Below are 57,671 nucleotides of genomic sequence, written 5' to 3'. Positions count from 1 at the left end.
CTTTTAAAAGTGATAATGTTATAAATTTTCGTTAATTATAGCACAGAGGAAATATTGATTCAATGATTAATTGATTCAATATTTCCTTTTTATTGGTTGGTAAGCCGTTTCTAATGAGCAAGTAGTGGTTGATTTGCGCTCCAGGTGCTCGCTTTCCGCGGGGCTGGCGGTGAGCCTTCTCGGGCTATTGTAGTGGGAGTTCTATACTTGTCCAGCCCCGCTTTTCGGGATTTCCCGCAGGAGTCGAGCACCTTCCGCTCCAATCAACTCTGCTTGTTCACTAGTGTCTGCTGAAGAAATAAATAAACCGAACAATCTTTCTGTTTGAAGTAAAAGAATATGACTTTCAAGCAACACTTACTTCAACTTCTCCACCAATACCTTCGCGACGGCTTCGGGTATTCCAATTTCCATGAATTCTTCCGCTGTCGCATCCTTCATCTTTTTCATTGAACCGAAGTGCTTGAGAAGTTGTTTTTTCCTTTTCGGTCCGATGCCGTCGATTTCATCAAGGGTGGATTGGAAGGCGCTTTTTCCTCTCAGCTGGCGGTGGAAGGTGATGGCAAAGCGGTGGACTTCGTCCTGGATCCGTTGAAGAAGGTAAAATTCCTGGCTTCGTTTCTCCAGAGGAACGATTTGTAACGGGTTCCCGTAAAGCAATTCCGACGTCTGATGCTTATCATCTTTCGCAAGTCCCCCGATTGGGATATCGAGGCCCAGTTCATTCTCGATGACATCCCTCGCAGCTTCGATCTGCCCTTTCCCACCATCGATGATAATGAGGTCCGGTAAAGGAAGTGCGTCTTTCAACACCCTTGTATACCTTCTGCGCACAACTTCCCTCATAGAATCATAATCATCGGGGCCTTTTACCGTTTTAATCTTATACTTGCGATATTCTTTCTTCGCAGGTTTGCCGTCCACGAATACGATCATGGCCGATACAGGATCTGATCCTTGAATATTGGAGTTGTCAAACGCTTCGATCCGGAATGGGGTATAAATGCCCATGTGTTCCCCGAGACGTTCGATCGCTTTGATCGTCCTTTCTTCATCTCTTTCAATAAGGGCGAACTTTTCCCCGAGCGCCTGCTTGGCATTTTTCTCGGCAAGCTTTACGAGCTCTTTCTTCTTCCCGCGTTTCGGCTGGGTCATCTTCACCTCAAGAAGCTTTTCAGCGAGATCGATATCGATTTCCTCAGGCAGGAAGATTTCCTTCGGCTTAAAATGATTGGACTTTGAGTAGAACTGACCCAGGAACGTCAGGAACTCGTCCTCTGGTTCATTATATAGGGGGAATAGGGAAACATCCCTCTCTATAAGCTTTCCTTGACGCACAAAGAATACCTGTACACACATCCAGCCTTTATCGACGGAATATCCGAACACATCACGATCTGTGAAATCCGTCATCGTCATTTTTTGCTTTTCCATCGTTGCTTCAATGTGCAGGATCTGATCCCGGAACTCCTTCGCCCTTTCGAATTCCAAGTTCTCTGCCGCTTCGTTCATTTTCACCGTTAGCTGATTCTTGATATCTTTATAGCCGCCATTCAAGAAACGGGTTATTTCATCCGTCATGTCACGGTAAGTGTCTTTGCTCACTTCTTTAATGCAGGGAGCGAGACATTGCCCCATATGATAGTAAAGACAGGCACGGTCAGGAAGGGTCGTACACTTTCGTAACGGATACAGGCGATCGAGTAGCTTTTTCGTTTCATTTGCGGCTCCCACGTTCGGGTATGGTCCGAAGTATTTCCCCTTACCCCTTTGGACTTTACGGGTGGTGATGAGCCTTGGGTGTCGTTCATTCGTTAATTTTATGAACGGATAGCTTTTGTCATCCTTTAACATGACATTATACTTAGGGTCATATTTTTTGATCAGATTCATTTCGAGCACGAGGGCTTCCAGATCAGATGACGTCATGATGTATTCGAAGTCTTCGATTTCCCCTACAAGGCGCTGGGTCTTTGCATCATGGGAACCTGTGAAATAAGAACGAACACGGTTCTTCAACACTTTCGCTTTTCCCACATAGATAATCGTCCCTTGCCTGTCCTTCATTAAATAACATCCAGGCTGGTCAGGAAGCAGCGCTAATTTATTTGTGATATTCTGATTCATCATTCTTCCTCCTTCCTAGGTTTCTCCCACTTGTATAGTGTAAGGTCATGATAGATCGGGTCGGTGAGCTCACTTGAATGGAAATGCTTTTCTACTTTAATGAATTCGTCCACCGAGATTCCCTGATCCTTAAAGCCTTCCACCACTTTATCCGTCAGATAAATATCGCGGTCAGGGTAATATCCTGCGTCAGTGGCAAACACTTCATAAGTTTGTACTTTCTTATGAGTAAATGGAACGGCAAGATATTCGAGCACCCTTGACTCTTCCCACGTATAAACGACAAGTGGCCGACCTTCTCCTTCTAAATAATCGGCCATCTGATAGACTGCCGGAGTTTCTGATGTATGAGTATATAATAGCTTACTTGTATGGAAAACCTGAAGCAGAAGGAACAAGATTAGAAAAAGCGATACCCCTTTGGATCGTCTTCTTGAAAAAAGCGCTCCCGCAATCAGAAACAAACTCATCCCGATCAAAGGCAGGGCATGACGGGGCTTCATCACATTCTGGGCGAATATTGCCCAAAGAAAATAACTGCCAAGAAGAATCAGCATCAGTCTTGTCAGATAATACTTCCCTATCGAAGAATTCCTGAACACGCTGAGACCCACAACCAAACAGAGGAGGAGGAGAAGCGATTCACCCGCACTTCCAACCCAAATCGTGTTCACAAAGAGCAATTTAAAAAACCTCTCCGACATGCTGAGATCCGACGCTCCGATCGCACCACCCCATTCCTGGAAATGTCCATTCGTGAAAGAAAGCGCCAAGCGAAGAAAGCTCCCGTATCCGCCTTCAGATATACTAATCCCTGAAACCCATAGAAGCTGGAAGAGAATCGCAATCAGAATGTAGACGAGCATGTCCAAGACCTTCAGCATCCCGGATTTCCATTTGCTATAAATGACCATCAGGATGCCGATCCCAAGGACCAGGTAGGATAACCTGATTCCAAGAAGGAGACTGAATAGAAACAGAGGGAGAATGAGGTAGGCGTTATGGGATTTCTCTTTCGCAAACACCAAACTCCATATATACCACCACATCATCCCGAGGGCAGCTCCCTCGGACATGGGCTGATTCACCATCAGGATCGTAAAGCTGCTTGTATAGATAAACGCCGTCGCCATCATTGCATAAGACGGCACGGTCATTCTTTTTACTAATAGAAAAAGCGGAATGATCGCACTTCCGTAAAGGAAGATATTAAAGAGGGTCAATGCTTGAGCCGGGTCATCCACAAACAGATGAAGGGCTTTCCCCCCCAGGATGAAATAAGGGTACCCGGGAAAATGGGGCTGCATCTGGTACATATCAAAATGCAGGACACCTAGTGCGAAATCCACCATGTCCCACGTAGCCGCGAAGGACGGAACCCATATGAGCTGCAGAACAAAAACTGCTATCACAGCAAACGCCCCGACACCATTCGCCAGGCTAACATACTTCCCCATCTTCTCTCTCACCAACTTCACCCTCACACATTATATATATTCATTCTTCATTCAAACAAGTAAGACTGTTTACGTAAACATTGTTACTTTTAAGGAGCGAGTAGTGGTTGATTTCCGCTCCAGGTGCTCGCTTTCCGCGGGGCTGGCGGTGAGCCTCCTCGGGCTAAAGCCCTGCGGGGTCTCACCTGTCCAGCGTTTCCCGCAGGAGTCGAGCACCTTCCGCTCCAATCAACTTTCCAAGCGTAAGTTTGTTACTATAACTAAAAAATGTCAGAATCGCTAGAAACCAAATCATTTTTAAAGACTGAAGTAATCAAATGTAGTTATTTGTGAAATCCTCTCTCTCCTTGTTTTTTAATCATTTAGCTCTGTCAGCCAAAACTTCTATAAAGGGAGAGGGGAACTGCGTAGACTCCTACGGAAAACGGGCGTGCCGAGACCCCGGAAGCGAAATTTGCTGAGGAGGCTCGGCCGAACGTCCGTGGAAAGCGGAGCAGTTTCACTCTCCCTCAACTACTAACTTATTGACAGAGTAGCTGTAAATCAAGTCTGAATCAATATCAAAATACACTTTGCAAAAGAGGATAAAAAAAAGGACCAAACATACATTCCTCTATAGAGTGTACACCTTTCGAAAAGGGTGTTCAATCTTTAAGGTAATGATGTTTGGCACGAAACATACATTATTTAGCTTGCGGACTCAAATCCTTGACACCCGCTTTGACCTCTTCCTTAGCTTTCACCGTCTTCGGCTTTGAGGACGTAAGGAAGTAAATGGCTACGAAATACCCGATGTACGCCATCACCTCTTCGATGGATGGCATAGAAGAATATCCGAACAACGCTTTAAGGAAGATGCCGACATCACCTGACATCAACGGGGCAGTCCCCGTATCACGCAGGAAGTGGGCATAATCGATCGGATGCTCTGGGAGTATCCATGTCAGATCGTAAAGATGCGGAATCACACTGCCGATCAATCCTATATCCTGCATCATGGAAATCGCCTGTACAAGAAGCCCTGCAGAGATCAGGATAATGAATGCACCTGTCACTTTAAAGAAGCTCTTCAATGAAATTCTCATTGTGCCTTTAAAGAAGAAGTATGCCACTACACTCCCGATGACGACACCAGTGATCGCTCCCCAGCCCTGCATGGCGGCTCCAATATCTCCACCTGTGATGGCGGCGAAGAAGAATACAGTCTCTACACCTTCACGCAGAACAACGAGGAACGAATGAATGACCATACCGACAATGTTCCCTGTCGAGATGAAGTGATTCATCTTTCCTTCCATATTCCCCTTCAGGTCGCGACTGTGCTTTGCCATCCAAAAGACCATTTGGGTAAGCAGGACGGATGAGATCAGCATAATCCCGATTTTCAAATACATCTCACTTCCCATGGCGGCAAATCCGGTAAAGACGACCTGAAAGAGCATCGCGACACCGACACTGGCCAAAATCGCTAATCCGGCCCCAAGCCAGACAAATTTAGTATATCGACCATGATCCGTTTTCTTCAGATAGGTGGTAATGATCCCGACGATCAATAAAGCCTCGAGGACTTCACGAAAGGTGATCAGCAAAGCTTGTAATTCCACGGTTGTTCCCCCTTACTAGCTGTGACGCATTATTTATCTCTTCCTCTTATTTACGTTTTCTGACGGCATAAATGATCGCTGCTGCAAGTATCCCTGCAATGATGATAATGGGAAGCCAATTCTTTAGGTTGGAAATATCCGTCCATTCCTGTTTCTGGCTTGCATCCTCTGTCGCACTTTCAGCGAAATGCCCAACTTCCAGACTCTTAATGTCAAATTCCTTTTGAAGGGAATCCTTTATGAACGTTTTACTTTGTTTAAACGCATCCTGATCAGCTTTCTTCGTACCAACTCCGAACAATCCGGGATTCCCTAAAGATTCCAACGCTTGATCAAATTCAGTCCTGATCTTTTGATCTAATTCAGGATTCTTCCCTTCTACCTTGGGAGATAACGTTTTATATGTAGCAAACCCTTTTGCGAGTAATCGCTTACTAGTATCATATTCCGAAAAGTTTTTATCAATGCTCTCAAGTCTTCTGGCAATATTCAGGACAAGGAGTTCATCTAAGTTTTCAATAGCTTGTTCTTTTTCTTTGTCATCCAGATTCTGCAGAATGACCTTGGAAGGTTCCTCTCCCATATGCTGGTCCACTTCTTCTTGAACCGTTTCATAAATCTTTTTCGATTCTGAAAAGTTTGGAGGGTTTTCATCAAGCTTGATCATCATTTCTTTATATGCTTCTGCTATTTTTTCTTCACTTGGATCACCGTATGAATAAGCGGCAGCCTGTGAAGTCAGCATGATATTGATTAATAAAAACACGAGTACACTCGTTATGAACGTTTTTTTCATGTATGGTTCCCTCCTGTTTTCAATGATAATGATTATCATTCGTATTGTCAATAAAAAATAAGCACTCTTCCGTTGGAGGAAAGTGCTTATTTTTCACGATTTGGACAATAATATACGATTCGAAACGCTATTTTGCAAAATGATTCGTTCCTTCAACTGAAGGGATGAAATGCGCCTGCTCTTCTACATAAACTTTTTTCACCGGCTTGTTCATCTCTTTCAAAATGGCCGGAAGAACAGAAGACATATAGGATTGGAACTTGATGAAGGAGCGGCCCGTCGTCCGTACATGATACAGAATCGGGATCTCCATCACCCTGAATCCTTTGCGGACAAGATTCAAGGTCAGTACTTGAGCATAATTGTAATCGTGTATGATTTCAGCATGTTCCATCGCCTGTTTTGAGAACGCCCGCATCCCGGACTGTCCATCATATATCCACTTTCGAAGCAATAAAGATTGAAGAACCGTGAAGCAGTAATTTCCTAAACGCCGGTGAAGTTTCATCCCATTGATGGTGCCCAGGAATCTCGACCCCATCGTGTAATCCGCCTCTCCTTGGAAGATCGGCAGTAATAGATCCGGGATCTGTTCAGGAGGATACTCTCCGTCTGCATCAATCATGACTCCGATATGGGCACCCAATTCAACGGATGCTTTCAAACCTTCTCTCACAGCAGCGCCGAGACCCCGGTTATGGTCAAAGGTGATGATGTGATCAGCGCCTGCCCGTTTCGACACCTCAACCGTCCTATCGTTTGAGCCGTCATTGATGACCAATACCTCCACCTCAACGGAAGGGTGGAAGGAACGGGGCACCCGTCTGATGACGTCCCCGATCGACTCTTCTTCATTATGGGCAGGCATGAAAACGATGACTTTCTGTTTATTCATGTTGCATCCAACTCTCCTTTAATGCTTCGTTTAACACAGGTCCCCTGCTGTTCCCCGGAAATGGTGCCCCCAATAAATGAGCGATGGTCGGAGCCATGGATACCAGGCTATGTTTCTCCTGGATCTTCTCACCCTGCTTCACTCCAGGACCAACCATAAAGAAAGGAACGAATCTTTCACCTTCATCGAGATGACCGTGTCCGCCGATTCCATCGGCCTGTCCGTGATCGGCACAGATCATAAGGGTCGTGTTTTCCATCTTCCCTTCCGCTTCCAGCCACTCGACGTATTCTTGTACTAAACGATCTGCTTCTTCAATTTTCTCAATATATTCATCGTATAAGACCCCTCTACTATGCCCAATTTGATCGGTACCGATTAATTGAACGATAAAAAGATCCGGGTCTTGTTCTTCCATGATCTTTTTCGCTTTATTAATAATATTTCGATCCGCTTTGTCTTTATGCATCACGGCCGTGACGGTTTCAACGTCTTGACCGAATGAATCGACCAGGTGGGCGATCCCTAACATCTTCCCTTTTTTCCCTACCTTTCGTAGTGAATCAAAGATACTCTCCACTTTGATCCCTAACTTCCAGACCATATTGGATTTCATACCATGTTCTTTAGGGTACGTACCTGTGAACATGGAAGAGAAGCACACAACGGTTCTCGCAGGATACACGGTTTCCATATTTAAATACTCCGTTCCCTTTTCCATCAATCCATCCAGATACGGCGTATTCGCTTCATAAAAACGTTCTTTCCTCATCCCGTCGATCACAATGACCACCACTTTATCATTAAGGGCTTCAGCGGAAGGTACACCGGAAGTAAAGGAGTCATACTGCTTCGGCTTCCAGTCGAATAGGAAATGATGCAAAATGAAAGCTAAAGCGAATACCGCACCACAAAAAATGAAATAGTGAGTCGTAGGCAGTAATTCACCCGTAGACAGATTCGTCATCATCCCGTCCCAAACCGCTAACAAGAGAAGGAATTTCGGAAGTTGTTCCTGTGCGTTTCCGCTCGTTGAGTCACTATTCTTCAATACCAGTTTCCAGAACCGGGTGAAATTCAGCCAGTCCGTTCCGATCCGCAGGTGATAATAGAATGTTCCCCAGAAAAAGACGGTAAAGAAGAAATAAAGACCGATCCCAAATCCCCATAGAGCTAAATTAGGTGATTCGAAGAGTAGGAGATACCCTATCACCGGAATCCATAAATAGTTCCGCAAGAACAATGGAAAGTCATAATAAAAATATAAAATAAACAGCGGCAGGGTAAATAACAAGCTTATAAGGAATGGGAACCATTCTCCATGAAGCAATTCCTGAAAATGAAAGATCATCATGGTCCCAATGACAAAAATAGGGGTGAATGGTTTTCCTTCATTCAGGAGATTCCAGCATCTGGCCGCCGTTTTTTCGAATTTTGATGCGCTCTTCAATTTCATTCATCCTTTCATCCCGCTCCACCGTTTCACGTTTTTGAGTGAAACCGGGGATACGGCGATTACGATTCCTCCAACTACAAAAGAGAAAACAAACTTTAACCCATGACTCAAAATAGCCATGGAAAGCCCTTTTCCAAGGGGAATACCCGCCGAGAGCAGAGTATAACTCATAACAGATTCATAGGTACCCAGTCCTCCAGGGGCAAATTGAAACAACTGACCGATGATCGTCACACTATTGACCCAAATCGCTGCTCCCATGGATAACGGCTCTAAACTGATGACGGCAACTCCAAAGAGAATCGCTCCCTCCAATACCCAGCTAAGAAAGATTAGACTGATGACCACGAGTCCCCTGCCACCAGAAAGGGCATTTTTCAGCATACTTACCTGTCGGGAGAGGAATACGGAAGGAACATACCTAAGGATAAATCCTCCTGCCAATAGGAAACAGATAAACAATCCGATGGAGAACAGAGCGGGCATCTCTAGTGAAAGTGGAAAAAATGGCAGTCCGATCCCTACAAGGATCATGAGCAATAATGTGTCCATCACTCTCAAAACAAACACTGAATGAAACGATTGTTCAACACTTACCTGCTTTTCACGCTGGTTCATCACCATGACCCGAAGTCCGTCCCCCACTTTTAAAGGAAACAAATGATTAAACAGTAAACTATAAAACAATCCGATCAAACAGCTTGATAATCTCACATTCGCATTCAGGTATAGTTTCCATGCGATTCCTTTCAGGAAAAAGGACAAAAAATACATTCCCAGTACCGTTAAAATGATAATAGGATGCACAACCATCTGTTGTATGGCTTTCATCATAAACTCTTTATCAAAATAGAAATAGAGCAAAATAAAAAACAGACCCAATAATAAGATTCTTACAGCATTCTTTGCGAATTTATAGGACGTTTTGTTCATGTTCTTTCATCCATTGAACGGTTCTTTTGATTCCTTCTTCAAAGGAGACAGCTGGTGAATAGCCTAAAACGTCTTTCGCTTTCGTAATATCCGCACATGTCGATGTCACATCCCCAACCCTTCTGTCGGTAACGTGTAACTCCAACGATGGAAAATGAGTCCTTAGTTCACTGATCAGCCTGTCCATGGAAATCGGCCTGCCATTTCCAAGATTAAACGTTCCAGACTGATCACTCATGATGGCCTTATACGTACCATCCACAATATCATCAATATACGTATAATCTCTACTATTCTCCAATCCGTAAATAGGAATATTCCCACCGTTCATAAGCTTCAGGATAAATGAATAGATAGCCATATCAGGTCTTCCCCACGGTCCATATACGGTGAAAAAGCGGAGGATCGTCAAGTCCAGACCGTAAATGGACGCGTATGCTTTACAAAACGATTCGGCACTATACTTTGCCGCAGCATACGGCGATATCACCGCACCCGTTGAATCATCTTCTTTGGAAGGCTTGTCACTCTGATTTCCATAAACAGAGGAAGAAGAAGCAAAGATAAATTTCCGGACACCGCTCTCCCCCGCCAGTCGAAGGGTATTGATCGTCGCTTTGATATCATAATCGACGTATTCATTTGGAACCTGTAAAGAGTGGGATACCCCTGGGATCGCTGCCAAATGAACGACACAGTCGCCTTTAAAATCGCGAAACACCTCTTGTAACTCTTCTTCATCCACTAACAAATCTTTTTTAGAGAAGCTGAAAGAACCCACTTCCCTTACAAACGATAGTTGTCGTTTTTTTCTTTCAGGTGAATAATAGGGGTGAAAACTGTCTATGATCAATAGCTCATGATCTTCTTCAATAAGCTTTCTCGACAGATGGGATCCGATGAACCCGGCACCGCCTGTAACAATTATCTTCAATTCCTCACACCTCGAACCATTACGATTTAATCATCTCTATATTGTACCTTACCTTGAAGTGAAAGTGAAAAAGGGTTGACCCCCATGTGTTCAAAAAGCACCACCCCTCAATGTACTTGAAGGAGGACTTAACACTTTACAGGGTCAACCCAAATGACTATTTATTCGCTTTCGCAATCACATCATTCAACATTTTTTCAATGTTAGATCTTAGCGTTTCTGCTTTTTCTTTATCCTGTGACTTAACAGCTTCTAAGTAGCTTTGAGCATCTGTTGATAGTGATTCATATGATGCATCATCCATCAGATTCTTAATATCGGAAGAGATCAGATCAATAAACAGCGCACCTTCCAATGCAGTGATAGCTGACTTATCTTCTCCCCAGTACTCTTCACTCTCTTCATATTCGTGTAACGCAATTTTAGAGAATCCACGAACAAATGCATGGTTCACTGCTTCAGGATCGATGGATGTCACTTCCGTTTGCAGGTCAAATTGTTTGTTGATCTTGTCCGCTTCTTCAGGAGCGTTTCCTGATAGATAGCTTTCAAGAGATTGATAGAAAGCCCATCCTTCTGCTTGTTCAGCTTTTGCTGCTTCAGCATTTTCCTTTGCTTCTTCAGATGCTTTCATCGCATATCCGTTCGGAAGAGCACCTGCAGCAAGGTAAAACGTCTTCATAAGCGTTTTATCCACAACCTGTTTCCCCAGTTGGAAGCCGAGTTCATCATCCTCTTCGACCGCCTTCTCCATTTCGGCAAATCCACCATTTATGGCATCCATCATCTTAGTCCCGTATGCCTGATCCCTCTTCTCGACAGTCGGCTCAAGGATTTCATAGAATTCTTTCGCTTCTTCTATTTCTTCATTCACTTCTTCCGTGTTGCCCCAGTTTTCGGCAACTTCCGTGAATTCATGTTTCATTGTTGTATAGAATACTTTTTGCATTAATTTATCGAATAATTGTGCCACAACCACTTGATCAAGGGAACCATCCTTACCTGCTTCTAGAGCGGTAGAAATATGCTCATCAACCGTATCTTCAAATTCCTGATCACGTTTTTGCACAAGCTCTTGCAGATCATCTTTATAGATGGAAGTCACTTTATCAAAATCAACATCTTTGTCTTCCTTCGCTTTTGAAAGCTCAGCCTTGGCTTCTTCAAATGACGCAGAAAAATCCATTTCTTCGCTTTCATCTTCTTTTTCTACTTGTTTAGATTCATCCGATGCAGCTGTATCACTGCTTTTCTCATCGGTTCCACATCCTGCCAGGACAGAACCCGTTAATAAAAATGCAGCAAAGATCTTCGTTAAATCTCTCTTTCTCATATGTATAAACCCCCGACTGTTTAAATGATAATGATTTTCAATTCCATTTAAATTATAGCGAGAATGATTCTCATAGTCAACGGTTTCTTACGAAAAATATGACTTCTAAATGGTTAGAGCACTTGAAGAGGTCCGATTAGTATAAATTAACATGTGTTTTGGGGTAGTATTAGATGATTTAAAGGAATGACGTCAATAATGTAAGTTGAATGGGAGAGAATCGAGGAATTCATGGGTATTTTCAGTTAGATTCTAAGATTATTTCCTTTTATTGAGCCACTTCCAAGGTTTATTGGGCCACTTTCAGCAGTTATTGAGCCACTCCAACAGTTTATTGGGCCACTTCCACAATTTATTGTGCCAAATTGTGAACAACACTACCACAGCCCCACCATAACCATTTCCTCATTCTAATCGAAACAAAAAAAACACCGGAGCTGACTAACCAGCCCGGTGTTTTTGTGTATCTTCTTATACGTGTTTGTTTAATAATTCAGCAAGTGCTTCCTTAGGTTGGAAACCGATTACTTTGTCTACAACTTCGCCGTCTTTAAGGACAACCAAAGTTGGGATACTCATAACCCCGTATTTCCCTGCTGTTTCCTGGTTTTCATCAACGTCAACTTTAACGATTTTCACTTTGTCGCCCATTTCACTATCAAGCTCTTCTAGTACTGGAGCGATCATTTTACAAGGTCCACACCAAGGTGCCCAGAAATCTGCAAGTACCAGTCCAGAGTTTGTATCAGTTGTGAATGATTGATCAGTAGCATGTGTAATAGCCATATATATGCGCCTCCTAAAATCTTTGAATGTAACGTAAGTATATCACCGTTTTTTTATGGATGCTATATTTCTGCTCGTAGGTAATATTCCCGTTTGAAAACGGAATATACTCGGGAAGAAAAAATAAGGCGCAGCCCGTGATTCAGCTACGTCCCTATTTATAATCCATATTATTCTTTTACCCGATAATCGTTCCTATAAACATAGGAACAGATTAAGAAGAGGATACTTTTAGTTTCTTGAACTCTTCCGTTAACATCGGTACCACTTCGAACAGGTCCCCGACGATGCCGTAATCAGCAACGTTAAAGATATTGGCTTCAGGATCCTTATTGATGGCCACGATGACCTTAGAGTTTGACATACCGGCTAAATGCTGGATAGCACCAGAGATACCACATGCAATATACAGGTCAGGCGTTACGACTTTCCCGGTTTGACCGATCTGTAATGAATAATCACAGTAGTCTGCGTCACACGCTCCACGCGATGCCCCGACAGCTCCTCCAAGAACATCTGCAAGTTCCTTAAGAGGATTGAATCCGTCTTCGCTCTTCACTCCGCGTCCGCCGGCGATGATGACTTTCGCTTCTGAAAGGTCCACCCCTTCACTTGCTTTGCGTACGACTTCTTTAATGATAGTGCGTAAATCCTTGATATCCACTGAAAGGGACGTAACCTCACCCGAGCGAGACTCATCTTTCGCCAGAGGCTCGATGTTATTCGGACGGACCGTCGCGAAAATCACTCCGTCAGTGACGATTTTCTTTTCAAACGCTTTTCCTGAATAAATAGGTCTTGTGAAAACAAGGTTACCGCCTGCTTCCTCAAGGTCCGTTGCATCGGAAATCAATCCTGTGCTAAGTTTACTTGCTACTTTAGGAGACAGGTCTTTTCCTAGTGCTGTATGACCGAAAATGATTCCTTCTGGCTTCTCTTCATTAATGACAGAAAGGATCGCTTGTGAATAACCGTCAGATGTATATTGTTCCAGCTTATCATCTTCCACGACTACTACTTTGTCCGCACCATATTGAATCATCTCTTCACCTAAAGCGCTTACACTTTTGCCAATAAGAACGCCAACGACTTCTCCGCCTTCAGATACTGTTTTACCTGCCGCAATCGCTTCAAAGGAAACATTACGTAATGATCCGTCTCGAACTTCTCCAAGTACTAATACTTTTCTCGCCATGTTAAATTACCCCCTGAATGTTAGTTATTACTGTGATTCCGCCTTATATGACTTTCGCTTCGTTGCGAAGAAGTGAAACAAGCTCTGATACTTGAGCATCCAATTCGCCTTCTAATACTTTACCGGCTTCCTTCTTCGGTGGAAGATAAATTTCAATTGTTTTGGTCTTCGCTTCTACATCATCTTCGTCTAAATCGATATCATCCAATTCCAATTCATCCAAAGGCTTTTTCTTTGCCTTCATGATTCCTGGAAGGGATGGATAGCGAGGTTCGTTCAATCCTTGTTGAGCCGTCACCAATAGTGGAAGAGAAGTTTCAATGACTTCTGAATCCCCTTCTACGTCACGCGTAACCGTTACTGTTTCACCGTCGATTTCCAGTTTTGTGATCGTTGTCACATAAGGAATATCAAGTTGCTCTGCAACACGTGGTCCGACTTGTCCAGATCCACCGTCGATGGCAACATTACCTGCAAGGATCAAGTCTACTTCCTGCTCTTTTAAATAGTGAGAAAGAATTTTCGCTGTCGTGAACTGATCTCCATGATCAAGGTCATCTTCTGTATTGATCAGAACTGCTTTATCAGCACCCATGGCTAAAGCCGTTCTCAATTGCTTTTCGCTTTCTTCTCCACCGACCGTCACGACAGTTACTTCCCCGCCGTGTGCATCGCGGACTTGAATGGCTTCTTCGACTGCATATTCATCGTAAGGATTTATGATAAATTCAGCTCCGTCTTCGGCAATTTGACCGTTTTGGATCGAAATTTTCTCCTCAGTATCAAACGTTCTTTTCAAAAGTACATAGATGTTCATTCGTAAGTCCCTCCTAATAATGTAAACATTCTTTCCCTTAAAAAGATTTCGACAATTTAACCCCTTTGAATGGGCAGCATTGTTATTCAATACTGCCCCTCAATAAGAGTTTACTATATTACTAGAATGTATTCTAGCCTTTAAAGTGTGGTTCTCTCTTTTCAATGAACGCTGAAATACCCTCTTTGGCATCAGCGGATACGAATACTTCACCGAATAGATCCGATTCTTTCTTTACGCCTTCATAGAAACGGTCATCTTTCGTATAGCTTAACAGATCAATAGCAGCCTTCATGGCAGCCGGGCTCTTCTTCGCAATCTTATCAGCCATATCCTTTGCTTTATCAAAAAGCTGATCTTCAGGGTAAGCTTTATTGGCGAGTCCCCATTGTACAGCTTCTGTCCCACTGATTGGTTCACTCGTCAGCAGCATTTCTGCCGCCTTCGCTCGTCCAACCAGTTTCGGAAGGCGCTGTGAACCTGCAAATCCTGGAACCAGTCCTAATTGCAGTTCAGGTAATCCAAGCTTGGCATTTTCACTGACCAATCGGATGTGAGCGCCCATGGCAAGTTCCAATCCACCGCCTAAAGCGGCTCCATGAATCGCTGCAATGATCGGTTTCGGGAAATTCTCCATCCGCTCGAACACGTCCTGGCCCTTTTTGGCAAGCTTAGAGAATTCTTCTCCACTTTCAATCGTTGTGAATTCTTTGATGTCTGCGCCTGCTGAGAAGAAGCGTCCCTCACCTTTCAGTAAGATCACCCGTACATCAGAATTCGTCTCGAGTTCATCAAGAACGGCATCGATTTCCTTGATGAGTCCACTGGCTAATGCATTAGCAGGAGGTCTTTGAATAAGAATTGTTGCAACCTTTCCTTCTAATGACCATGATAAACTTTCCATTTCATATCCTCCTAAACTAATTTAGTTCGCGCCTCCACAGCCATGAAGCAATAGCTTGTGAATAGCAGGGACTTGATCGACTAAATCATATTTCTGATCGTTCATCACCCAAGTTGTCGCCATTTCATCCAGAGTGCCAAAGATCATTTGGCGGGCCAGACGAACATTGAGATCACTTGAAAACTCACCTGATTCAATTCCGCTGATCAGGATTTTATCGACTAATTCAAGATAGCCTTTTAGTACATCATTGATTTTCATACGGATATCCTTATTCGATTGCCTGAGCTCCAGTTGAGTGACAATAGCGAGATGATGATCATCCGACAGAATCCTACAGTGATTTTCAATCATCACTAATAATTTCTCTGAAACTGTCTGTTTTCCTGCAATAACTTCCTCGATTTTTTCGACAAAGAGAACCATTTTTTCCTTGAATAATGATATCAGGATATCTTCTTTGTTTTTAAAATAAAGGTAAATAGTCCCATCTGCGACACCCGCCTGTTTAGCAATCTTTGAGACCTGTGCCTGATGGTAGCCATTTTCTGCTATAACAATAACAGCTGCATCGATAATTTGCATGTATTTAGGTTTATTTCGTTTCATAAGTTTTGACCTGCCTTAACAAAATATGAATGACCATTCATTCATATTTCAATAATAAAAGGTTTCGCACCGAATGTCAAGAATCGATCCTTGTCCCATTCAGAGTCAAAAGGATAAAGCTCAATGAAATTCAGGTTAACTTGTTTTTTGTTCGTTTTCAACCTTTTGCCGCTCTTCTTCTACCAGGGTTCTTCGCAGAATCTTCCCGACAGCTGTTTTAGGCAGTTCTTTCCGGAATTCGTATATTCTCGGTACCTTATACGCGGCCAAGTATTTACGAGAGTATTCGTTGAGTTCTTCCTCTGTGAGGGATTCTCCTTCTTTCAACACAACATATGCCTTGACGGTTTCACCTCTATAGGCATCAGGAACCCCTGCTGCGACAACCTCTTGAATGGCAGGATGTTCATATAGCACTTCTTCGATCTCACGTGGATAAATATTAAAGCCACCAGCAATGATCATATCTTTCTTGCGGTCTACTACATAGAAATAACCCTTTTCATCCATATACCCTAAATCTCCCGTTAACAGCCAGCCGTCCTTTAACGTTTGTTCCGTTTCCTCGGGACGGTTCCAGTACCCTTTCATCACCTGTGGACCTCTGACGACGATTTCGCCGATTTCATTTGGTGGCAGTGGTTCTCCCGTTTCCAAAGAAAATACTGCGCTTTCTGTACTCGGCCAAGGTACGCCTATGCTTCCCTTTATTCTCACCTTATCCCAAAGAAAGTTGGAGTGAGTGACAGGTGACGATTCAGTTAATCCGTATCCTTCCACGAGCTTCCCACCTGTGACTTCCTCGAATTGTTGCTGTACTTCCACTGGTAATGGTGCACTTCCACTTAGACATGAATCAATGGATGACAGATCGTAATTCTTTAATTCCGGATGATTCAGGAGGCCAATGTAGATCGTTGGGGCTCCCGGGAATAAAGTTGGTTTTAGCTTCTGTATCGTTTTCAAGGTTGTTTCAGGATCAAACTTAGGAAGCAGGATCATCTTATATCCCTGCATGACAGACAGAATCAGTACGGCAGTCATCCCATACACATGAAAGAAAGGCAGGATCCCGAGCATCTTTTCTTCCCCTTTTTTACACTTGTAAAGCCAGGCATCACACATGGATGCATTCGCTACAAGATTCTTATGGGTCAGCATGACGCCTTTAGGGAAGCCTGTGGTGCCGCCTGTGTATTGAAGCAGGGCAAGGTCATTTTCAAAATCGAATCCTTCTTCTGGAATCACTTCAGGCTCCGCCGTTTTCATGATTTCCGTGAATAAGTGATTCTGACCAGAATGATCTACTTTCACGACGATACCATATTGCTTCTTCTGGATAAATGGGTATATGAGATTCTTCGGAAAAGGCAGGTAATCTTTGATAGCGGTTACAACAATATGCTCAAGGTCGGTGTTTTTCATGACTTTCGATACTCTTGGATAGAGGATGTCTAATGTAAGTATCACCTTGGCACCGGAATCTTTCATTTGATATTCAATTTCTCTCTCCATATACAAAGGATTGGTTTGTACCACCACTCCACCTGCAAATAAAATGCCATAATAGGCAATGACAGATTGAGGGGTATTCGGAAGCATGATGGCGACCCGATCACCTTTGTTGATCCCTAGTGTTTTAAGGTAGTTGGCGAATTTGAGAGCTGATTCATACAGTTGGCTATAGCTCATTTCTTTCCCCATGAAATGAATCGCGGCTTTCTCTCCATAAAGAGAAGCGGCTTCAGTCAAATAGGACTGTAACGGTTTCTCGACAAGATCGAGCTCCTTCGGAATTTCTGACGGATATTCAGCAAGCCATGGTTTATTCATTGTAATCCCTCCTTATCAATTTTTTGAAAATTTCTTCTATTCATTATTATAATATAAGGGGACTTCAGTTACAATTTGAAATAAATGTCGACCATACTTTCTTCCTATCCGAAAGGCTTGACCTTCCTTGTAGACGTTTCATAAAAAGAAAAAAGACTGCCTAATCCACCATATGACAGTCTGTTTGTACAATATTATTATTTTGGGATTGTTTTATCTCTCTGCCCATTTTAGTCAGGTAAAGAATAGCATATAGATGATCCCGACCACAATGAACAGTCCGCACAAAGTGAGCAGAACCTTTGCCAATGTTTCCATTTTCCCTCTCCTTACGATATACCGGCTCCTATAACATAGGATAATCCAACTGAAATGACCAGTGAGATGAAACCTACTGCCCGGTTATCATTTTCAATTTCTTCATCGATTCTAAATTTTGGCGTCAGAAATTCATATATGAAATATCCGATCAACAAGAGAACAAAGCCAAACACACCCCATCCAATGGTCGTCAGGATGGTATCATTATGACTGATGGAATGGCGGAAAATATTGGCTATCCCAAATATCTTCCCGCCTGTTGCCATCGCAACAGCTAAATTCCCTTTTTTGATTTCCTCCCAATTTCGATATTTAGTCACCAGTTCAAATATCGATAAGAACAATACCAGGCAAAGGATGACCACACTATAATTCCCCGCCGTTTGAACAAATTCATTTTCCCAAAAGTTCTCCATTGTAAAGCTCCCTTTATTCCGTTTTCATTTACTTGAATTGTACGACCGTTACGCCCGTTCCACCTTCACCTGCATCACCGAAACGGATATTTTTCACTGAACGGTGATTTTTCAAATACTCCTGCACTCCCTGTCTTAATGCCCCCGTCCCTTTTCCATGGATAATGGAAACGCGTGGGTATCCTGCAAGCAAGGCGTCATCGATGTATTTTTCTACTCTTGATAAGGCATTTTCAAAACGCTCGCCGCGCAAATCAAGTTCGAGGCTGACATGAAAATCTTTCCCTTTCACTGTTGCAAGAGGTTTGGTTTCCACCTTTTGCTGGGATTGGATGAATTCAAGGTCGGACTCCTTCACTTTCATCTTCATGATACCCATCTGAACCTGCCATTCCTTCGCAGACACCCTTTCGACCAAATGACCTTTTTGATCAAAGCTTAACACCTTGACTTCATCGCCGGGCTTCAATTCGTGTTTCACTTGAGAGGTTTTCTTCTTTTGACCCGTTTTTAGCTTAGGTGTTGCATCCTCAAGCTGCTTTTTCGCCTGGATCAATTCATGTTCTTTGATCTGAGCCGACTTTTCCTGCTGCATTTTCCGTAAATCCTTGATCACCTGCTCAGCTTCCGCCTTCGCCTTTTCAACGACTTCACTGGCTTTTTGCTGTGCCTTTTCGTAGAGTGTATCTTTCTTCTCGTAATACTCCATCATTTGCTTCTGCATATCTTTATGCATCTTCTCTGCCTGCCTCAGCAGCTCATGGGCTTCCTCAAGCTCGCGTTCACCCTGACGTCTGCTGTCTTCTAGCGAGGCAATCATATTCTCGACTTCTTTACTATCTGTGCCAATATGGGACTTTGCACGTTGGATGACCCCATCGGACAATCCAAGACGCTTGGAAATGTCAAAGGCATTACTTCTTCCCGGGACCCCAAGCAGGAGCTTATAGGTTGGACTTAATGTTTCCACATCGAATTCCACACTTGCATTCACGACGCCGTCCCGATTGTAGCCATACGCCTTCAATTCGGGGTAATGGGTGGTCGCGACGACTCTTGCCCCTGTACCATGGACTTCATCAAGAATGGAAATGGCTAATGCCGCCCCTTCTTGAGGATCGGTCCCTGCTCCCAATTCATCGAACAGCACAAGACTATCATGATCGACCTTTTTCAGGATGTCGACGATGTTGACCATATGGGAAGAGAAGGTACTCAAGCTTTGTTCAATCGATTGCTCATCCCCGATATCGGCATAGATGGTCCGGAATACGCCGACTTCCGATCCATCGAGTGCAGGAATCGGAAGTCCTGCCTGAGCCATAAGGCTTGTTAAACCCAGTGTCTTAAGGGTAACGGTTTTACCACCGGTATTCGGACCGGTAATCACGATGGAAGAAAACTCATGTCCAAGTTCGATATCATTTGCCACCGCCTCCTCGATAGGGAGAAGGGGATGTCGTGCTTTATTCAGCTTCACACGGCGTTCATTATTGATCGTCGGTTTTGATCCCTTGATCGACCGTCCGAATTTCGCTTTTGTAAACATGAAATCCACGTCTGACAGGACGTTGACAATCAGTAGCAGTTCTTCTCCAGACTCCTGAACATGTTCAGAGAGTTCCTGTAGAATCTTTTCGATTTCCGTTTGTTCCTTCAACCGGAACTCACGCAATTGGTTATTCAGCTGAACAATCGCTTCAGGCTCGATGAATAATGTCTGACCTGAAGAAGACTGATCATGGATGATCCCGCCATATTGTCCCCGGTACTCCTGTTTGACCGGTATAACGTACCGGTCATTCCGGATGGTGATGATGGCATCGGATAACATTTTTTGAGCATTCGAAGAACGGATCATCCTTTCAAGCTTCTCTCTGATCCGTCCTTCATTGGCCCGGAGCTGCGTCCGGATCGTACGAAGGGTCTCACTGGCTGAATCCAGGATTTCTCCGTTATCATCCACCACTTTACGTATTTCCTGTTCAAGTTGTGGCAACGGAATGACCGTTCCCATTTTCTCTTGCAACAGAGGAATATCCACTTCTTCCTCCAACAGTTCTTCTACAAAAAGGGTCAGTTTCCTGCTTGCCCGAATCGTACTCGCCACCTGGACGAATTCAGAAGGGGAAAGCATACCGCCTATTTGAGCTCGCTTTACGTGAGGACGTATATCGAATATCCCGCCTAATGGTGCATGACCCTTTAAGCGCAGAATCGTCATCGCTTCATCCGTCTCTTCATGAAGAGCTGTAATCTCTTCATAATCGACAGACGGCATAAGGGAAGCTACCCTTGCATGCCCCAGCGCAGAAGCGGCGAATTGCTTTAATAGTTCTTTGATTTTATCAAACTCTAATGTCTTTAATACTTTAGAATTCACGGAATGTATTCCACCTTTTATCAGTTTCGCTTTATAAATTGTAATAACTCATTGGTATCCCACGTATTGATGACCGTGTCTTTCTTGATCCATCCTTTACGGGCCGTCCCGACACCGACTTCCATAAATTCCAGGTGATCGATACTGTGAGCATCGGTGTTGATTACGAGCTTCACACCTTGTTCCTGTGCTTTTCGGATGTTGTCAGCAGACAGATCGAGACGATTTGGATTTGCATTCAACTCAAGTGCCGTTCCGGTTTCTTTCGCCAGCTGGATAAGAAGATCCATATCGACGTCATACCCTTCCCGTCTGCCAATGATACGGCCAGTCGGGTGAGCGATGATGTCCACATGGGCACTTTCCAAGGCTGTAGAGAGTCTCTCCATGATTTTCCCCCGGGGCTGTGAAAAGCTCGAATGAATCGAGGCGATCACCAGATCCACCTTCTCAAGGATGTCGTCATCATAGTCCAGGGTAGCGTCAGGAAGGATGTCCATCTCGATACCTGACAGCACTTCTATATCATCATACTTCTCATTGATTTCTTTTATTTCCTCGATTTGCTTCAATAATCGTTCTGTTGTAAGTCCGTTCGCCACGCGAAGATACTGGGAATGATCTGTGATGGCCATATACCGGTATCCTTTGGCGCGGCACGCTTCCACCATCTCTTCAATGGAGTAGGCACCGTCGGACCAAGTAGAGTGCATGTGAAGATCTCCCTTAATATCCTCTAAGGTAAGCAGCGGATAGTCCTTACTGAACTTTTCCACTTCTCTTCCATCCTCTCTCAGTTCTGGAGGAATCAGAGGAAGGTTAAAGTGATGGTAAAATTCTTCTTCGGTTTTAAAAGTTGTCACTTCCCCTGTTTCACTATTTTCCACACCATACTCACTGATTTTCTCTCCACGTTCTTTCGCGAGCTGACGCATACGGACATTATGGTCTTTTGATCCGGTAAAATGGTGAAGGGTCGTCGCAAATTCTTCCGGTTGTACGATCCGAAAATCAATGCTTACGTCCCATTGGTACGAAAGGGTCAATGAAACTTTCGTATCCCCTGCCGCAATGGTTTCAACGATATTCGGCAATTTAAGCAGTTCCTCTTTCACTTTATGAGGGTGTTCTGTTGACAGAATAAAATCAAGATCCTTAATGGTTTCCCTCATCCTTCTTAAGCTTCCGGCCCTCGAATAGGTATGGATACTGTCGATTTCAGCAAGATAACCTTCAATCTCTTCCGCAATCCCCATCATAAAGCCGATCGGAAGACGGTCAGGCCTTTTCCCAACCTGCTCGATGGCTGCTAAAATCTTTTCTTCTGTTTTTTTCCCGAAACCTGCAAGTGACTGTACTTTGCTCTCTTTACACACTTCTTCTAAATCTTCTATGTTTTCGACTCCAAGCTCACTATATAGCTTCGCGATTTTCTTTCCGCCAAGCCCCGGTAATTGCAAAAGAGGGATCAGGCCTTTCGGAACCTCTTCTTTCAATGCTTCAAGAACCGAAGACGTTCCTTCGTTTATGTATTCTTCTATCACCCCGGCCGTCCCTTTGCCGATTCCCGGGAGCTTTGTGAAGTCACTGATTTCCTGTAAGCTACGGTCATCATTCTCAAGGGCCGCTGCCGCTTTCCGGTAGGCCGACGTTTTAAATGAATTTTCACCTTTCAATTCCATATATATGGCGATTTGCTCTAATAATTTTATAATATCTTTTTTATTCAAAAGATTCACCCACTATCTTAGAATTAATGAATAGGACCATTCGTTCGTTACATATTTAAAAACGACTCCACCTATAATAGTAGCAAAATTGATATAAAAAGAAAAAAGACTGACTTATAAGATGAACATCCGTTAAGGTACCCCTTACGAATTTGCGTTGCATACTTATAGTCAGCCCTTTTTTAGGCTACATATTCAATCCACCATGATTTAACCATATCGGAGAAAACAGGAGTATGTTTCACCATCGCCTGCGCTATAAACGAGTGATTGATGAGTGATTGAACCGACTCGATCGGCAATAATACAGCAATATATAATAGAATGAAAATCATCAAGTATGCTTCAATAAAGCCTAATATCCCACCACCAAGTACATTCAGCTGCTTTAAAAGGGGTAGATGGGCGACAAAGTCGAGCATCGATCCAATAATTTGCAGTATAATACGGGTCGCAAAGAAAATCATCGCAAACGCGATTACCCGGTAATATGCCTGATCCAAGTGGGTCGATTCGAAAATCATATTCAGCGTGGATTGCTCGTCCAATACCGGATAAGGAATCCACAAAGTCAACTTAGGAGCAAGCTGATCATAATATATGTATGCTACAATGAAAGAAACGATAAATCCGAATATGTGGATGACCTGCAAAATGAATCCACGCTTTAAACCTATAAAAAACCCTATCACCAGGATGACCAACAAAGCTAAGTCCAGCATCTTTTTTTCAATCCTTTAATCGTTTAATTTCCCGTTCAAGCTCTTCAAATTTTTCTTGAAGCTTGAGATAATCATTCACGGCATTCACCGCAGTCAAAACCGCAAGTCTGCTTGTGTCGAGAGACGGATTCATGGAGTTGATTTCTCTCATTTTGTCATCCACTTTCGAACAAACGAATCGGATTTGACTAGTTGATTCAGTGCCGACAATCGTATATTGTTGCCCATATATGTCTACAGTGGTACGATTTTTTTGTTCTTCAGACAACCTGAAAGCCCCCCATTCATAAGAATCCTACACATAATCATACCATGAAACTTTTTGATTTTGGAAGGAATTTGTCATAATAGCTCACAATTTTTATTTTATTGTCATAAGGAGAGAGAAACGTGGCCAATACCGTCATACAAACCAATAAGCAAACGATAGACAAAATGAAAGACCATTACAAAAGGGTCTTAACGGACAAGTTGCCGCCTGGTGCCGTATTTGTTGCAAAGCCATCAGGCTGCACGATCACCGCCTATAAATCCGGGAAAGTATTGTTTCAAGGTGCAAATGGAGAAGGAGAGGCAAGTCAATGGGGAAGCAGCAAGCCCACAAAGGTGAAATCCCCTTCCAAAGGAACGACGTCTCTACCAGATCATTTCGCTGAATGGTCTGTCATCGGTTCAGATGAAGTGGGTACAGGAGACTTCTTCGGTCCGATCACTGTGGTCAGTGCTTACGTAAAGAAAGAGCATATCCCACTCATGAAAGAACTCGGGGTTAAGGATTCAAAAAACTTATCCGACTCTCAAATCATCAGCATAGCCAAGGATCTCATCTCGACCATCCCATATTCTTTGCTGATCCTTCACAACCCGAAATACAATGAAATGCAGGCAAAGGGAATGACACAGGGGAAGATGAAAGCACTCCTGCACAACAAAGCCATCCTGAACCTATTAGAAAAGATGTCTCCCGAACAGCCCGAGGGCATCTTAATCGATCAGTTCGTAGAAAAAAATACATACTTCAAACACGTGTCTGCTCAACAAAAAGTCCAAAAGGACAAAGTCTACTTCAGCACAAAAGGCGAAAGCATCCATCTTGCTGTTGCAGCGGCCTCGATCATAGCCCGCTACGCTTTCTTGTTAGAAATGGACAAGCTGAGTGCAAAAGCAGGCGTCGAAATACCAAAGGGCGCTGGAAAACACGTGGATGTCGCCGCGGCCAAGATCATCAAGCGAAAAGGGATCGAGGAATTAAAATCTATGACCAAATGGCATTTTGCGAATAGCGAGAAGGCGATGAAATTAGCGAGGAAATAAGGTTGGCCCCACCGGTTTTAGCGGTGGGGCTTTTTTGTTTGTGATGGGGCGATGGATTTGGTTTAGCTCTGTAGTATGGATGAAGTTCAACTGCTGATTTTTCATGAGTTTCAGCAGATGAATATTCCTGTTTATTCAGCAGGTGAATTCAGGAGAGATTTTAACCGGTAAATGTAACGATTTTTTCACCTGTTAAATATCAGACGTATTTCACCTGCTGAATTCCAGGCCTATTTCTCCTGTCAAACTACCGCTATTTTTCAACAGGCAAACATACAAAAAAAGATGCCAGACCAAATGTCTGACACCTCTCTTCAATATTATCCTCTTAACTCCGCACCTGCTTTTTCCCTTACTGCAGCAAGGACTCCATCATGGACTTTCACTACTTCTTCATCCGTCAATGTTTTGGCCGGATCGAAGTATTTAAGGGAGAATGCAAGGGATTTTTTGCCCGCTTCCATATGCTCTCCTTCGTAAAGGTCGAAGACGGATACTTCTTTCAGAAGCTTTCCTCCCGCTTCTTTAATGATGGATTCTAATTCTCCTGCTTTCACCTTCACATCCACAACAAGGGCGATATCTCTTGTGATGGATGGGTGACGAGGGATCGGCGTATAACTTAATGCCGGTTTCTCATAATGGAAAACAGGTGAAGCTTTCAGTTCGAACACATAGGTTTCGTTCAAATCCAATTCCTTTTCCGCTTCCGGATGGATGGCTCCAACGAAACCGATCACTTCGTTATCCAAAAGAATTTCAGCGGTGCGACCTGGATGCATGCCGTCTACCGTTGCCTGACGGTACGTGACGGCTTTAGAAACACCGATTTCTTCAAACATCCCTTCAAGGATTCCTTTTGCAACGTAGAAGTCAACCGGCTTTTTCTCACCCTGCCAAGCGTGTTGATGCCAAAGCCCAGTTAAAGCTCCTGCAATATGTTCTTCTTCCTGTGGTAGTTCTTCACCAGTTTCAGATAAGAAAACGGATCCGACTTCATAAAAGGCAAGAGAATCGTTTTGTCGTGCTTTGTTATATGAAACCACTTCTAGAAGCTGAGGGATGATGCTTAGGCGAAGGTTGCTGCGCTCTTCACTCATTGGCATCAATAAACGAACAGGCTCTCTGACGTCCAGTGCGTATTGGGTTGCTTTCTTATCATTTGTCAACGAATAAGTGATAGCCTGCAGAAGTCCCGCTCCCTCCAGATATCGGCGTACCGTACGGCGTTTCAACTGGTGATTGGTTAGTCCGCCAGGCGTCCCTTCTCCTTCTGGAAGGGTCAATGGAAGATTGTCATATCCGAAAAGGCGTGCCACTTCTTCAAGTAAATCTTCTGGGATGGTAATGTCCCCTCTTCTTGTAGGAGCTGTTACGACGAAAGTTTCGCCATTCACCTCTACATCAAATTGAAGCCTGCGGAAAATGTCTTCCACTGTCTCAACTGTAATGGCTGTCCCCAGTGAAGAATTGATTTTATCTAACGTAATGTCAACTTTAACTGGTTCTACATCCATTTCGTTCACTAATACAGTTCCTTCAAGAATTTCCCCTCCGGCATATTCAGCCATCAGCCCGGCCGCTCTTTCTCCAGCCCTTAGGACACGATTCGGGTCCACTCCTTTTTCATAACGGGTGCTTGCTTCGCTTCGCAGTCCATGATCTTTCGAAGCTCCCCTTACGATCGCACCAGTGAAGTAAGCCGCTTCAAGAAGAACGGTCGTCGTATCGTTTTGAACTTCTGAATTCGCTCCCCCCATCACTCCGGCAAGGGCAACAGGCTCAGTACCGTTGGTGATGACCAGCTGGCTGCTTGCTAACGTTCTTTCCGCGTCATCCAGAGTAACGAAGGATTCTCCATCCTTGGCACGACGGACCAGGATTTCCTTTGAACCCAGGCGGTCATAGTCAAAGGCATGCAGCGGTTGACCATATTCCAATAGCACGTAGTTTGTGATGTCTACTACATTGTTATGAGGACGGATTCCAGCTGAAATCAGCGAATTTTGCATCCATAGTGGAGATGGGCCGATTTTGACATTCTTAATGATTTTGGCGCCGTATAGAGGGTTATCCTCTATCGCCTCTACGTTTACCGACACATAATCAGATGCTTTTTCGTTACCTTCTGAAAGGTTCGTTTCAGGAAGCTTCACATCACGATCCAGGATCGCTGCCACTTCATATGCGACACCCAGCATACTTAAGCAATCTGAACGGTTAGGCGTTAAGCCAAGTTCCAGAATGGCATCATCCAGGTTCAATAACTCAACCGCATTCTGACCGACCTCTGCATCATCACTGAATACGTAGATCCCTTCTGCATGCTCTTTCGGTACGAGTTTCCCTTCGACTCCAAGCTCTTGAAGGGAACAGATCATCCCGTGTGACGCTTCGCCGCGGAGTTTGGCTTTTTTGATTTTGAAGTTGCCAGGAAGGACCGCTCCCACTTTTGCAACTGCCACTTTCTGACCTTTTGCTACATTCGGTGCCCCGCAAATGATTTGGACAGGTTCTTCTTCCCCGACATCCACCAGGCATTTATTTAATTTATCCGCATCAGGATGTGGCTCACATTGAAGGACATGGCCGACGACCACATTTTTGATACCTTCGCCGATCCGTTCAACGCCTTCCACTTCGATCCCGCTTCTTGTAATTTTCTCTGCCAACTCTTCAGGTGTGACACCTGATAAGTCTACGTAATTTTCCAACCATTTATATGAAACAAACATGTGTTGTACCTCCTACCCGATTTTCGATTACTCTTCCGTTCCGAACTGTGTGACAAAACGCGTATCGTTTGTGTAGAAATGACGAATATCATCGATACCGTATTTCAGCATCGCAATACGCTCAGGTCCCATACCGAATGCAAATCCTGTGTATTTCTTTGAATCGAATCCTGCCATTTCAAGGACATTCGGATGAACCATCCCCGCTCCAAGAATTTCAATCCAGCCAGTTCCTTTACATACACGACAGCCTTTTCCTCCACAGATCTTACAAGAGATATCCATCTCGACGGATGGCTCTGTGAATGGGAAGAAGCTCGGACGTAAGCGGATTTCGCGGTCTTCACCGAACATTTTCTTGGCAAACACATTCAGCGTTCCTTTCAGGTCACTCATGCGGATGTTTTCATCAATGACAAGGCCCTCGATCTGTGTGAATTGATGAGAGTGGGTCGCATCATCTGTATCGCGTCGGTACACTTTACCCGGACAGATGATTTTGATCGGCCCCTTGCCTTTGGCGAGCTCCATCGTTCTTGCCTGAACCGGCGACGTGTGGGTACGAAGCAAGGTTTCTTCCGTGATGTAGAAAGAATCCTGCATGTCACGTGCCGGATGTCCCTTGGGTAGATTTAAGGCTTCGAAGTTGTAATAATCCTTTTCGACTTCAGGTCCTTCAGCAACCGTGTAACCCATACCGATAAACAGGTCTTCGATTTCTTCTACGATCATCGTAAGAGGATGATGATTTCCCTTCTTCACAGGGCGACCTGGTAATGTAACATCAATCGTTTCAGATTGAAGCTTCTTTTCAACCGCTTCTTTTTCAAGAACGGCCTGCTTCGCTTCGATTGTTTCGGTGATCGCTCCACGTACTTCATTCGCAAGCGCACCCATTTTAGGACGTTCTTCAGCAGAAAGTTTCCCCATTCCTTTTAACGCTTCGGTTACAGGTCCTTTTTTCCCTAGGTAAGCAACGCGGATGTTGTTCAATTCTTTCAAGTCTTGTGCTTCGTTCACTTTTTCAATAGCTTCTTGTTGAAGGGAACGTAATTTGTCCTCCATTATACTTCCTCCTTTAATGTATATCGTCCGAATGGCGCTTTCCGGATTTCCAACCAAATAAAAAAACCCCATCCCAAAAAGGGACGAGGTTTATATCGCGGTACCACCCTTATAAGCATATCTAAAGATAGACATACTCACTTCATTCGGATAACGGCTTATGCCGGAGCATCTTTACATTCTCATGGTCCCGATGCCAACTCAAGAGGTGAAATGTTCACATCATGTTTTCTTAAGAATGCTTACAGTCCAGGGCATTCTCTCCCTTGAAGAAGGTCATGTGCTACTTTCCTCTTTCAACGTTTTTGAATTATATGTGCCTTATTATAGTGAATTTCCCGGCACATTTCAAACCTTTTCACGAATTTCACTGCCCATTTTTGAAATAGTACAATAAAATGCCTGCCGCAATCGCTACGTTCAGTGATTCACTCTTCCCGTAAATAGGGATGTAGAGGTTTTGATCGGTTTCAGTTAAAACGTCCTTGGACATACCATTTCCTTCGTTTCCTACAATGAGGGCATAAGAAGGACCAGGCTCGACTGTTGAATATTCGACTCCATTTTCAAGCGCCGTCCCATATACCGGTATCCCCCGTTCTTTCAGGACTGGAATGGTTTCTGAAAGATCCCTTCTGACGATGGGAATGTGAAAGTGGCTTCCTTGTGCAGAACGGAGTACTTTAGGGTTATAAGGGTCAACCGTCCCCTTGCCGAGCACCACCATATCCATTCCAGCCGCATCGGCCGTACGGATGATGGTACCGATATTTCCCGGATCCTGCAGACCATCGAGAATCATGAAGGTTTTTGCTCTTTTAAAATCATGCTCATCTTCTTTTTGTTTACAAATGGCAAAGACTCCTTGTGAAGTCTCTGTATCAGACAATGCTTTCCCGACTTCATCGGATACCATAGTCATGGAAACAGACTCCACCGTCCATTTCTGTGGAAGATCGATCCCTTCTACAACGATCAATTCAAGAACCGTATCCTCCTGTTTCAATGCTTCCTCCACTAGGTGAAAGCCTTCGATTATATATGTGCGGGTGAGATCCCGTTCCTTTTTGGTCAATAATTTCTTCCACTGCTTTACAACAGGGTTTTTCGATGATTGAATATACTTCAATCGTATCCGCTCCTTTAGGTTACTATTCAAGGTCTCATTATACCTTAACTTTCATACATAATAAATTCAATTTGAGACAAGATAACAATGAATTCCTCATCCTAGCAAAAAGGAGAAATGTGTGATGAATCTTAACTTACGAAAAGCGATCATACACAACGTATCTGGAAACAACCAGGACGAGCTGAGAGACACAATCGTTGACGCCATCCAAGGGGGAGAAGAAAAAACTCTTCCTGGCCTCGGCGTACTTCTTGAAGTCTTCTGGCAAAACGCAGATCCGCAGGAACAAAAAATGGTTCTTGAAACATTAGAGGAATCATTGCAGCAAATGCATTAGAAACAAGGGCAATCCTGAATGGGGTTGCCTTTGTTTTGTATTAATTTAGAAAAAGAGACCACGGTCAGGAACTTTTTTAATTGTTAGGATACGGATTTGGTGTTCTAATACGATTATCAAGCTGTTTTGAAATGAATACTGTAGTCAAAAAAAAGATGCCCTGGTTCAATAAAAACCAAAGACATCTTTTAAAAAAATGATCAATCAAACGTAATCTTTGCCACTGTATCCTTATCCAGCTTCTTGATCACTTCTGTAATCAATTTCACTGCGTTTTCGTAATCATCACGATGTAACATCGCTGCATGTGAATGGATATAGCGAGTGGCAATGGTGATCGATAGGGCAGGAACTCCATTTGCTGTTAAATGGATCGCTCCTGAATCTGTTCCTCCACCTGCGATGGCATCGAATTGGTACGGGATGTTATGCTCGTCTGCGGTGTCGGTCACAAAATCGCGAAGACCTTTGTGGGAAACCATGGACGCATCATACAGTATGATCTGAGGGCCTTCCCCCATCTTACTTGAGGCTTCTTTATCAGACACTCCCGGTGTGTCGCCTGCGATTCCGACATCCACACCAAAGCCGATATCAGGCTGAATCTTGGCTGCAGCAGTTCTTGCTCCACGCAGACCCACTTCTTCCTGTACCGTACCGACTCCATATACGATGTTCGGGTGCTTCTCATCTTTCAGGTTTTTCAGAACATCGATGGCAATCGCACATCCGATGCGGTTATCCCATGCTTTCGCTAAAAGCATCTTTTCGTTGTTCATAACAGTGAATTCGAAATGAGGGACCACCATGTCTCCAGGCTTTACTCCCCATTCCTGTACTTCTTCACGGCTTGATGCACCGATATCAATGAACATGTCCTTGATTTCAACCGGTTTTTTCCGGGCGTCAGGAGGCAGGATATGCGGCGGCTTGCTTCCGATCACACCTGTTACTTCCCCTTTGCTTGTCACGATCGTCACCCGCTGGGCAAGCATGACCTGTGACCACCAGCCACCTACCGTTTGAAAGCGCAGGAACCCTTTACTGTCAATTTGGGTGACCATGAATCCGACTTCATCCAGGTGCCCCGCCACCATGATTTTAGGACCATTTTCATCGCCTACTTTTTTGGCGATCAAGCTCCCCAAATTATCTGTCGTTACTTCATCTGCAAACGGCTCTATGTATTTCTTCATGACTTCACGTACTTCTCTTTCATTACCAGGCACGCCTTTGGCATCGGTTAAATCCTTGAGCATTGTCAATGTTTCATCTAATTTCGCCATTGTTTCGACCCCCTAAATATTCATACTCTTTCATTATACTAGAACATGTGTGATTCATCAAAATTCCCTGAATCTTTAATTAATTAAATTTCTATATTTAACTAGAAATTCTCTCATCTAGGTTACCCACACCTGGAATTAACATACCCTCCTCATTTAGTGCATCAGGCTTACCTATTGTATAAATAGATTTTATAGATGGGATTTCGATTAGTAACTCCTTAACCCCTCTTTCTGAGTAAAATGCTGAAGCAACTATTAGATTTGTTGGATAATATTTATTCATTATATTCTTAGCTAATGATACAGCAGTACAACCAGATGCTAAAACAGCTTTTGCAATAATAACTGTATCTACTTTTTCACCAGGTTTTATGTCCGGATGAGAAACTGCTCTAATTGGTTGTGTTAACGCAGCCGGACCCCTTGCTCCTTTAAAGTCTAAGTATCCTTGTAAAGAATTCGGTACTGTAGAAGTAATTCCTTTTGCAAAGTATTGATAGTCATCTTTCGTACTATAAACTAAATTAACGTTTTCACTAAAAGAATACCCCGCAAACATCTGATTCATTGGTGTTGTAATTTCTGATTTATTCAACATATAATCATTAACTATATCCATACCCATTCTGTGACCAATTTTCGTTAATGCATCTCTTAAATTTTTTTTATCTGTATTATCAGAACGAATCTTAGTTTGCAAAGCAACAGAATATTTGTCGTCTATTACGTTTATGTTCATGGTTAATGTCCCCCATCCCCTTCTTCTATCCACCTATCAAATTGGTTTGAAAGCTCATTAAAACATCCCCAAAAGTTCCGATATATTTCTTCTCGAGTGAAATGAATTTCATGACTCCGATTAAAAATCTCATATTCAAGTTCCACATCTTTTTTAGTAACTTTATAATATACTTGAGCATGAGGTTCTGGTGGAACTTGTTTAGCCAATCTAACAAAATGATCTAGATAGGTTAAACCTGTACCAATAGATGCTCTTTCTTTTATCCACTTACTAAAAGCATTTTTAACAAATGTTTGTAAATCGTGAGTATGTATAAAAGAGGTCCTCCAATATCCATTGTAGTAGCTAGAAACCTTGTTTATGAAGGCCCTTTGCTTATCTTCCGGTTCCTCTTGAGTTTCTTTTTTGAATACAAGTATTTTCGTGGGATCATCTCTAATTGCAGCATCAAATTCTATTTCTGTAGCTGATTTACCATTTCCGATATCAAATCCGAACCTACTGCCTAGGATCAAGATATACAAATCGCACGACCTTGCCATCCCTGTAGTGACAGTGCGTGAGTTTCCTGCAAGCGCTGCCTCATTTAGAGGATCTGCACCTACCAATTCTACAAAAGGTAAGTCCTTAAAAGCTTTTTTTACTGCATCTCTTTCGCTTATTAAATCCTTTACAGTTGAACTAATCATAACTTGTATTTTCTCCATGTGTGCCCTCCCCTATATACTGTTTAATTTACCCCTGATGATCCAAATCCTCTTTCTCCTCTTTCTGAACTAGCAACTTCTTCAACCCTTACTAAATTAACACTAACTACTGGAGCCACTACCATTTGTGCAATTCTCAAGTGTTTTCTAACCGTAAAATCCTTCTTTCCATGATTAATTAATATTATTTTTATTTCTCCTCTATAACCCTCATCTATCGTTCCAGGACTATTTAGTACCGTTACAGAATGATTTAATGCTAAACCACTTCTTGGTCTAATCTGAGCCTCCGTACCCTTAGGAAGTTCTACAATCACTCCAGTACTGATTAGTTCAGCTGATCCTGATTTTATTATTTTTTCCTCAGAAGAATACAAGTCTAAACCCGCATCACCTTGATTTGCTTGATATGGTAATATAGCTTCTTCGGAAATCAACTTTATTTTTACATTATATTCCAAACAAAACCCTCCTAGTTATTTTTTGTATAACAAATCACTGATATATTAAAAGATTAAGAAAAGAAACAACCATTAAATGACTGAAATTTCTTAATTAACATCTACCTTAATTCACTTCATTTTTCTTCACATAGGCATCAAACACTTCTTCATGGGTAAATCCGAGGAGTTCCCCGAGATATACATAGTGTCTGAATAATTCCTGAAAATGTTCAACCGACCGTTCTGCAGCAAAATGATTCGCATATTTAAACACGTCCATGAACTGCTTTGTCACATCTTCGTTTGTATAATTCGTCTCCCCTAAATCGAATTGCTGTATGCCGATTTCAATTCCCAGTGACAGGATGAAGTGTACTCCGTCCACGAATTCCTCCAGGATGACCTCCTTTGAAGAAGATGGATTCGTACTCCAGAACTTGAAGCTTCTCGTTTCATTTGCGAGTTCTCCCACTTCGACGAGCAGAGCAAGGATTTTCTTGTCGATAAGGTCTTCCTGCTCCAGACCATGTTCCTCTTCGATATGCTGATCAAGTTTCTTCTGCATGTCCAATAACGTTTCAATATTCATTGTAACTCTCCCCTTATGATGTCTTTATCTATGGTTCTCTCTCTTAGTATGACAAATTTTTAAACAAATTTATAATAAAATGAAACCTTTTTCTTTTCTAACCGTAAATAATAGTGGAAGAAATATGCCTATGGAGGTAATCGTGATGCTTTGGATTATTCGGTTAGCGATTTTTTTACTTATCATTTATCTTTTATACAGCAGTGTGAAATATATTATAAACCCAAAGCGAAAACTGGAGCTTGCCCAGGAACAAAAACGTTTTTACTTTCTCGATGATCAGGAAAATGTCCGAAAGAACTTTCACATAACGTATAAAGGCGTGCTATTCGAGGGTGAAAAATACCTCGGGGCTACAGAGCGGTCCTTCGAAGTGGTATCCATTTTTGTATGGACGAAAAATGTCTCCTCGCTGAAAGGACTCACCCAAGAGGACTTCGAATACTTACAGAATGAAATCAAAGAACGATACCCAAATGCCAAACTCGACTGGAAAAGCCCAATCCATGAATTCCTTCAAAAAACGCAACAAAAAAACGACTAGCTCAGCTGGTCGTTTTTTGATTTTACTATTTTAGTAAACATTAATACTGGTAAAGGAGCGAGTAGTAGTTGATTTCCACTCCAAGTGCTCACTTTCCGCGGGGCGTGAGTTGAGCCTCCTAGGGCGCTGCCCTGTGGGCTCTCAATTTTCCCGCATTTCCCGCAGGAGTCGAGCACCTACAGCGAGAATCAACGGATAAGTGTTTAACTATAACCACATTATTTTGAAGGCTGAAGTGATCTTTTAATCAATTGTAGCAATAAGTAAAATTATTCTTCTTACATGCTGGTTTTTAAATACCTATTTGCTCTGTCAATAAAATCTTGTTTAAAGGGTGATGGGAACTGCGTAGACTCCTGCGGAAAACGGGCGTGCCAAGACCCCGGAAGCGAAGTGTGCTGAGGAGGCTTGGCCGAACGTCCGCGGAAAGCGAAGCAGTTCCCATCACCCTCTGTCACACACTCGTTGACAGAGCAGCACATTTTATTTACCCGGAAAAAACTCTCTCCACTCAATGACACGTACCCTTTCTCTCAATAAGTAAAATAGGACAATGAGTGCAATAAAGATCATGACGAGAATCGGCGGGGAAAATTGTTTGATGTATTGGCCGAAGACGGTGTAAAAAAACGCCAGGGGAATGTTTGAAAGGACAGATGCACGAACGAAGGGTTTGAGCTCCTTCTTCCGCTCGAGCAGGCATAGATTAAGCAATTGATAGTGAACAAATGGTATCAACCGGAGAACCGCGATCTGGCCCGTGGTGAGAGTCGCATTCCGGCCGAACCATTTCTCTTTCAGCCTGAGCAGCTTTTCATAAAACGATTTGAAGCCTTTAATGACAAAATAAAAAGTGACAGATAAGAGCGTTAATCCGATCAATGAGTACAGAGTGCCGAAGAGACTTCCGAACAAGACTCCTCCGGCCATACAGACAAGGGCGACGGGGATGAACAGAAATTGCCTCAGGACGTGAAATAAGATAAACAGAACAGGAGCCATATATCCGCTTGATTCCATCAGGGCGAATGCAGCAACCAACCGTTCGTCCATGGCTAACGCGACCTCCTTCTGCTTTTCTAAGCTGTTTCTACACACTCTTTATATAGTATGTAAACGAGACGGGTTAAAGAATGAAAACTTTGGTTTCAAAGGTTTGCATTCAGCCAGATAAACAGTATGCAATGAAGCATGACGAGTAGCGGAAAGCCGATGGCGAACTGTTTATGCTTGGTTTTATGCCTGTATACTTTCATTCCTATGTAGGCTCCAACGCTCCCCCCTACAATCGCAACCTGCCACAGGACCCGCTCGCTGATCCGGTACTCATGGCGCTCTGCTTTTCTTTTATCCCTGCCCATAATGATAAAGCCGATGATATTGATGACGACGGCGTATAAGTATAAGATTTCAGTCAATGCTCCCATGATTCTACCTGCTTTCTATATGGTTGATGATATGAAGAAAGGACCGGCCGGGGCCAGTCCTTTTTTTCGCTAACGGATTAGCGATTATTATTTGTTTAGTTGAGCTTTAGCAGCATCAGCTAATTGGTTGAATGCTTTTTCGTCAGAAATCGCAAGCTCAGCAAGCATTTTGCGGTTTACTTCGATACCAGCAAGCTTTAATCCGTGCATTAAACGGCTGTAAGAAAGACCGTTCATACGTGCAGCCGCATTGATACGTGTGATCCATAGTTTACGGAAGTCACGTTTCTTTTGGCGACGGTCACGATAAGCATACATGTATGATTTCATGACTTGTTGATTTGCTACTTTATATAAAGTGTGTTTTGAACCGAAATAACCTTTGGCTAACTTAAGAACTTTTTTACGACGTCTGCGTGTTACTGTTCCGCCTTTTACGCGTGGCATAATAATTCCCTCCTGTTTCTATTACTTCTTATTTTAGGTTGTCAAGCATATGACGAATGCGTTTGAAATCTCCTTTAGAGACAACAGCCGCTTTACGTAGCTTACGCTTTGCTTTAGTAGATTTGTTTGCGAATAAGTGGCTTGTGTAAGCGTGTGAACGTTTAAGTTTACCAGAACCTGTTTTCTTGAAACGCTTAGCTGAGCCGCGGTGAGTTTTCATTTTTGGCATGTGCTTTTCCTCCTCGGGTCCTCTTATTTTTCGTTAACTGGTGCAAGCACCAAGAACATACTGCGACCATCCATTTTCGGTTTTGATTCAACGGTTGCTACATCTTTGCACTCATCAGAGAAGCGATCTAGAACGCGTTGACCAATTTCCTTGTGCGTAATCGCACGACCTTTAAATCGGATTGACGCTTTCACTTTGTCTCCTTTTTCAAGGAACTTACGAGCATTACGAAGCTTAGTATTGAAATCATGCTCATCAATCGTCGGGCTTAAACGCACCTCTTTAAGATTGATGATCTTCTGATTCTTACGTGCTTCTTTTTCTTTCTTCTGTTGTTCAAACTTAAACTTACCGTAGTCCATGATACGAGCAACGGGTGGTTTTGCATTTGGAGCAACAAGAACAAGATCAAGATTTACACGTTCAGCAATTTCAAGAGCTTCATTCTTGGATTTGATTCCAAGCTGCTCCCCGTTTTGATCGATAAGACGTACTTCACGGGCACGAATCGTTTCGTTTAAGATCATGTCTTTGCTAATAATTAGCCACCTCCAAGGTTTATTAAAAGAATACACGGCTTTGGCCGACGCACTCGCAATCCCTTTTCGCGTTTGCACACAAAAAAAGATGCGAGTGTCGAAACACCCGCACCTGATTATTAAGCATATATAAATGGCTTTAATAGTCAATCACATACCTGTAAACAGCACGAACGCGTTATTCAGGTGAGAAGCGGGTAGCTCCTTCTTGTACCAAACTGTATTCAATTCACCTTAGATACTATATCACATGACAATACCGCTGTCAAATAATCATTTATTATCACAACGTATTTCATAATATCAGACATCTCAGGAGAGTGCAACAGTTTTTTTGAAATTTATTGGGGGAGGGACGGACCTCCAACGGCAACATTATGGTAAACCACAATCACCATTTGGAGGTTCGTCCCTCTTCTTTTATTAGCGATTCGCTTCTTTTGCGATATGAGCGATGAATGCATCAAGAGAAATCGTTTCTGATTTCTGTTCCCCGTATTTACGGACGTTGACAGCTGTTTCCTTGATTTCATTGTCTCCCACGACAAGCATATAAGGGACTTTACTCATTTGTGATTCACGGATCTTATAACCGATTTTTTCATTACGGTCATCGATTTCCACACGAAGCCCTTCAGCTTGAAGCTTTTCTTTCACTTCTTTCGCGTAGTCGAAGTGAACATCCGGAGAAACCGGGATCACTTGAACCTGCGTTGGAGCAAGCCAAGTCGGGAAAGCTCCTTTGTATTCTTCGATAAGGAATGCCACAAAGCGTTCCATTGTAGATACAACCCCACGGTGGATAACAACCGGGCGATGCTGCTTCCCGTCTTCCCCTACATACGTTAGGTCGAAGCGCTCTGGCAGTAAGAAGTCCAATTGAACAGTGGATAGTGTTTCTTCCTTACCAAGGGCCGTTTTCACCTGAACGTCCAGTTTAGGACCGTAGAATGCCGCTTCCCCTTCTGCTTCAAAGTACTCAACATCCAGTTCATCCATCGCTTCCTTGATCATGCCTTGTGCACGGTTCCACATTTCATCATCATCGAAATACTTCTCCGTATCTTCAGGATCACGGTAAGAAAGACGGAACGAATAGTCATTCAGATCAAAGTCTTTGTAGACTTCCTGAACAAGACGCACGACACGCTTGAATTCTTCCTTAATTTGATCAGGACGCACAAAGATATGAGCATCATTTAGAGTCATCCCGCGTACACGCTGAAGTCCGGACAGAGCACCAGATAGTTCATAACGGTGCATCGTACCAAGCTCGGCGATACGGATCGGCAGTTCACGATAGCTGTGGATGCCGTTTTTGTAAATCATCATATGATGAGGGCAGTTCATCGGACGAAGGACTAAATCTTCATTGTCCATCTCCATGACCGGGAACATATTCTCCTGATAGTGATCCCAGTGACCGCTTGTTTTGTACAGCTCTACGCTACCCATGATCGGCGTGTAGACGTGGTCATAACCGAGACGTTCTTCTTTATCAACAATATAACGCTCGATGATACGGCGGATCGTCGCACCTTTAGGGAGCCACATCGGAAGACCTTGTCCCACTTTTTGTGAGTTCATGAATAGGTTCAATTCTTTACCGATTTTACGGTGATCACGCTCTTTCGCTTCTTCTAAGAGACGAAGATGCTCTTCAAGGTCTTCTTTCTTGAAGAAAGCTGTACCGTAAATACGTTGAAGCATTTTATTATCACTGTTACCACGCCAGTAGGCACCGGCAATGCTTAGCAGCTTGAATTCCTTGATTTTATTTGTAGACGGGATGTGCACTCCACGGCATAGGTCGAAGAATTCACCCTGCTCATAAATGGAAACCTGCTCCCCTTCAGGAATGGCTTCAAGCAGTTCAAGCTTGTACTCATCACCGATTTCTTCGTACATTTTCTGAGCTTTCCCGCGGCTTACTTCTTTACGGACAACCTCTAAGTTTTCTCCTGTGATCTTCTTCATTTCCTTCTCGATCAGTGGAAGATCTTCCGGAGTGAATGTATGCTCTGAATCGATATCATAATAGAATCCGCCTTCGATGACCGGCCCGATTCCAAGCTTTGTTTCAGGATATAAACGCTTAATTGCCTGTGCCATTAAGTGGGCTGTACTGTGACGAAGGATTTCAAGCGCATCTTCGGAAGGAGCCGTAACAATCTCAATCGCTCCATCTTCCTGAATCCCTGTGCGCAAGTCAATCAATGCATCATTTATTTTACCAGCGAGCGCCTTCTTCTTCAGTCCGGGACTGATGGACGCAGCAATCTCTTCTGTCGTTGTCCCTTTAGGAAACTCCTTGACATTTCCATCTGGGAACTGAATTTTCACTACTTCTGACATGTGATTTCACTCCTTAAAGTATCGTTAAAAAACATAAAAAACCCCGCCCCTTCACATTTGAAGGGACGAGGTTAGTAAGTAATCTCGTGGTTCCACCCAACTTCTCATTGAATGCGAATAAACAGACAATGACTTCATTGAAAACGAATAACGACATTTAGCCGTCAATCATTACTGTGAATCCTGTATGACCCAGTTCATGATTGCAGTTCCGAGGTGGTAAATATCCCTAACGAATTAGGAAGCTTGCAGCCTTGTGACTTCCCTCTCTGTGAATAGAATAGAAATATTCTTGTCCTCATCATAACCTTTATTTATTGACTTATTATGTAGGTATTATAATCGGTTATGCTTGGAAAAGCAAGCCTATTCATTCGCGATATCCCATGAAGGATATAAGAGAGTATCAGGAAAATAACTCAACGGCAAAAGGTCGATCCGCTCTTCAAAAATATTTTGAAGGGTCCTGATCAATTGGTGGTCACCATTGCCATAAACGAGGATTTTCTCCGGGGCAAGGGATAATAACGGCGCGATGGTGTACGAATCAACGTATAATGGATGATTCGTCAGCAAGCGCTTATCAATCGCCTTCGTCAATTCCTGCCGGGTCACTTCTTTCATATCTTCATCAAAAAATCGGAAACCATAACCCGTCGAATATAAATGGATTGTACACATCTTCTGTTCCCTGGACGCAAGATACTCCCTGAGCATATGAACAAACATCTGGTATTCCTGCTCCATCTTATATTCTTCTATGGCCAGATCAACCATCAGGATAATCCTCTCCTGAAGCTTCTTCAACCTAAATTTGCTAAAGGAGTCGAATGATATGGGTGCCTTCCCTTCCATCAAATGTTCCAAACTGTCACGGACGCAACCTGATTCGTCCCATTCCCCGACCAGCTCCATCAATTCCGGACGCTCCCCCATCCTCATCTCTGACACAATTTCTAAAATTTGATTGATTTCATCAATATCTTCATAAAAGTAATTTTCCCGCAGGACTGATTCGGACCAATCCATACATTTATCATTCATGACGAATTTAGAAACCCCGTTGAACAGCTTTTCTCTCTCCTTGAAGAAGGGGGAAACCTCAATCGTCAGATTATAGTGAGTTTTATGTTGAAAGAGTGTTTCATGGAACCATGATTGGATGAACTCTTTATTAAGGTATTCTTGAAGCTTTATTGCATCATTTTTTTGCTTGAAAATAAATTCAATCAAACTTTCTCGCCTCCTTAAACCCAATTCCCTGATTTATATATATGGGAGGCTTGTATAAATTAGAAGTTGATGAGTGAATTTCTTTTTGGGGAAGGGCTATTTGGGGCTGATTCAGCCATGGTTGACTGTTCGATGTGACATTCCAGCCGTTTTCGCCGATAATCCGGCCGTTTCCTTTGAAAAACCGACCGAAATCTCAAAAAATCCAGCCATTTAACAAATAATGCAAATAACCCAGCATCATTATCTCATAAAAAAAGAAAGGAAACCGCATCCGATTCCCTCTCCATCAACCTATTCTCTTCTATTCTTACCATCAATCAACACTGGCTTCGACAAATACTTGATTCGCTCCATGATCCGTGCAGCCTTCAACTTTTCTTCTTCCCCGCGCTGACTGTACGTCAGGTGATGGGTCAGCTCGCTGAAGTTGAAGTTGGAGGTGAAGAATGTCGGCAGGTTTTCAAGCATCCGATACTGGAGGATGGTTCCAAGGATTTCATCCCTTCCCCAACTCGACATCGTTTCTGCTCCGATATCATCAAGCATGAGGATCGGTGCTGTTTTCACCATCTCGAGTTTTTCATTGACCGAATTATCACCAAGTGATTGTTTGATTTCCCGGAAGAACTCTGGAACGTATACGATTAAGGAAGCTATTTTTTTCTCAGCAAGTTCGTTAGCCATGGCTCCCAACAGATAGGATTTGCCTACCCCGAATTTTCCGTAAAAATAAAGACCTTTCATCTTGGTTCCTTCTTGATATGTCTCTACGAAATTCTTTGCCAAACGCACAGCTTCCAGGCGGCTTTTCGAATCAAGCTCGAGTGTCTGGAAAGACGCTTGTAAAATATCTTTCGGTACATATAAGCTTTTGATCAAGCGCTGAGCACTCGTTCTTTCATCATGGATGACCTTGCGGGGACAGCGATGATAATCGATGTCGATGGTGTTGCCTCTGATCACTAAATGAGGGTCATAACCTTCCATCATATTCTTACATTCCTGTAAGGATGGGCAGTACCGGCATTCCTTGCTTTGCGAGATGTATTCATACAGCTTCATCAGGCTACCATTGACCATTTCAGCTGTTACAACACCTTCATTCCTGCGGATAAAATCCTTCACATCACTATTTTCCAAGATCTCTTTTTTCATTTGTTCATATCGTTGTTGAAACGAACCAGAAGTCGCCAACCGTTTTAGGGTGTTATTTATTTTCTCCACCGTTATGTTCACCTACTTCCGAAAATTTTTTAATTCTTCTTCGAGTTTTTTCTTTTCCGCTTCAAAGTCGTATCCGTCAGAAGACGTGTCGGATTCTACAGTGGTTTCCTCTTCCTTAAACCAGTCCGGAAGCTTCTCTGTACGAATCGGCTTTCTCCGCCTGTTCGATTTCGTTTCCTTCTTACCTTCCGCCCACTCCATGTACTGCTTATGTTCTTTTTTGGCGAGATCCATCGCTTCACTAGCCGTCTTCACTTTCTTCCTGGACCAATGAGACGCAATTTTCTCCATGTATCCCTTTGTCAACTTCATATCCGTTTTCAACAGAACATATTGAATCAGCACATTCATGACGCCGATCGGCAGTTTTTGGGCCATGAGTACTTCTTCAACGGCCTGAAGATCCGCCTTTGAAGGTGACCCGCCATTGGATATGTCTGATAACACATCCTTCGGTGACGTGGTTTCCAGATAATCAATGAGCTCTTCTTCCTGAGAAAGCGGTTGATCGCGCACCTCGGGTTTCTTTAGCTCAAGTCTGGTTGTCAAATCGGGCAGTTGGTCTCCGGTTTGCATGCCATACCAGTCCCGTGCCGTTTTACGCAGCAATTCAATATCGATTGAATCATCGGCATCCAGGGAGCTTAAGACGATATTTTTCATTTGAAGGGGATTGATTCCATAAAGATAGCTCAGCTTCAATACGGTTTCCTTCACTTTTTCCGTAAAAGCTTTCCGGGGAACCATGGATTCAGATAACCCGCCAAGCAATAATTGAAAGTCGAAATCGACTTCGTCCAGGGCCAGTCCATCATTCTTTCCGTATTTCATATATTGTTCACCAGAGGCAGTCTCGGAATCCATATTTGCATCATGGTGAAGAAAATTGATCGGTTCCGATGTAAACACATCTTGAAAGGAACGTGTGATATCGGTGTAATGATCGTGATCAACCGACGCATCCGTAAAAAATTTCTTCAAACGCAAGTAATGGGTCCGGCCGATCTTGCGGTATAAATACACATTCAGCATACCATCATGAAAGAATTCCTTAGGAGACAATGGCGACTGCAGTTCATACAGAAAACGGCGGTCTTCATCATCCTTTTTTACATAAACCTTCAACAACCCAATTCCTTCAAGCTTCATCCTTGCTTCATAAACATCCTGAAGGTTGACAGACAGAACGTTCATCAGATGATAGTGAGTGGAATTCGTTGACCATAGACGGTTTTCCTCTACTTCCCCCCACAGGCTCATATAGAGGCTGTAGCATACGGAACCGATTAAAGGCTGGTATAGAAATGTGATGATTTTCCGGTCATATTCCTGAAGCATCCCATTAGTCGCTACCGTGTAGTGATCGATCGGTTGTATTTCATTCCAATGCTTCTTCATCATAGTTGGATTCTACCTTTCAATAAATAAAGAGAAAAGAGCTAAAGAATATCATCTTCAGCTCATTCTTCTACTCTTTTTTTATCAATTCTTTTAATTCGTCTATAAATACATTAATATCTTTAAATTGTCGATATACGGATGCAAAACGGACATATGCCACTTCATCTACTTTAGCAAGATGATCCATGACCATCTCACCGATCTTCACAGATTCTACTTCGGAAGCACCTTGATTCCGAAGATCCTTTTCAATATCCGTTGAGATCTTTTCTAACCTCTCAAGAGGAACAGGGCGCTTCTCGCAGGCCTTGATCAGCCCTCTCAAAATCTTTTCTCGACTAAACTCTTCTCTTACCCCTTCTTTTTTCACGACAATCAAAGGAAGCTCTTCAACCTTCTCAAAGGTCGTAAAGCGAAAATTGCATACTTCGCATTCTCTTCTTCTTCTGATTGAACGTCCTTCATCAGCAGGACGGGAGTCCACTACTCGTGTACCATTATGCTGGCAAGACGGGCACTTCATAATATCAGCTCCGTTATTACAAACTATTACCTTCATCATATAAAAAAGCCGCGACTTACACAAGCTTCTGAAGGATTTACCGTTATTTCGCTTTGGTCAACTCACTATCAAGCTGGTGATAATAATGACTGATCTGTGCTTTTAAAACGGTATATGTACCAAAGATCTTTCCTTTATCTGCACTAATTTTGAAATCGACTGCCGTTTCAAGCGGTCTCACCGTGATGACCGTGGCGACGATGAACAATTGGGGCGTTCCGTTTTTCCGGACCGTGATTTCCCCTCTATCTTTGGACTGTGAGATCACATCGTACTCGGCCGATGAGAACAGACCTAGTACTGCATTAAATGCACCTTGATGCATGGATTTATAATAGCGTGATTGCAGTTCTTTATCTTCATGCTGATCGGATGTTTCACATTCCGATTGAAATCGTTTTAATAGGGTACGTAATCCACTCATTTCAAGTTCCTCCCTTTAGTTACCCTTATTTTACACGAAAAGGCAAAATTGAAAAACCCATAATAATGCACAGTGAAGGAGCGCACAAAAAAAGAGATGCATGAAACACGCATCTCTTCTGAGTTATTATCGATTAAAGGGCTTGAGCCTGAGACTTTTTCACTTGTACTGGACCCATACCACGCGGCAATTCGATTGTTTCGCGTGTGTCAGCACCAAGAGCATCAGCAATATATTCAGCAGCGATATTAGGATCTAAATCACCGCAAGTATATACATCAATACTGGCATAACCATGTTCAGGAAAACTGTGGATCGTTAAATGTGATTCTGAGATGATTACCACTCCACTTACACCTTGAGGAGCAAATTTGTGGAAAGCCACCTCACGAACTTCTGCACCTGATTTAAGCGCAGCATCTACGAATGTTTTCTCAATTCCTACTACATCGTTTAATTTTTCAAAATCGCAACCCCATAATTCAGAGATTACATGACGTCCCATTGTTTCCATTTTCGTATTTCCCCCTTTGACATGATTTTTTTCGTCAAAATGAACAGATCCTTTGGCAAAATCTTAACTACCACGGGGGAAAGTTAGTCCGAAGAGGTCCTAACCCTTTAAGTAGTTAAATCAGTATTCATTTGCTAATAAGAAGTTCACGAAAAATAGTATACTTTGTTTAAATCTCTTTTGCAATAAATTTTTATAAAGTTTTTTAACCATATAAAAGTAAAATCCTTTTCTCTTTTTAAATAAAGAGCATAGTAGAGAGATCTCGTTTTCTTTGAAGACCGTTCCTTTCCGCTCCAAGCACTTGCTTTCCGGCGGGGCGTGAGTTGAGCCTCCTCGGGCTTTGCCCTGTGGGGTCTCAACTTTCCCGCTATTCCCGCAGGAGTCAAGTGCCTTCCGCTACAATCCACTCTGTGATTCTAATTTAGTTACACTATTTATTGATAGTACTAATCAGCTTTTTTTAAAAGCATAAAGTTTCCAAACAAACTTTAACCAGTAGCAACTAGATGTCTCCACTACTTATAAGAATATACTTCCCTTTGTCCTTCCTAAAGCGTGTAAAAAAAGAAAAGAACGCACCCGAAACAGGTGCGTTCCTATGATTCGCTTTATTGTTTATGTTGGTTCTTTCAAACGTTGACTTCTTGTTTGGCATTCATTTTGCTCGCGACGAATTTAGCCAGGTCTACGACACGGCATGAGTAACCCCATTCATTATCATACCAAGCCAATACCTTCACTTTTCGGCTCCCCATGACCATCGTGGATAAGCCGTCGATGATCGCGGAGTGAGGATTTGTATTGAAGTCGATTGAAACCAATGGTTCAGTCGTGTATTGAAGCACTCCATGCAGGGAACCAAGGGATGCTGTAATGAAGGCTTCATTGATTTCTTCAACCGTCACGTCTCTTTTCACATCTACAACCAGATCTACTAGTGAAACGTTAGGAGTCGGCACGCGTAAAGCCATTCCATGAAGCTTCCCGTTAAGCTGTGGAAGAACCAATGATAATGCTTTTGCTGCACCGGTAGTCGTCGGAATGATTGATTGTCCGCAAGCTCTTGCTCTTCTCAAGTCTTTATGCGGATTGTCGATATTCTTTTGATCATTCGTGTACGCATGCACGGTCGTCATGAGACCGTTTTCAATTCCGAACTGCTCATCCAGTACTTTTGCAACAGGAGCCAGGCAGTTCGTCGTGCAGGAAGCGTTGGAAATCACACTGTGTTCCTCAATATTTAATGCGCTTTCATTTACTCCCATCACAATGGTAACGTCCTCATTTTTCCCAGGGGCTGTAAGGATGACTTTTTTCGCTCCCGCTTCTAAATGAAGGCTCGCTTTGTCCTTTGAATTGAATTTCCCAGTCGCTTCAATCACGATATCAATATTCAATTCATTCCAAGGTAATGCTTTAGGATCACGATTGCTTAATAGCAGGACACGTTTACCGTTGATGATGAGTGCATCATCTTCTGCCACTACATCTGCCTGGAATGTGCCATGATTTGTGTCATACTTTATTAAATGGGCTAACGTTTCAGCAGGGTAGCTTGCGTTGATGGCTACAACCTCTAAGTTATCCTCTAAGATTGCTTTTCTGAAAACCATTCTTCCAATACGTCCAAAACCATTGATTGCAATTTTCGCCTTCATAAATCCGGCTCCCCTCTATATTAATGTTATACTTATATGTTTATTTGCTAAAAATAGTATAACATATTTGGAGAATTAGTTAATAAGTATTTTGCGGATTTTTAATGTTTTATTATTCTGACAAATAGGCTTATTGTATGTATATTTTATTAAGGTGGAATCATACGTATTTTCAATGGCATCGCTTACATTTTCCTGTGAAGTATGTGCTGGTTGAGTTCCGCTCCAGGATGCTCGCTTTCCGCGGGGCTGGCGGTGAGCCTCCTCGGCGCAAGCGCCTGTGGGGTCTCACCTGTCCAGCTTTCCCGCAGGAGTCGAGCACCTTCCGCTCCACTCAACTTTGAGAATAAGAATTTTAAAGTGACATCCAACTTTCAAATATTCACAAACTGTCAATAAAAAAACCGACAAGGGGCTCCTTGTCGGTCATTTGTCATGCTATGGTTTCAGGTCCCATTTCACTATGAGGGATTCAAGCTGTTCCTTTGTTTCATGCAGTGATCCGTTGTTGTCGATGACTGCGTCGGCAAGGTTGACTTTATCCTTCAGGGGGAATTGGGAAGCGATTCGGGATGATGCATCTTCGCGATTGAAGTGATTCCGTTCCATTAAGCGTGAGAGCTGGGTTTCTTCGTTCACGTATACCACGAGGGTGCGATCCACCATCCACGTCAGGTCGCTCTCAAATAATAAGGGGATATCCATGAATATGGTGTTTTTTCCTGATGCAATAGCTTCGTCTTTATGCTGAAGCATCATGCTTCTTACAGCTGGATGCACGATACTATTCAGTTTTTTTCTTTTTTCTTCCGAGTTAAAGATGATCTGACCGAGCTTTTCTCGGTTGATGGTTGTATCGTTTTCGTGAAGGATACCGTCACCAAATTCCTCAACGATTGCAAGATAGGCGGGCTGACCGACTTCTACGACCATTCGGGCAGCCAGGTCTGCATCAATGATGGTATATCCTTTTTCGTTTAACATGGTGGATACTGTGCTCTTTCCACTGGCAATTCCACCTGTTAATCCAATTATATTTGCCATGATCGTATCCTTTCCAATACTCGCCGGTTACTAAAACCGCAGGATTCCGATGAGGATGAGCAGTACACCCGGAAGGAACGAGACGCGGTGAATCCAGCGCAGATGAGAGAAGAATTCCCCCATCTTCAATCCGGAGAATAAGAAGGTAAAGCTCATCACAAAGATTGCCAGGCTAAGTAGTAACGGCGAGAAGTGTAGTAGTGCTGCACCGATTCCGGCACCGAAGGCATCCAGAGACAGTGCGATCCCAAGCATGAATGCCTCGATACCCGTGATGGTGCCTGATTTATCAAAGTCCGCCGTCAACGGCCTTCTTAATATTTGAATCACCAAACCTATGGATTTAATTTCAAAATTGATCAGTGTTTTTTCTTGCGGAATGACTGATTCCTTTTCCGGTCTAAAGAACTGGTAAAGAACAGCCGCGCCGATCACGACCAGGATCAACCCGCCAATCCTTCCAGCCCACACCGGGGTGATGATGGACCCGATGGTTTGACCAAGTAACATGGCCAGCAATAAGGAGCTCGCTGAACAGATCGAGATGATACTGATTGATTTTGTAGGGATTTTCACTTTTCGCAATCCATAAGTCAAACCGGTGCTAAAACTATCGAGACTCACAGCAAACGCCAGCAGTAATAAGGAGATTGTTTCACTCATCTAATAGCCCTCCCAAAAATCATTACAATACTATATGGTAAGGGCTTATCAGATGTTAAACGTTTCTACTGCTGACATCGGGGACAATAATGGGTCCCTCTCCCAGCTGATACTTTCTTCTCAATGAGCGTGCCGCAATTTCGGCACGGTTCTTCTTTTCTGCTGTATACATACAGGTTCTGCTGGAACATCCCCATCTGTCCCTGGGAATTCACGTAAGAACGGATTGTACTGCCGCCCATCTCTACGGCTTCGGTCAATGTATGAATGATTTCCTTGTGCAGCACGTCGATTTCTTCACGTGACAAGGACTTCGACTTTCTGTCAGGATGAATGCCGGCACGGAATAATGCTTCATCTACATAAATATTCCCAAGACCCACCAGTACCGTCTGATCCAACAGTGTCGCTTTCACGATTCTGTCCGTCCTGCCAAGCTTTTCAGCCAGATAGTCCACCGTGAACTCTGATAGAAACGGTTCTGGTCCCAATTGCAGGAGGGGGAGGTGAAGCAGTTCCTCCCCTTTCTTGAACAGGTGCATCGTTCCGAATTTACGTACATCACGGTATCTGAGCTCCGTCCCGTCCGTAAAATGGAAGATGACGTGAGTATGTTTTTCAACAGGATCCTGATGAGAAGCAAGATTATACTTTCCTTCCATTCTCAAATGGGAAACTAGCGCCACATCGTTAAAGTAAAAGATTAAGAATTTCCCTCTTCTTCTCATTTCAAGGATTTCCTGACCTCTCAGGCTATCGATGAATGCTTCCGTATCATCTGGGTTTTTGACCATCTTCGGCCAAAACACACTGACATCTTTTATTTTCTTTCCTATTACAAGGAGCTCCAATGTTCTTCTGACCGTCTCTACTTCGGGCAGCTCAGGCATTGTGCCACCTCCTTTTACATAAAACTACTTCGCGTCGTACCATGTTTGTCCGTATGAGTAATCGACCTTCAGAGGAACTTCAAGCTCCATGGCGTTCTCCATCACTTCAGGGACGATTTTCTTCAAGGTTTCAATTTCTTCCTCAGGCGCTTCGAAGATCAATTCATCATGTACCTGTAATAATAGCCTCGACTGAAGATTCTCTTCCTTCAATCTGGCAGCCATGTCGATCATCGCCTTCTTGATGATGTCAGCTGCACTGCCCTGGATCGGTGTATTCATCGCGGTCCGTTCAGCAAAGCTTCGCAAATTGAAGTTACGGCTCGTGATTTCCGGAAGGTAGCGGCGTCGATTCATCAGGGTCGTCACATATCCCTTTTGTTTCGCATCCTGGACGATGTCATCCATATATTCTTTCACACCCGGGAAGCTTTCCAGGTACTTCTTAATGAATTCCCCTGCTTCTTTACGCGTGATATCAAGGCTTTGTGAAAGGCCGTAGTCACTGATTCCATAGACGATCCCGAAGTTTACGGCTTTCGCATGCCTTCTCATATTGGACGTAACCTCATCCTTCTCTACCCCGAAGACGTCCATGGCGGTTTTCGTATGGATGTCCATGTCGTTTCTGAAAGCTTCAATCAATTTCTCATCTCCAGCTATATGAGCGAGTACACGTAGTTCGATCTGAGAATAGTCGGCAGCGAACATCACCCATCCCTTTTCAGAAGGAATGAATGCCTGACGGATCTTCCGTCCTTCTTCCAAACGGATCGGGATGTTTTGAAGGTTTGGATCCGTAGAACTTAGGCGGCCCGTTTGGGTGAGGGCCTGATTGAAGCGAGTATGAATCTTACTTGAATCTTGATGAACAACCTTCAATAACCCTTCCAGATAGGTGGATTGAAGCTTTCCTAACTGACGGTAATGAAGGATATGATCAATGATTTCATGTTTTGATTGGAGTTTTTCCAATACGTCTGCAGAAGTGGAATATCCCGTTTTCGTTTTCTTCACAACCGGAAGACCCAATTTTTCAAAAAGGATGACGCCAAGCTGCTTCGGAGAATTGATATTGAAGCTTTCCCCAGCCAGCTCATAAATGTTCTTTTCCAATTCTTCCAGGCGGAGGGCCAATTCCTCTTTCATTGTTTGCAAGCGCTCCTGGTCGACTTTCACACCAGTGAATTCCATTTCGGCAAGAATCAACGCAAGCGGTAATTCCAATTCCATGTATAAAGCATAAAGATCATTTTCTTTTAATTCATTCATGCAGGTATCTTTCAGTTCGTTCAGGATGAACGCCTTTCGTGCAAGATGCTCGGATAGAATCTCATCGGAAGGGACTTTCTGCTTGGCCCCTTTTCCATAAACGGCTTCATCCGATTCGACGGAAGGCTGACCGTGACCTTTCGCAATGGACGCAAAGTCTTCACTCGATTCAGACGGATTGATGATATAAGAAGCCAGCAATAAATCAAACTCGATCCCTTTGATATCAATTCCTTGTCGCTTCAAGGCAACGACCGTTTCCTTCGAGTTGTACACATACTTCAACGAAGATTCGTCTTCTGCCCACTTTTTGAAAGTATCAGAATTCAACGCCGTTTCAAGACTAAAGAAAAACGTCCCATGTTCATTATGAAGGCTCATTCCAATGATGTTCCCAAGGTGGTAATTCTCCTCAAGCATTTCGATGTATAAGGAGCTCTCGTTTGCAAGCTGCCCTTCATTAATGGTTTCCAACACTTCAAAGGAGATATCATCAAGCTCTTTTGGTTCTTCCTGAGCAGACTCCCCCATTTTCTCCAGTAAGGAATTGAATCCAAGATCCCTGTAAACTTCCTTCAGTTTCCCTTCATTCATACCATCATAATTCAGTTCTTCAACCGTGATCTCGATGGGAGCTTCCCTTAAGATCGTGGCCAGCTCTTTACTCATAATGGCCTGCTCTTTATTATCTTCAAGCTTTTCTTTCAGTTTCTTTCCACTCACTTGGTCAATGGACTCGAGGAGCTTTTCCAGGGAATCGAATTCCTTCAGGAGCTTGATCGCCGTCTTTTCACCAACGCCTGGGACGCCAGGTATATTATCGGAACTATCCCCCATCAAGCCTTTCATATCGATGATGCGGTCAGGCGTGATTTCCCATTTTTCTTTAATGTGCTCTGGGGTATACACTTCGATATCCGTAATCCCTTTTCTCGTGATGCACACCGTCGTATCTTTGGAGCTAAGCTGGGTTAAATCCTTATCCCCGGAATATACCTTCACTTCAAAACCGTCGGATTCTGCTTGAAGGGAAAGGGTTCCGATGATATCATCCGCTTCATAATTCTCTTTCTCATATCTTTTGATCCCGTAAGCGTCCAATAATTCCCTGATATAAGGGAACTGTTCTGACAGTTCCGGCGGGGTTTTCTGCCTGCCGCCCTTGTATTCCGTGAATGTCTTATGGCGGAATGTCGTTTTCCCGGCATCAAAGGCCACGAGGATATGAGATGGCTTCTCATCTTCAAGTATCTTCTGGAGCATGGTTGTGAAGCCATACACCGCGTTTGTATGTACACCCTTGTCGTTATTTAATAAAGGCAGGGCAAAGAATGCACGGTAAGCAATACTGTTACCGTCAATCAAGACTAGTTTTTTGGACATATAAGTACCTCCTGTAAAGGCTTCTGATTCTATATCTTTATTCTATCATGTCGGGGAATGAAAGGAAAAACGGGGCACTTATGAAGGGATTAAGAATGGCAGGGTACATAATTCCGGCAGAGAAAGAAAGATTTCGCCTGCAATCTGGAAAAACTTCAATACTGTATAAAGTTAATTACCGAAATGCCGTTAGTAATTTGACTAAATACTGGATTAACTAGTGCAGCGCTTTGATAACTTGTGCCACTTTTTGCGAAACTCCTGCCACTTTCCCATATACTTGTTCCACTTTCAACGAAACTTGTGCCAAAAGTAAACTAAAGACTAACAAACGTATCCTTCACGCACTCATAAAACCAGAACAAAAAAACCCTTGAAGAATGGACAACGCCACTCCCCAAGAGTTTCTTCACTTATTCCGTATACCCCATCAACAGCCTTGCATAAGGGGAATCCGACGGTAGAATGATAACCGTTTTATCATCCACTGTTTTCTTATACGTTTCAAGCGTCTTATATAAATCATAGAAGGCAGGATCTTTCGAGAACGACTTGTTGTAAACCTGCGCAGCTTCAGCTTCTCCTTCTGCCCGGATCACATTGGCATCTGCTCCGGCCTTAGCAAGGAGCTCCTTCACTTCTCGGTCTGTTTCAGCCGTAATCCTTTGCTTTTCGGCATCTCCTTTGGATAAGTACTCCTGTGCCTTGGATTCACGCTCTGAAATCATCCGCGTATAGACGGAGTTCTCATTCGCTTCAGGCAAATCAGTACGCTTCATACGAACGTCCTCCACGACGATTCCATATCCATCCCGACTCAATAGCTCGTTTACTTTGTCTGTCACTTTATCATTGAGACTTCCACGTGATGATTTTTCATCATTGATAATCTCTTCATACTCTAAACGTCCCAGTTCTGAGCGAACGACCGAGTAAATAAACTCTTCCATCTTTGTTTCAGCATTGACCACCGTTCTTGCATTCTTGATCATTTTAAGAGGATCTTCAATCCGCCAAACGGCATAGTTGTCGATAAGCATCCGTTTCTTATCCTTCGTATTGATTTCAGCTTCCGTGACATCATACGTCATTTGATGTTTTGGTAGTGTAGTCACCGACTGGATGAACGGAATCTTATATTTCAAGCCCGGCTCCTTGTCGATCCTTACCACTTCTCCAAATTGACGGACGACTTTGTACTCTCCCTCTTTCACAATGAAAAGGCTCGTAAACAGGATGAGAATGACCGCAATGAGAATAACAAGGAAGATCCCTAATTTTGTGTAGCGTTTCCACTCCACAGGCTCCTTTTTCTTTGCCTGGATATCAAAGACGTTCTGATCACTCATTCTCATCACTTCCTTCCTGTTTCACTGGTGCATTTCCATTTTCCAGCTGGCGGATAGGGAAGTATTTCAACGTTTCTCCACTATCCTTCATAATATAAACTTCTGCATCCGGCAGGACATTTTCAAGTGTTTCCAATACCAGACGCTTTCTTGTAATCTCAGGGTTTGATTTATACTCATTATAGAGCTTATCAAATACAGCTACATCACCACGTGCCTGCTCCACACGCGCAATCTTATCCCCTTTTGCTCTGGAGATGACGGCATCCTTCTCCCCTTGGGCTTCATTTGTACGCTGATTCCGATATTTTTTTGCTTCATTAATTTTCGTATTCATTGTTTCCCTTGCATCCGTCACGGCTGTAAAGGCTGAGCGAACTTCCGCATTCGGCAGCTCAACATCCTGTAATTTCACTGCAAGGATGGATATTCCGATATCATAATCATCGATCAAGTCCGTTAATAAATCTCTTACATCCGCCTCGATCTCGGCTTTCCCAGAAGTTAAGGCATCATCGATCAATGAACTACCGATAATGCTTCTTAGTGAAGATGATGTGGCGTCATAAAGAATTTCCTTTGGATTATCCGAGTTGAATAAATAGCTTTCCGGATCCGTGATCTTCCATTGCACCACAAGGTCGGCAAGAACGATATATTCATCCCCGGTGATCATTTTGGTTTCTTTCGGAAAGTCTTTGATTTTTCCATCCTTTTCTTCATATCCGAATTGAAGACTGAAGGTTTCTTTCGACAGTACTTCCACTGATTGCATCGGCCACGGCATCTTGAAATGCAGTCCCGGCTCTACAACCGGTTCCCCGGCTTCCCCGAACGTCAACACCAGTGCCTGTTCTGATTCGTCAACGGTATACCAGGAAGTTAGTAATACAACGATTAAGATGATGGCCGCCAATACCATTCCTGCTACCATATAAACACGCTTCAAACTCATATGCACCCTCCCTTTTCTATCTCTATATCTTATTTTCTTCCTACTAAGATATACGAACATAAGACAAAAAGGTTTCAAAAAGATTAAGAGAAGGTGACAGAGAGTCTACCCAAAAAGAGAGCGTTTCCAAAAAATAAAAATGCGAAAAGACGAGAACGGGGTTGGTTCTCGCCTTTTCATAACACCTTGGATGAAGGGGTTTCACTTAGTATCGTATCACCTGATTGTTAATTGTATTTAAATCTATTGTAAAGACAATGTAAAATAAGTGAAAACTAACTAATCTTTCTTTATCTTGGGTCAGGATGAAAAATGTTTATTCAAAGAGACAGTGAATGTCGTACCTTTGTTCAATTCACTCTCCACTTCTATATCACCCTCGTGAGCTTCAATGATATGTTTGACAATCGCGAGTCCGAGTCCGGTCCCGCCTGAATTACGGCTTCTCGCTTTATCCACACGATAGAATCGTTCAAAGATTCTCGGTAGCTCTTCAGGACTGATACCAATTCCGTTATCTTTCACCCTTACATATACATTGTCAGGATCATCTTGAACGGTGATCACAACATTTCCGTCTTTTGGCGTATATACAATAGCGTTTGAGATCAAATTGATGAAGACCTGCTTCAGTCGGTATGAATCCACTTCTGCCATCCCTCTTGAGTCAAAGGACGTCTGAAGGGAAATATCCTTTGATTTGGCTTTCTCATTTAATATCGGCATGACATCTTCTATCAGACCAGCCACTTCTACTTTCTGAACGGACAGCTCAAACCCTTGCTTCTCGATCTTCGATAATTCGAGTAGATCTTGGATAAGGGATTGAAGCCGGTCACTCTCCATCAGGATGATGTCTAAAAATGATTTTAACGTATCAGGATCATTCATTGCCCCGTCCAACAAGGTTTCGGAGAACCCTTTGATGGAGGTGATCGGCGTTTTAAGCTCATGTGATACGTTCGCCACGAAATCTTTACGCATCTGTTCAAGCTTTTTAAGCTCCGTGATATCGTGGAAAACGACGACAATCCCTTTCCATTCATCATTGTTCCCAATGATCGGCGCACCGTACACTTCATAATGTTTTCGGTCAAGTTTGTGGGGAAGGAGGATCTGTTTTCTTAACCTCTCTTCTGTCATGAAGATCTCTTCCACGAGTTTATTCACTTCCTGATAGTGAATCACCTCATGATACCGTACTTTTTTCAGCTGGCTTTCCTGGAGATTGAAGAAATCCCTGAATGTCCGATTCGTCAACACCACGAATCCTCGATGGTCAATCAGAAGAAGAGCACTTCCCATATTTTCAATAAGGGTCGTTAAGCGGTCCTGCTGCATTTCCTGGGCATTCACCATCTCTTGAAGGTTTCTCGCCAGAATATTGATCGAGGTGCTTAACATACTCGTTTCATCGAGCCGGTCTTCATAGGTCCTCGCTCGGTAATTTCCCTTGGCAAGCTCAATGGCCACATTTGTCGCGGATTCAATGGGCTTTGTATACCTGACTGTAATCCTCGATCCCAAAATGATGATGAGAACCAAGGCAAGACCGAGTGATATGGACAATACGAACCAGATTTGCTGCGTACCTTTTTCAAGGGCTTCCACCTCGGTACTCATAATGAGAAGCCCCATCATATCATCGTTTGTATTTTTCAAAGGATACCAATAATAGCGATATTCATTTCCAGAAGCGACGAGTTTTTTATGCTTCTGCTTGACGTCCCAATTCTTTTGGATTTCCTTTACAATCCTCTTTTGCTGGGGACCGACAAGTGAGTCAATCGCTTCTGTATCATGAACCACCTTGCCGGCCTTATCCAATATCGTAATCCGCACATCCAAAATGTCACTTAATTCCTGGATCATGTCCGGGTTGATGTCTTTTGGTGCCCCGTTCTCTACAATGGAGCTTGCGAGTAGTCTTGCTTCTTTCTGGATCCTCGAATTAAACGTATCTAAATAAAAATTCTTGAAAATCTGGCCTAAAAGGAGACCAAGTCCAATTAAAACAGCGATGATCAACGTAATTAGAGCAAAAAGTAGCTTTGTCCTAAATTTGGTCATCGATTTTTAGGCTCCTCCAATTTATATCCCAACCCACGAATCGTTTTAATATAGGTAGGTTTTTTTGTATTGGATTCGATTTTTTCACGTAAGTGGCTGATATGGACATCCACAATTCTGGTGTCACCGGCGAAATCATAGTTCCATACCGCACTCAGCAGTTGATCTCTCGTCAACACCCTGCCTTTATTGTCGGTTAAATATAGGAGAAGCTCGAATTCCTTCGGTGTCAGTTCAAGTAATTCTCCTTGGAAATATGCCTCATATTGCTCCGGATACACCTTTAGTTCACCGACTTCCTTGTAATCTGTCGGTTCCTGGGAAGCGGGTTCTACAGCCTCTTGAATCGCCTGGCTGCGTCGAAGGATTGCCTTCACCCTCGCGACCACTTCACGAGGACTGAATGGCTTTGTCATATAGTCGTCTGCTCCAAGCTCTAATCCAAGAACCTTATCAAACTCATCGTCTTTCGCCGTTAACATCAAAATCGGGATATTAATCTTTCGTTGTCTCAATTCCTTACACACTTCAATACCATCCATGGAAGGCAGCATAAGATCAAGAATGATCAGGTCCGGAGTTTGTTCAATCGCCAGATCCATTCCTTCTTCACCGTCATGTGCCGTTGTAACCGAATACCCGGATTGCTCCAGATTGTACTTTAAGAGTGTTGCGATTGATTGTTCATCATCGACTACCAAGATTTTTTTGCTCATTTATTGTGCCTCCATACAAAAGAAAATTAACCCCAACATCCAAACATTTATGTAATTGTACTTTCATTATAATATAAATCTTGAGGGTTACCATCATTTAAAGAGATTTAACACTTTTTAGTTTTCTTCTACCATTCTAATAGGATGCGCTTCGCCATCATTTTTTATCATTTTTCATGCATAAAAAAAGAGCTATGGTCACATAGCTCTTTTCCGTCATTAGAAGTTCTCTAACGCATGACTATTCATTTTCTCCAGACGGTGAGGTGGACAAACCTTGATCGTACCGTTTATCACCTTCTCATCATCTTCATTCGTTGCCGTTACGAATATGGTTACCAGGTGGTTGTCCGGATTCACCTCTGTTACTTCAAACAGGAATTGCACCGTTGCGTAATGGTAAACAGGCTTCGGGAACTCAATGTTTTGCTCTACGATATGAGAGCCAGGTCCCGGAAGATACTTAGAAACAGCGGATGTGATGATCCCTGTCAACATGATCGATGGAACAATCGGCTTTTTAAACGGTGTTTGTGAGGCGTAATCGTGTTGAATGTATAATGGATTGGCATCGTTGGTGAGTCCAAGATATAGAAGCAATTCATTGTCTTCGATTTTCTCTGTTAATGTCAGCTTTTCGCCGACCGTCATTTCTTCAATTTTTCTTCCCAATTTTCTCTTTTTACCTAATAACATAAGAAGCACCCCCACGTATGTAAACGATTACAATTTTAAATAATAAAAATTGTTTTTATTGTCTGTCTATTATTATTTTAACATTTATATGGTTTCCATACAAAGAGTTTTTACCCGTGTAGTGTTTATTTTTTGATGAAAAAATAGGAAAGAGTCATAATCAGGAGTAGAAGGGATTTGATCGATACCAGAAGTGAAAAGAACAAAAAAAGCTGGAGGTCATCCACCTTACCTTCAGCTCTTGGGTCAGCGAAGAATGTGTCCTTCACACTCTCTATCTATGGATAAAGTTTAAAGGAGGTTCTAAAGTTTCACTACTACCTCTGTTCCATCCTTCAATTTCGTTTCAACGAGGGTTAATCCACGGTGCATAGAAAGTCCTTCTAATAATGGCTTCAAGTCTTCTCTATCTATTTCCGGAAAGATGAATTTGCTGCCATCCTTTTCAATGGCTTTATTTAGTAGG

General features: G+C 43.0%; 56 protein-coding genes, 1 riboswitch and 2 other annotated features (2 of these 59 running past the window's edge). Of the genes, 4 read left to right on the top strand and 52 right to left on the bottom strand.

Annotation, left to right across the window (positions count from 1 at the left end; all coding sequences use genetic code 11):
* A riboswitch (Lysine riboswitch) is annotated at positions 1-2 on the bottom strand (it extends 177 nt beyond the left edge of the window).
* Between the two features lie 199 nt (positions 3-201).
* The 21 genes from LCL96_RS02725 to zapA form a co-directional block, all read right to left on the bottom strand.
* Positions 202-357: a hypothetical protein gene (locus tag LCL96_RS02725; protein WP_224939942.1), complete on the bottom strand. Its 156-nt coding sequence runs from the start codon at positions 355-357 to the stop codon at positions 202-204.
* Complete coding sequence (uvrC, locus tag LCL96_RS02720) at positions 358-2,127, bottom strand: excinuclease ABC subunit UvrC (RefSeq protein ID WP_224941269.1); 1,770 nt, start codon at positions 2,125-2,127, stop codon at positions 358-360.
* Complete coding sequence (locus tag LCL96_RS02715; protein WP_224939941.1) at positions 2,127-3,584, bottom strand: hypothetical protein; 1,458 nt, start codon at positions 3,582-3,584, stop codon at positions 2,127-2,129. The genes uvrC and LCL96_RS02715 overlap by 1 nt, the downstream gene beginning before the upstream one ends.
* Before the next feature lie 683 nt (positions 3,585-4,267).
* Positions 4,268-5,188, bottom strand: coding sequence for an FTR1 family iron permease (locus LCL96_RS02710; protein ID WP_224939940.1), 921 nt, complete (start codon positions 5,186-5,188; stop codon positions 4,268-4,270).
* A 46-nt stretch (positions 5,189-5,234) separates the two neighbouring features.
* Entirely contained in the window at positions 5,235-5,984 is a 750-nt protein-coding gene (locus tag LCL96_RS02705) for a hypothetical protein (protein ID WP_224939939.1), read from the bottom strand.
* 127 nt (positions 5,985-6,111) lie between these two features.
* A complete protein-coding gene (locus LCL96_RS02700; RefSeq protein ID WP_224939938.1) occupies positions 6,112-6,879 on the bottom strand; it encodes a glycosyltransferase family 2 protein in 768 nt (255 codons plus the stop codon).
* On the bottom strand, positions 6,872-8,329 hold the full coding sequence (locus LCL96_RS02695) for an alkaline phosphatase family protein (RefSeq protein WP_224941268.1): 1,458 nt from the start codon (positions 8,327-8,329) through the stop codon (positions 6,872-6,874). Before LCL96_RS02695 ends, LCL96_RS02700 begins: the two co-directional genes overlap by 8 nt.
* Before the next feature lie 6 nt (positions 8,330-8,335).
* The gene (locus LCL96_RS02690) at positions 8,336-9,268 is read right to left on the bottom strand and encodes a lysylphosphatidylglycerol synthase transmembrane domain-containing protein (protein WP_224939937.1); all 933 of its coding nucleotides are present in this window, start codon (positions 9,266-9,268) and stop codon (positions 8,336-8,338) included.
* A complete protein-coding gene (locus LCL96_RS02685) occupies positions 9,249-10,202 on the bottom strand; it encodes an NAD-dependent epimerase/dehydratase family protein (RefSeq protein WP_224939936.1) in 954 nt (317 codons plus the stop codon). Before LCL96_RS02685 ends, LCL96_RS02690 begins: the two co-directional genes overlap by 20 nt.
* Positions 10,203-10,359: 157 nt before the next feature.
* The gene (locus LCL96_RS02680) at positions 10,360-11,535 is read right to left on the bottom strand and encodes a hypothetical protein (RefSeq protein ID WP_224939935.1); all 1,176 of its coding nucleotides are present in this window, start codon (positions 11,533-11,535) and stop codon (positions 10,360-10,362) included.
* Positions 11,536-12,006: 471 nt separating this feature from the next.
* The gene (gene trxA, locus LCL96_RS02675; RefSeq protein ID WP_034757073.1) at positions 12,007-12,321 is read right to left on the bottom strand and encodes a thioredoxin; all 315 of its coding nucleotides are present in this window, start codon (positions 12,319-12,321) and stop codon (positions 12,007-12,009) included.
* Positions 12,322-12,535: 214 nt separating this feature from the next.
* Complete coding sequence (locus LCL96_RS02670; RefSeq protein ID WP_224939934.1) at positions 12,536-13,516, bottom strand: electron transfer flavoprotein subunit alpha/FixB family protein; 981 nt, start codon at positions 13,514-13,516, stop codon at positions 12,536-12,538.
* Positions 13,517-13,559: 43 nt separating this feature from the next.
* The gene (locus LCL96_RS02665) at positions 13,560-14,333 is read right to left on the bottom strand and encodes an electron transfer flavoprotein subunit beta/FixA family protein (RefSeq protein WP_224939933.1); all 774 of its coding nucleotides are present in this window, start codon (positions 14,331-14,333) and stop codon (positions 13,560-13,562) included.
* Between the two features lie 133 nt (positions 14,334-14,466).
* On the bottom strand, positions 14,467-15,237 hold the full coding sequence (locus LCL96_RS02660; RefSeq protein WP_224939932.1) for an enoyl-CoA hydratase: 771 nt from the start codon (positions 15,235-15,237) through the stop codon (positions 14,467-14,469).
* Positions 15,238-15,258: 21 nt separating this feature from the next.
* Positions 15,259-15,846, bottom strand: a complete 588-nt coding sequence (locus LCL96_RS02655; RefSeq protein ID WP_224939931.1) for a TetR/AcrR family transcriptional regulator — start codon at positions 15,844-15,846, stop codon at positions 15,259-15,261.
* A gap of 135 nt (positions 15,847-15,981) precedes the next feature.
* A complete protein-coding gene (locus LCL96_RS02650; protein WP_263628042.1) occupies positions 15,982-17,679 on the bottom strand; it encodes a long-chain-fatty-acid--CoA ligase in 1,698 nt (565 codons plus the stop codon).
* Between the two features lie 329 nt (positions 17,680-18,008).
* Positions 18,009-18,416, bottom strand: coding sequence for a DUF350 domain-containing protein (locus tag LCL96_RS02645; RefSeq protein WP_224939930.1), 408 nt, complete (start codon positions 18,414-18,416; stop codon positions 18,009-18,011).
* Positions 18,417-18,444: 28 nt separating this feature from the next.
* On the bottom strand, positions 18,445-20,799 hold the full coding sequence (locus LCL96_RS02640) for an endonuclease MutS2 (protein WP_224939929.1): 2,355 nt from the start codon (positions 20,797-20,799) through the stop codon (positions 18,445-18,447).
* Between the two features lie 20 nt (positions 20,800-20,819).
* Positions 20,820-22,529, bottom strand: coding sequence for a DNA polymerase/3'-5' exonuclease PolX (polX, locus tag LCL96_RS02635; protein ID WP_224939928.1), 1,710 nt, complete (start codon positions 22,527-22,529; stop codon positions 20,820-20,822).
* Between the two features lie 182 nt (positions 22,530-22,711).
* Positions 22,712-23,251, bottom strand: a complete 540-nt coding sequence (locus LCL96_RS02630; protein WP_224939927.1) for a CvpA family protein — start codon at positions 23,249-23,251, stop codon at positions 22,712-22,714.
* Between the two features lie 7 nt (positions 23,252-23,258).
* Positions 23,259-23,519: a cell division protein ZapA gene (gene zapA, locus LCL96_RS02625; RefSeq protein ID WP_201716634.1), complete on the bottom strand. Its 261-nt coding sequence runs from the start codon at positions 23,517-23,519 to the stop codon at positions 23,259-23,261.
* A 122-nt stretch (positions 23,520-23,641) separates the two neighbouring features.
* On the opposite strand from zapA, the gene rnhC reads away from it, so the two are divergent.
* On the top strand, positions 23,642-24,565 hold the full coding sequence (gene rnhC / locus LCL96_RS02620; protein ID WP_224939926.1) for a ribonuclease HIII: 924 nt from the start codon (positions 23,642-23,644) through the stop codon (positions 24,563-24,565).
* A gap of 320 nt (positions 24,566-24,885) precedes the next feature.
* Here rnhC and pheT read toward each other — a convergent pair whose 3' ends face one another.
* The 3 genes from pheT to LCL96_RS02605 form a co-directional block, all read right to left on the bottom strand.
* A complete protein-coding gene (gene pheT / locus LCL96_RS02615) occupies positions 24,886-27,300 on the bottom strand; it encodes a phenylalanine--tRNA ligase subunit beta (RefSeq protein WP_224939925.1) in 2,415 nt (804 codons plus the stop codon).
* 27 nt (positions 27,301-27,327) lie between these two features.
* The gene (gene pheS, locus LCL96_RS02610; RefSeq protein ID WP_224939924.1) at positions 27,328-28,365 is read right to left on the bottom strand and encodes a phenylalanine--tRNA ligase subunit alpha; all 1,038 of its coding nucleotides are present in this window, start codon (positions 28,363-28,365) and stop codon (positions 27,328-27,330) included.
* 76 nt (positions 28,366-28,441) lie between these two features.
* Positions 28,442-28,674: a binding site (T-box leader), on the bottom strand.
* A gap of 58 nt (positions 28,675-28,732) precedes the next feature.
* On the bottom strand, positions 28,733-29,494 hold the full coding sequence (locus LCL96_RS02605; RefSeq protein ID WP_224939923.1) for a TrmH family RNA methyltransferase: 762 nt from the start codon (positions 29,492-29,494) through the stop codon (positions 28,733-28,735).
* 124 nt (positions 29,495-29,618) lie between these two features.
* Here LCL96_RS02605 and sspI point away from each other — a divergent pair, with 124 nt between their 5' ends.
* Positions 29,619-29,834, top strand: coding sequence for a small acid-soluble spore protein SspI (gene sspI / locus LCL96_RS02600; RefSeq protein ID WP_206851204.1), 216 nt, complete (start codon positions 29,619-29,621; stop codon positions 29,832-29,834).
* 200 nt (positions 29,835-30,034) lie between these two features.
* Here sspI and LCL96_RS02595 read toward each other — a convergent pair whose 3' ends face one another.
* The 5 genes from LCL96_RS02595 to LCL96_RS02575 all read right to left on the bottom strand — a co-directional run bounded on the left by LCL96_RS02595 (position 30,035) and on the right by LCL96_RS02575 (position 33,604).
* Complete coding sequence (locus LCL96_RS02595; protein ID WP_224939922.1) at positions 30,035-31,120, bottom strand: M42 family metallopeptidase; 1,086 nt, start codon at positions 31,118-31,120, stop codon at positions 30,035-30,037.
* 97 nt (positions 31,121-31,217) lie between these two features.
* The gene (locus LCL96_RS02590; protein ID WP_224939921.1) at positions 31,218-31,862 is read right to left on the bottom strand and encodes a uracil phosphoribosyltransferase; all 645 of its coding nucleotides are present in this window, start codon (positions 31,860-31,862) and stop codon (positions 31,218-31,220) included.
* 2 nt (positions 31,863-31,864) lie between these two features.
* Positions 31,865-32,572 carry a DUF4062 domain-containing protein gene (locus tag LCL96_RS02585; RefSeq protein ID WP_224939920.1) on the bottom strand — a complete coding sequence of 236 codons (708 nt, stop codon included), beginning with the start codon at positions 32,570-32,572 and terminating at the stop codon, positions 31,865-31,867.
* Between the two features lie 23 nt (positions 32,573-32,595).
* Positions 32,596-33,033, bottom strand: a complete 438-nt coding sequence (gene dut, locus LCL96_RS02580; protein WP_224939919.1) for a dUTP diphosphatase — start codon at positions 33,031-33,033, stop codon at positions 32,596-32,598.
* Between the two features lie 106 nt (positions 33,034-33,139).
* The gene (locus tag LCL96_RS02575; protein WP_224939918.1) at positions 33,140-33,604 is read right to left on the bottom strand and encodes a dUTP diphosphatase; all 465 of its coding nucleotides are present in this window, start codon (positions 33,602-33,604) and stop codon (positions 33,140-33,142) included.
* Between the two features lie 145 nt (positions 33,605-33,749).
* Here LCL96_RS02575 and LCL96_RS02570 point away from each other — a divergent pair, with 145 nt between their 5' ends.
* On the top strand, positions 33,750-34,148 hold the full coding sequence (locus tag LCL96_RS02570) for a sigma-w pathway protein ysdB (RefSeq protein WP_224939917.1): 399 nt from the start codon (positions 33,750-33,752) through the stop codon (positions 34,146-34,148).
* A 483-nt stretch (positions 34,149-34,631) separates the two neighbouring features.
* Here LCL96_RS02570 and LCL96_RS02565 read toward each other — a convergent pair whose 3' ends face one another.
* From LCL96_RS02565 to LCL96_RS02535, 7 genes are all read right to left on the bottom strand, one after another.
* Entirely contained in the window at positions 34,632-35,201 is a 570-nt protein-coding gene (locus LCL96_RS02565; protein ID WP_224939916.1) for a TVP38/TMEM64 family protein, read from the bottom strand.
* 95 nt (positions 35,202-35,296) lie between these two features.
* Entirely contained in the window at positions 35,297-35,575 is a 279-nt protein-coding gene (locus tag LCL96_RS02560) for a DUF1294 domain-containing protein (protein ID WP_224939915.1), read from the bottom strand.
* 87 nt (positions 35,576-35,662) lie between these two features.
* The gene (gene rplT, locus LCL96_RS02555) at positions 35,663-36,022 is read right to left on the bottom strand and encodes a 50S ribosomal protein L20 (protein ID WP_034757014.1); all 360 of its coding nucleotides are present in this window, start codon (positions 36,020-36,022) and stop codon (positions 35,663-35,665) included.
* Positions 36,023-36,050: 28 nt separating this feature from the next.
* Complete coding sequence (gene rpmI / locus LCL96_RS02550; protein ID WP_032087387.1) at positions 36,051-36,251, bottom strand: 50S ribosomal protein L35; 201 nt, start codon at positions 36,249-36,251, stop codon at positions 36,051-36,053.
* Positions 36,252-36,274: 23 nt separating this feature from the next.
* A complete protein-coding gene (gene infC, locus LCL96_RS02545) occupies positions 36,275-36,778 on the bottom strand; it encodes a translation initiation factor IF-3 (RefSeq protein ID WP_034757009.1) in 504 nt (167 codons plus the stop codon).
* Positions 36,779-36,866: 88 nt separating this feature from the next.
* Positions 36,867-37,006: a sequence feature (ribosomal protein L20 leader region), on the bottom strand.
* A 207-nt stretch (positions 37,007-37,213) separates the two neighbouring features.
* Positions 37,214-39,145 carry a threonine--tRNA ligase gene (thrS, locus tag LCL96_RS02540; RefSeq protein WP_224939914.1) on the bottom strand — a complete coding sequence of 644 codons (1,932 nt, stop codon included), beginning with the start codon at positions 39,143-39,145 and terminating at the stop codon, positions 37,214-37,216.
* A 366-nt stretch (positions 39,146-39,511) separates the two neighbouring features.
* Entirely contained in the window at positions 39,512-40,378 is an 867-nt protein-coding gene (locus tag LCL96_RS02535) for a putative sporulation protein YtxC (protein ID WP_224939913.1), read from the bottom strand.
* Positions 40,379-40,451: 73 nt separating this feature from the next.
* Here LCL96_RS02535 and LCL96_RS02530 point away from each other — a divergent pair, with 73 nt between their 5' ends.
* Positions 40,452-40,595 carry a hypothetical protein gene (locus LCL96_RS02530; RefSeq protein WP_224939912.1) on the top strand — a complete coding sequence of 48 codons (144 nt, stop codon included), beginning with the start codon at positions 40,452-40,454 and terminating at the stop codon, positions 40,593-40,595.
* Positions 40,596-40,672: 77 nt separating this feature from the next.
* Here the strand turns inward: LCL96_RS02530 and dnaI are convergent, their stop codons facing one another.
* The 16 genes from dnaI to LCL96_RS02450 all read right to left on the bottom strand — a co-directional run.
* On the bottom strand, positions 40,673-41,605 hold the full coding sequence (gene dnaI, locus LCL96_RS02525; RefSeq protein WP_224939911.1) for a primosomal protein DnaI: 933 nt from the start codon (positions 41,603-41,605) through the stop codon (positions 40,673-40,675).
* 12 nt (positions 41,606-41,617) lie between these two features.
* Positions 41,618-43,003 carry a replication initiation and membrane attachment family protein gene (locus tag LCL96_RS02520; RefSeq protein WP_224941266.1) on the bottom strand — a complete coding sequence of 462 codons (1,386 nt, stop codon included), beginning with the start codon at positions 43,001-43,003 and terminating at the stop codon, positions 41,618-41,620.
* A 70-nt stretch (positions 43,004-43,073) separates the two neighbouring features.
* Complete coding sequence (gene nrdR, locus LCL96_RS02515) at positions 43,074-43,529, bottom strand: transcriptional regulator NrdR (protein WP_206851214.1); 456 nt, start codon at positions 43,527-43,529, stop codon at positions 43,074-43,076.
* 82 nt (positions 43,530-43,611) lie between these two features.
* A complete protein-coding gene (locus tag LCL96_RS02510) occupies positions 43,612-43,992 on the bottom strand; it encodes a cytosolic protein (protein WP_224939910.1) in 381 nt (126 codons plus the stop codon).
* 133 nt (positions 43,993-44,125) lie between these two features.
* On the bottom strand, positions 44,126-44,506 hold the full coding sequence (gene speD, locus LCL96_RS02505) for an adenosylmethionine decarboxylase (protein ID WP_034756998.1): 381 nt from the start codon (positions 44,504-44,506) through the stop codon (positions 44,126-44,128).
* Positions 44,507-45,138: 632 nt separating this feature from the next.
* Positions 45,139-46,167, bottom strand: a complete 1,029-nt coding sequence (locus LCL96_RS02500) for a glyceraldehyde-3-phosphate dehydrogenase (protein ID WP_224939909.1) — start codon at positions 46,165-46,167, stop codon at positions 45,139-45,141.
* A 438-nt stretch (positions 46,168-46,605) separates the two neighbouring features.
* Positions 46,606-47,211: a dephospho-CoA kinase gene (gene coaE, locus LCL96_RS02495; protein WP_224939908.1), complete on the bottom strand. Its 606-nt coding sequence runs from the start codon at positions 47,209-47,211 to the stop codon at positions 46,606-46,608.
* 30 nt (positions 47,212-47,241) lie between these two features.
* Positions 47,242-47,874, bottom strand: a complete 633-nt coding sequence (gene ytaF / locus LCL96_RS02490; protein ID WP_224939907.1) for a sporulation membrane protein YtaF — start codon at positions 47,872-47,874, stop codon at positions 47,242-47,244.
* Between the two features lie 65 nt (positions 47,875-47,939).
* Positions 47,940-48,764 carry a DNA-formamidopyrimidine glycosylase gene (mutM, locus tag LCL96_RS02485; protein ID WP_224939906.1) on the bottom strand — a complete coding sequence of 275 codons (825 nt, stop codon included), beginning with the start codon at positions 48,762-48,764 and terminating at the stop codon, positions 47,940-47,942.
* Between the two features lie 24 nt (positions 48,765-48,788).
* Positions 48,789-51,419 carry a DNA polymerase I gene (gene polA / locus LCL96_RS02480; protein ID WP_224939905.1) on the bottom strand — a complete coding sequence of 877 codons (2,631 nt, stop codon included), beginning with the start codon at positions 51,417-51,419 and terminating at the stop codon, positions 48,789-48,791.
* Between the two features lie 413 nt (positions 51,420-51,832).
* Complete coding sequence (hflC, locus tag LCL96_RS02475; protein WP_224939904.1) at positions 51,833-52,768, bottom strand: protease modulator HflC; 936 nt, start codon at positions 52,766-52,768, stop codon at positions 51,833-51,835.
* Positions 52,761-53,723 (bottom strand): FtsH protease activity modulator HflK, encoded by a 963-nt coding sequence (gene hflK / locus LCL96_RS02470; RefSeq protein ID WP_224939903.1) that lies wholly within the window; start codon positions 53,721-53,723, stop codon positions 52,761-52,763. Before hflK ends, hflC begins: the two co-directional genes overlap by 8 nt.
* Before the next feature lie 300 nt (positions 53,724-54,023).
* A complete protein-coding gene (pnpS, locus tag LCL96_RS02465) occupies positions 54,024-55,793 on the bottom strand; it encodes a two-component system histidine kinase PnpS (protein ID WP_224939902.1) in 1,770 nt (589 codons plus the stop codon).
* A complete protein-coding gene (locus LCL96_RS02460; RefSeq protein WP_224939901.1) occupies positions 55,790-56,509 on the bottom strand; it encodes a response regulator transcription factor in 720 nt (239 codons plus the stop codon). Before LCL96_RS02460 ends, pnpS begins: the two co-directional genes overlap by 4 nt.
* Positions 56,510-56,728: 219 nt before the next feature.
* A complete protein-coding gene (locus tag LCL96_RS02455; RefSeq protein WP_224939900.1) occupies positions 56,729-57,205 on the bottom strand; it encodes a MaoC family dehydratase in 477 nt (158 codons plus the stop codon).
* A 303-nt stretch (positions 57,206-57,508) separates the two neighbouring features.
* A protein-coding gene (locus tag LCL96_RS02450) for a hypothetical protein (protein ID WP_224939899.1) crosses the window boundary here: on the bottom strand, positions 57,509-57,671 show its 3' portion. 107 nt of this gene lie beyond the right edge of the window; the window shows 163 of its 270 coding nt (coding positions 108-270); the start codon falls outside the window, past its right edge; it ends in the stop codon at positions 57,509-57,511.

The organism is Rossellomorea aquimaris (assembly GCF_020172085.1).
GTDB lineage: Bacteria > Bacillota > Bacilli > Bacillales > Bacillaceae_B > Rossellomorea > Rossellomorea aquimaris_E.
Note: the sequence above shows the minus strand (reverse complement) of the source record. Positions and strands in the feature narration are given on the sequence as shown.

Excerpts from the sequence above, each read along its gene's own strand:
- LCL96_RS02680 (WP_224939935.1), bottom strand. The coding sequence starts at position 11,535 with ATGAGAAAGAGAGATTTAACGAAGATCTTTGCTGCATTTTTATTAACG.
- LCL96_RS02700 (WP_224939938.1), bottom strand. The coding sequence starts at position 6,879 with ATGAATAAACAGAAAGTCATCGTTTTCATGCCTGCCCATAATGAAGAA.
- LCL96_RS02460 (WP_224939901.1), bottom strand. The coding sequence starts at position 56,509 with ATGAGCAAAAAAATCTTGGTAGTCGATGATGAACAATCAATCGCAACA.
- sspI (WP_206851204.1), top strand. The coding sequence starts at position 29,619 with ATGAATCTTAACTTACGAAAAGCGATCATACACAACGTATCTGGAAAC.
- infC (WP_034757009.1), bottom strand. The coding sequence starts at position 36,778 with ATGATCTTAAACGAAACGATTCGTGCCCGTGAAGTACGTCTTATCGAT.
- coaE (WP_224939908.1), bottom strand. The coding sequence starts at position 47,211 with ATGGCAAATATAATTGGATTAACAGGTGGAATTGCCAGTGGAAAGAGC.
- LCL96_RS02570 (WP_224939917.1), top strand. The coding sequence starts at position 33,750 with ATGCTTTGGATTATTCGGTTAGCGATTTTTTTACTTATCATTTATCTT.
- LCL96_RS02705 (WP_224939939.1), bottom strand. The coding sequence starts at position 5,984 with ATGAAAAAAACGTTCATAACGAGTGTACTCGTGTTTTTATTAATCAAT.
- LCL96_RS02690 (WP_224939937.1), bottom strand. The coding sequence starts at position 9,268 with ATGAACAAAACGTCCTATAAATTCGCAAAGAATGCTGTAAGAATCTTA.
- uvrC (WP_224941269.1), bottom strand. The coding sequence starts at position 2,127 with ATGAATCAGAATATCACAAATAAATTAGCGCTGCTTCCTGACCAGCCT.
- LCL96_RS02590 (WP_224939921.1), bottom strand. The coding sequence starts at position 31,862 with ATGAACATAAACGTAATAGACGACAAATATTCTGTTGCTTTGCAAACT.
- ytaF (WP_224939907.1), bottom strand. The coding sequence starts at position 47,874 with ATGAGTGAAACAATCTCCTTATTACTGCTGGCGTTTGCTGTGAGTCTC.
- LCL96_RS02510 (WP_224939910.1), bottom strand. The coding sequence starts at position 43,992 with ATGAGTGGATTACGTACCCTATTAAAACGATTTCAATCGGAATGTGAA.
- pheS (WP_224939924.1), bottom strand. The coding sequence starts at position 28,365 with ATGGAGGACAAATTACGTTCCCTTCAACAAGAAGCTATTGAAAAAGTG.
- LCL96_RS02660 (WP_224939932.1), bottom strand. The coding sequence starts at position 15,237 with ATGGAAAGTTTATCATGGTCATTAGAAGGAAAGGTTGCAACAATTCTT.
- LCL96_RS02595 (WP_224939922.1), bottom strand. The coding sequence starts at position 31,120 with ATGGCGAAATTAGATGAAACATTGACAATGCTCAAGGATTTAACCGAT.
- LCL96_RS02665 (WP_224939933.1), bottom strand. The coding sequence starts at position 14,333 with ATGAACATCTATGTACTTTTGAAAAGAACGTTTGATACTGAGGAGAAA.
- hflC (WP_224939904.1), bottom strand. The coding sequence starts at position 52,768 with ATGAGTGATCAGAACGTCTTTGATATCCAGGCAAAGAAAAAGGAGCCT.
- LCL96_RS02670 (WP_224939934.1), bottom strand. The coding sequence starts at position 13,516 with ATGGCGAGAAAAGTATTAGTACTTGGAGAAGTTCGAGACGGATCATTA.
- rpmI (WP_032087387.1), bottom strand. The coding sequence starts at position 36,251 with ATGCCAAAAATGAAAACTCACCGCGGCTCAGCTAAGCGTTTCAAGAAA.
- mutM (WP_224939906.1), bottom strand. The coding sequence starts at position 48,764 with ATGCCTGAGCTGCCCGAAGTAGAGACGGTCAGAAGAACATTGGAGCTC.
- LCL96_RS02500 (WP_224939909.1), bottom strand. The coding sequence starts at position 46,167 with ATGAAGGCGAAAATTGCAATCAATGGTTTTGGACGTATTGGAAGAATG.
- LCL96_RS02585 (WP_224939920.1), bottom strand. The coding sequence starts at position 32,572 with ATGGAGAAAATACAAGTTATGATTAGTTCAACTGTAAAGGATTTAATA.
- rplT (WP_034757014.1), bottom strand. The coding sequence starts at position 36,022 with ATGCCACGCGTAAAAGGCGGAACAGTAACACGCAGACGTCGTAAAAAA.
- LCL96_RS02650 (WP_263628042.1), bottom strand. The coding sequence starts at position 17,679 with ATGAATAAACCATGGCTTGCTGAATATCCGTCAGAAATTCCGAAGGAG.
- LCL96_RS02630 (WP_224939927.1), bottom strand. The coding sequence starts at position 23,251 with ATGCTGGACTTAGCTTTGTTGGTCATCCTGGTGATAGGGTTTTTTATA.
- thrS (WP_224939914.1), bottom strand. The coding sequence starts at position 39,145 with ATGTCAGAAGTAGTGAAAATTCAGTTCCCAGATGGAAATGTCAAGGAG.
- LCL96_RS02655 (WP_224939931.1), bottom strand. The coding sequence starts at position 15,846 with ATGAAACGAAATAAACCTAAATACATGCAAATTATCGATGCAGCTGTT.
- speD (WP_034756998.1), bottom strand. The coding sequence starts at position 44,506 with ATGGAAACAATGGGACGTCATGTAATCTCTGAATTATGGGGTTGCGAT.
- hflK (WP_224939903.1), bottom strand. The coding sequence starts at position 53,723 with ATGAGTTTGAAGCGTGTTTATATGGTAGCAGGAATGGTATTGGCGGCC.
- pnpS (WP_224939902.1), bottom strand. The coding sequence starts at position 55,793 with ATGACCAAATTTAGGACAAAGCTACTTTTTGCTCTAATTACGTTGATC.
- trxA (WP_034757073.1), bottom strand. The coding sequence starts at position 12,321 with ATGGCTATTACACATGCTACTGATCAATCATTCACAACTGATACAAAC.
- LCL96_RS02520 (WP_224941266.1), bottom strand. The coding sequence starts at position 43,003 with ATGAAGAAGCATTGGAATGAAATACAACCGATCGATCACTACACGGTA.
- LCL96_RS02645 (WP_224939930.1), bottom strand. The coding sequence starts at position 18,416 with ATGGAGAACTTTTGGGAAAATGAATTTGTTCAAACGGCGGGGAATTAT.
- pheT (WP_224939925.1), bottom strand. The coding sequence starts at position 27,300 with ATGTTTGTTTCATATAAATGGTTGGAAAATTACGTAGACTTATCAGGT.
- LCL96_RS02560 (WP_224939915.1), bottom strand. The coding sequence starts at position 35,575 with ATGGGAGCATTGACTGAAATCTTATACTTATACGCCGTCGTCATCAAT.
- LCL96_RS02455 (WP_224939900.1), bottom strand. The coding sequence starts at position 57,205 with ATGTTATTAGGTAAAAAGAGAAAATTGGGAAGAAAAATTGAAGAAATG.
- polA (WP_224939905.1), bottom strand. The coding sequence starts at position 51,419 with ATGTCCAAAAAACTAGTCTTGATTGACGGTAACAGTATTGCTTACCGT.
- LCL96_RS02565 (WP_224939916.1), bottom strand. The coding sequence starts at position 35,201 with ATGGACGAACGGTTGGTTGCTGCATTCGCCCTGATGGAATCAAGCGGA.
- LCL96_RS02715 (WP_224939941.1), bottom strand. The coding sequence starts at position 3,584 with ATGGGGAAGTATGTTAGCCTGGCGAATGGTGTCGGGGCGTTTGCTGTG.
- nrdR (WP_206851214.1), bottom strand. The coding sequence starts at position 43,529 with ATGAAGTGCCCGTCTTGCCAGCATAATGGTACACGAGTAGTGGACTCC.
- LCL96_RS02575 (WP_224939918.1), bottom strand. The coding sequence starts at position 33,604 with ATGAATATTGAAACGTTATTGGACATGCAGAAGAAACTTGATCAGCAT.